60 protein-coding genes (1 of these 60 only partly in view) are annotated in these 54,949 nt (G+C 58.8%); 12 read left to right on the forward strand and 48 right to left on the reverse strand.

What is annotated here, in order from left to right; translation table 11 throughout:
• Positions 1-223: 223 nt before the first annotated feature.
• The 6 genes from rimO (at position 224) to tsaA (ending at position 5,419) form a co-directional block, all read left to right on the forward strand.
• Positions 224-1,561, forward strand: a complete 1,338-nt coding sequence (gene rimO / locus ACMXYI_RS00535; protein ID WP_008153968.1) for a 30S ribosomal protein S12 methylthiotransferase RimO — start codon at positions 224-226, stop codon at positions 1,559-1,561.
• A gap of 113 nt (positions 1,562-1,674) precedes the next feature.
• The gene (locus ACMXYI_RS00540) at positions 1,675-2,148 is read left to right on the forward strand and encodes a GNAT family N-acetyltransferase (protein WP_415771055.1); all 474 of its coding nucleotides are present in this window, start codon (positions 1,675-1,677) and stop codon (positions 2,146-2,148) included.
• Between the two features lie 186 nt (positions 2,149-2,334).
• Positions 2,335-3,045, forward strand: a complete 711-nt coding sequence (locus tag ACMXYI_RS00545; protein WP_008153970.1) for an rRNA pseudouridine synthase — start codon at positions 2,335-2,337, stop codon at positions 3,043-3,045.
• A 75-nt stretch (positions 3,046-3,120) separates the two neighbouring features.
• Positions 3,121-3,591 carry a DUF1456 family protein gene (locus tag ACMXYI_RS00550; RefSeq protein ID WP_008153972.1) on the forward strand — a complete coding sequence of 157 codons (471 nt, stop codon included), beginning with the start codon at positions 3,121-3,123 and terminating at the stop codon, positions 3,589-3,591.
• Between the two features lie 191 nt (positions 3,592-3,782).
• Positions 3,783-4,553, forward strand: a complete 771-nt coding sequence (locus tag ACMXYI_RS00555) for an SDR family oxidoreductase (protein WP_415771057.1) — start codon at positions 3,783-3,785, stop codon at positions 4,551-4,553.
• Positions 4,554-4,720: 167 nt separating this feature from the next.
• Positions 4,721-5,419, forward strand: coding sequence for a tRNA (N6-threonylcarbamoyladenosine(37)-N6)-methyltransferase TrmO (tsaA, locus tag ACMXYI_RS00560; RefSeq protein ID WP_415771059.1), 699 nt, complete (start codon positions 4,721-4,723; stop codon positions 5,417-5,419).
• 54 nt (positions 5,420-5,473) lie between these two features.
• Here tsaA and fpr read toward each other — a convergent pair whose 3' ends face one another.
• Complete coding sequence (gene fpr, locus ACMXYI_RS00565; RefSeq protein WP_030127957.1) at positions 5,474-6,253, reverse strand: ferredoxin-NADP reductase; 780 nt, start codon at positions 6,251-6,253, stop codon at positions 5,474-5,476.
• A gap of 149 nt (positions 6,254-6,402) precedes the next feature.
• Here fpr and ACMXYI_RS00570 point away from each other — a divergent pair, with 149 nt between their 5' ends.
• Positions 6,403-7,329 carry a LysR family transcriptional regulator gene (locus ACMXYI_RS00570; protein WP_008153977.1) on the forward strand — a complete coding sequence of 309 codons (927 nt, stop codon included), beginning with the start codon at positions 6,403-6,405 and terminating at the stop codon, positions 7,327-7,329.
• Here the strand turns inward: ACMXYI_RS00570 and ACMXYI_RS00575 are convergent.
• The 3 genes from ACMXYI_RS00575 to ACMXYI_RS00585 all read right to left on the reverse strand — a co-directional run bounded on the left by ACMXYI_RS00575 (position 7,326) and on the right by ACMXYI_RS00585 (position 9,383).
• Positions 7,326-7,688, reverse strand: coding sequence for a diacylglycerol kinase (locus ACMXYI_RS00575; protein ID WP_415771061.1), 363 nt, complete (start codon positions 7,686-7,688; stop codon positions 7,326-7,328). The genes ACMXYI_RS00570 and ACMXYI_RS00575 overlap by 4 nt on opposite strands.
• A gap of 79 nt (positions 7,689-7,767) precedes the next feature.
• Positions 7,768-8,415, reverse strand: a complete 648-nt coding sequence (gene erdR / locus ACMXYI_RS00580; RefSeq protein WP_046046272.1) for a response regulator transcription factor ErdR — start codon at positions 8,413-8,415, stop codon at positions 7,768-7,770.
• 233 nt (positions 8,416-8,648) lie between these two features.
• A complete protein-coding gene (locus ACMXYI_RS00585) occupies positions 8,649-9,383 on the reverse strand; it encodes a tRNA-uridine aminocarboxypropyltransferase (RefSeq protein ID WP_415771063.1) in 735 nt (244 codons plus the stop codon).
• A gap of 189 nt (positions 9,384-9,572) precedes the next feature.
• On the opposite strand from ACMXYI_RS00585, the gene ACMXYI_RS00590 reads away from it, so the two are divergent.
• A complete protein-coding gene (locus tag ACMXYI_RS00590; protein WP_415771065.1) occupies positions 9,573-9,998 on the forward strand; it encodes a PA3611 family quorum-sensing-regulated virulence factor in 426 nt (141 codons plus the stop codon).
• Here ACMXYI_RS00590 and ACMXYI_RS00595 read toward each other — a convergent pair whose 3' ends face one another.
• Entirely contained in the window at positions 9,999-10,193 is a 195-nt protein-coding gene (locus ACMXYI_RS00595; RefSeq protein ID WP_095128071.1) for a hypothetical protein, read from the reverse strand.
• 366 nt (positions 10,194-10,559) lie between these two features.
• Here ACMXYI_RS00595 and ACMXYI_RS00600 point away from each other — a divergent pair, with 366 nt between their 5' ends.
• On the forward strand, positions 10,560-11,678 hold the full coding sequence (locus ACMXYI_RS00600) for a TIGR00730 family Rossman fold protein (protein ID WP_415771067.1): 1,119 nt from the start codon (positions 10,560-10,562) through the stop codon (positions 11,676-11,678).
• A 43-nt stretch (positions 11,679-11,721) separates the two neighbouring features.
• On the opposite strand, the gene recX is transcribed toward ACMXYI_RS00600, so the two are convergent.
• From recX to ACMXYI_RS00710, 22 genes are all read right to left on the reverse strand, one after another.
• On the reverse strand, positions 11,722-12,189 hold the full coding sequence (gene recX / locus ACMXYI_RS00605) for a recombination regulator RecX (protein ID WP_046046277.1): 468 nt from the start codon (positions 12,187-12,189) through the stop codon (positions 11,722-11,724).
• 8 nt (positions 12,190-12,197) lie between these two features.
• Positions 12,198-13,250: a recombinase RecA gene (gene recA, locus ACMXYI_RS00610; RefSeq protein WP_007907270.1), complete on the reverse strand. Its 1,053-nt coding sequence runs from the start codon at positions 13,248-13,250 to the stop codon at positions 12,198-12,200.
• Positions 13,251-13,333: 83 nt separating this feature from the next.
• Entirely contained in the window at positions 13,334-13,834 is a 501-nt protein-coding gene (locus tag ACMXYI_RS00615) for a CinA family protein (protein WP_415771069.1), read from the reverse strand.
• An 80-nt stretch (positions 13,835-13,914) separates the two neighbouring features.
• Entirely contained in the window at positions 13,915-14,430 is a 516-nt protein-coding gene (locus tag ACMXYI_RS00620) for a lysis system i-spanin subunit Rz (RefSeq protein ID WP_415771071.1), read from the reverse strand.
• Entirely contained in the window at positions 14,427-14,852 is a 426-nt protein-coding gene (locus tag ACMXYI_RS00625) for a cell wall hydrolase (protein WP_415771072.1), read from the reverse strand. Before ACMXYI_RS00625 ends, ACMXYI_RS00620 begins: the two co-directional genes overlap by 4 nt.
• Positions 14,853-14,959: 107 nt before the next feature.
• Positions 14,960-15,379 (reverse strand): phage tail protein, encoded by a 420-nt coding sequence (locus ACMXYI_RS00630; protein ID WP_415771074.1) that lies wholly within the window; start codon positions 15,377-15,379, stop codon positions 14,960-14,962.
• A gap of 9 nt (positions 15,380-15,388) precedes the next feature.
• On the reverse strand, positions 15,389-16,300 hold the full coding sequence (locus ACMXYI_RS00635) for a gp53-like domain-containing protein (protein WP_415771076.1): 912 nt from the start codon (positions 16,298-16,300) through the stop codon (positions 15,389-15,391).
• Between the two features lie 11 nt (positions 16,301-16,311).
• The gene (locus ACMXYI_RS00640) at positions 16,312-16,911 is read right to left on the reverse strand and encodes a YmfQ family protein (protein WP_415771078.1); all 600 of its coding nucleotides are present in this window, start codon (positions 16,909-16,911) and stop codon (positions 16,312-16,314) included.
• Entirely contained in the window at positions 16,902-17,942 is a 1,041-nt protein-coding gene (locus tag ACMXYI_RS00645) for a baseplate J/gp47 family protein (RefSeq protein WP_415771080.1), read from the reverse strand. The genes ACMXYI_RS00640 and ACMXYI_RS00645 overlap by 10 nt, the downstream gene beginning before the upstream one ends.
• Positions 17,932-18,330, reverse strand: coding sequence for a phage GP46 family protein (locus tag ACMXYI_RS00650; protein WP_038979177.1), 399 nt, complete (start codon positions 18,328-18,330; stop codon positions 17,932-17,934). Before ACMXYI_RS00650 ends, ACMXYI_RS00645 begins: the two co-directional genes overlap by 11 nt.
• Entirely contained in the window at positions 18,330-18,839 is a 510-nt protein-coding gene (locus ACMXYI_RS00655; RefSeq protein WP_415771082.1) for a phage baseplate assembly protein V, read from the reverse strand. The genes ACMXYI_RS00650 and ACMXYI_RS00655 overlap by 1 nt, the downstream gene beginning before the upstream one ends.
• Positions 18,840-18,875: 36 nt before the next feature.
• Positions 18,876-19,916, reverse strand: a complete 1,041-nt coding sequence (locus ACMXYI_RS00660) for a phage baseplate assembly protein (protein ID WP_415771084.1) — start codon at positions 19,914-19,916, stop codon at positions 18,876-18,878.
• A gap of 3 nt (positions 19,917-19,919) precedes the next feature.
• A complete protein-coding gene (locus tag ACMXYI_RS00665; protein WP_415771086.1) occupies positions 19,920-21,158 on the reverse strand; it encodes a DNA circularization protein in 1,239 nt (412 codons plus the stop codon).
• Positions 21,145-22,707 (reverse strand): phage tail protein, encoded by a 1,563-nt coding sequence (locus tag ACMXYI_RS00670; RefSeq protein ID WP_415771088.1) that lies wholly within the window; start codon positions 22,705-22,707, stop codon positions 21,145-21,147. Before ACMXYI_RS00670 ends, ACMXYI_RS00665 begins: the two co-directional genes overlap by 14 nt.
• A 130-nt stretch (positions 22,708-22,837) precedes the next feature.
• Positions 22,838-23,134, reverse strand: coding sequence for a phage tail assembly protein (locus ACMXYI_RS00675; protein WP_046054588.1), 297 nt, complete (start codon positions 23,132-23,134; stop codon positions 22,838-22,840).
• Entirely contained in the window at positions 23,131-23,478 is a 348-nt protein-coding gene (locus tag ACMXYI_RS00680) for a phage tail tube protein (protein WP_282376942.1), read from the reverse strand. The genes ACMXYI_RS00675 and ACMXYI_RS00680 overlap by 4 nt, the downstream gene beginning before the upstream one ends.
• A gap of 67 nt (positions 23,479-23,545) precedes the next feature.
• Positions 23,546-25,042, reverse strand: a complete 1,497-nt coding sequence (locus ACMXYI_RS00685) for a phage tail sheath subtilisin-like domain-containing protein (RefSeq protein WP_415771090.1) — start codon at positions 25,040-25,042, stop codon at positions 23,546-23,548.
• Positions 25,042-25,224, reverse strand: coding sequence for a DUF2635 domain-containing protein (locus tag ACMXYI_RS00690; RefSeq protein WP_415771092.1), 183 nt, complete (start codon positions 25,222-25,224; stop codon positions 25,042-25,044). The genes ACMXYI_RS00685 and ACMXYI_RS00690 overlap by 1 nt, the downstream gene beginning before the upstream one ends.
• Complete coding sequence (locus ACMXYI_RS00695) at positions 25,221-25,805, reverse strand: phage tail terminator protein (RefSeq protein WP_415771094.1); 585 nt, start codon at positions 25,803-25,805, stop codon at positions 25,221-25,223. Before ACMXYI_RS00695 ends, ACMXYI_RS00690 begins: the two co-directional genes overlap by 4 nt.
• A gap of 134 nt (positions 25,806-25,939) precedes the next feature.
• Entirely contained in the window at positions 25,940-26,287 is a 348-nt protein-coding gene (locus tag ACMXYI_RS00700) for a phage holin family protein (protein WP_056739181.1), read from the reverse strand.
• 158 nt (positions 26,288-26,445) lie between these two features.
• On the reverse strand, positions 26,446-26,880 hold the full coding sequence (locus tag ACMXYI_RS00705) for a tail fiber assembly protein (RefSeq protein ID WP_415771095.1): 435 nt from the start codon (positions 26,878-26,880) through the stop codon (positions 26,446-26,448).
• Between the two features lie 537 nt (positions 26,881-27,417).
• The gene (locus ACMXYI_RS00710) at positions 27,418-28,152 is read right to left on the reverse strand and encodes a LexA family transcriptional regulator (RefSeq protein ID WP_033053549.1); all 735 of its coding nucleotides are present in this window, start codon (positions 28,150-28,152) and stop codon (positions 27,418-27,420) included.
• A gap of 211 nt (positions 28,153-28,363) precedes the next feature.
• On the opposite strand from ACMXYI_RS00710, the gene mutS reads away from it, so the two are divergent.
• Entirely contained in the window at positions 28,364-30,943 is a 2,580-nt protein-coding gene (gene mutS / locus ACMXYI_RS00715) for a DNA mismatch repair protein MutS (RefSeq protein ID WP_415771097.1), read from the forward strand.
• Positions 30,944-31,085: 142 nt separating this feature from the next.
• Positions 31,086-31,409 carry a ferredoxin FdxA gene (gene fdxA / locus ACMXYI_RS00720; protein ID WP_003222178.1) on the forward strand — a complete coding sequence of 108 codons (324 nt, stop codon included), beginning with the start codon at positions 31,086-31,088 and terminating at the stop codon, positions 31,407-31,409.
• Positions 31,410-31,893: 484 nt separating this feature from the next.
• Here the strand turns inward: fdxA and rpoS are convergent, their stop codons facing one another.
• The 8 genes from rpoS to ACMXYI_RS00760 all read right to left on the reverse strand — a co-directional run bounded on the left by rpoS (position 31,894) and on the right by ACMXYI_RS00760 (position 39,198).
• Entirely contained in the window at positions 31,894-32,901 is a 1,008-nt protein-coding gene (gene rpoS / locus ACMXYI_RS00725; protein ID WP_008154012.1) for an RNA polymerase sigma factor RpoS, read from the reverse strand.
• A gap of 105 nt (positions 32,902-33,006) precedes the next feature.
• Complete coding sequence (locus ACMXYI_RS00730; protein WP_415771098.1) at positions 33,007-33,864, reverse strand: peptidoglycan DD-metalloendopeptidase family protein; 858 nt, start codon at positions 33,862-33,864, stop codon at positions 33,007-33,009.
• Positions 33,865-34,076: 212 nt separating this feature from the next.
• A complete protein-coding gene (locus ACMXYI_RS00735; protein WP_177327881.1) occupies positions 34,077-34,712 on the reverse strand; it encodes a protein-L-isoaspartate(D-aspartate) O-methyltransferase in 636 nt (211 codons plus the stop codon).
• Positions 34,713-34,753: 41 nt separating this feature from the next.
• On the reverse strand, positions 34,754-35,503 hold the full coding sequence (surE, locus tag ACMXYI_RS00740; RefSeq protein ID WP_033059906.1) for a 5'/3'-nucleotidase SurE: 750 nt from the start codon (positions 35,501-35,503) through the stop codon (positions 34,754-34,756).
• The gene (gene truD / locus ACMXYI_RS00745; protein WP_415771099.1) at positions 35,491-36,549 is read right to left on the reverse strand and encodes a tRNA pseudouridine(13) synthase TruD; all 1,059 of its coding nucleotides are present in this window, start codon (positions 36,547-36,549) and stop codon (positions 35,491-35,493) included. Before truD ends, surE begins: the two co-directional genes overlap by 13 nt.
• Positions 36,546-37,019, reverse strand: coding sequence for a 2-C-methyl-D-erythritol 2,4-cyclodiphosphate synthase (ispF, locus tag ACMXYI_RS00750; RefSeq protein WP_010462780.1), 474 nt, complete (start codon positions 37,017-37,019; stop codon positions 36,546-36,548). The genes truD and ispF overlap by 4 nt, the downstream gene beginning before the upstream one ends.
• A 212-nt stretch (positions 37,020-37,231) precedes the next feature.
• Positions 37,232-38,077 carry an S-formylglutathione hydrolase gene (gene fghA, locus ACMXYI_RS00755; protein ID WP_415771100.1) on the reverse strand — a complete coding sequence of 282 codons (846 nt, stop codon included), beginning with the start codon at positions 38,075-38,077 and terminating at the stop codon, positions 37,232-37,234.
• Between the two features lie 8 nt (positions 38,078-38,085).
• A complete protein-coding gene (locus ACMXYI_RS00760; protein ID WP_129441645.1) occupies positions 38,086-39,198 on the reverse strand; it encodes an S-(hydroxymethyl)glutathione dehydrogenase/class III alcohol dehydrogenase in 1,113 nt (370 codons plus the stop codon).
• 107 nt (positions 39,199-39,305) lie between these two features.
• On the opposite strand from ACMXYI_RS00760, the gene ACMXYI_RS00765 reads away from it, so the two are divergent.
• Positions 39,306-40,202 (forward strand): LysR substrate-binding domain-containing protein, encoded by an 897-nt coding sequence (locus ACMXYI_RS00765; protein ID WP_415771102.1) that lies wholly within the window; start codon positions 39,306-39,308, stop codon positions 40,200-40,202.
• Here ACMXYI_RS00765 and ispD read toward each other — a convergent pair.
• The 13 genes from ispD to lpxD all read right to left on the reverse strand — a co-directional run.
• Positions 40,199-40,906: a 2-C-methyl-D-erythritol 4-phosphate cytidylyltransferase gene (gene ispD / locus ACMXYI_RS00770; protein WP_415771103.1), complete on the reverse strand. Its 708-nt coding sequence runs from the start codon at positions 40,904-40,906 to the stop codon at positions 40,199-40,201. The two genes, ACMXYI_RS00765 and ispD, sit on opposite strands and share 4 nt — an antisense overlap.
• Positions 40,903-41,181 (reverse strand): cell division protein FtsB, encoded by a 279-nt coding sequence (gene ftsB / locus ACMXYI_RS00775; RefSeq protein ID WP_008028992.1) that lies wholly within the window; start codon positions 41,179-41,181, stop codon positions 40,903-40,905. The genes ispD and ftsB overlap by 4 nt, the downstream gene beginning before the upstream one ends.
• Positions 41,182-41,352: 171 nt before the next feature.
• On the reverse strand, positions 41,353-42,642 hold the full coding sequence (gene eno / locus ACMXYI_RS00780) for a phosphopyruvate hydratase (RefSeq protein ID WP_056739170.1): 1,290 nt from the start codon (positions 42,640-42,642) through the stop codon (positions 41,353-41,355).
• 156 nt (positions 42,643-42,798) lie between these two features.
• Positions 42,799-43,644: a 3-deoxy-8-phosphooctulonate synthase gene (kdsA, locus tag ACMXYI_RS00785; protein WP_056720954.1), complete on the reverse strand. Its 846-nt coding sequence runs from the start codon at positions 43,642-43,644 to the stop codon at positions 42,799-42,801.
• 5 nt (positions 43,645-43,649) lie between these two features.
• Positions 43,650-45,281, reverse strand: coding sequence for a CTP synthase (locus tag ACMXYI_RS00790; RefSeq protein ID WP_033059923.1), 1,632 nt, complete (start codon positions 45,279-45,281; stop codon positions 43,650-43,652).
• A gap of 274 nt (positions 45,282-45,555) precedes the next feature.
• The gene (tilS, locus tag ACMXYI_RS00795) at positions 45,556-46,869 is read right to left on the reverse strand and encodes a tRNA lysidine(34) synthetase TilS (RefSeq protein WP_415771105.1); all 1,314 of its coding nucleotides are present in this window, start codon (positions 46,867-46,869) and stop codon (positions 45,556-45,558) included.
• A gap of 126 nt (positions 46,870-46,995) precedes the next feature.
• The gene (locus tag ACMXYI_RS00800; RefSeq protein ID WP_415771107.1) at positions 46,996-47,943 is read right to left on the reverse strand and encodes an acetyl-CoA carboxylase carboxyltransferase subunit alpha; all 948 of its coding nucleotides are present in this window, start codon (positions 47,941-47,943) and stop codon (positions 46,996-46,998) included.
• A 150-nt stretch (positions 47,944-48,093) separates the two neighbouring features.
• Entirely contained in the window at positions 48,094-51,615 is a 3,522-nt protein-coding gene (dnaE, locus tag ACMXYI_RS00805) for a DNA polymerase III subunit alpha (protein WP_415771109.1), read from the reverse strand.
• 83 nt (positions 51,616-51,698) lie between these two features.
• Positions 51,699-52,325, reverse strand: coding sequence for a ribonuclease HII (gene rnhB, locus ACMXYI_RS00810; protein WP_415774006.1), 627 nt, complete (start codon positions 52,323-52,325; stop codon positions 51,699-51,701).
• An 11-nt stretch (positions 52,326-52,336) separates the two neighbouring features.
• Complete coding sequence (gene lpxB, locus ACMXYI_RS00815) at positions 52,337-53,467, reverse strand: lipid-A-disaccharide synthase (protein WP_415771111.1); 1,131 nt, start codon at positions 53,465-53,467, stop codon at positions 52,337-52,339.
• 2 nt (positions 53,468-53,469) lie between these two features.
• Positions 53,470-54,246, reverse strand: coding sequence for an acyl-ACP--UDP-N-acetylglucosamine O-acyltransferase (gene lpxA, locus ACMXYI_RS00820; protein WP_033056289.1), 777 nt, complete (start codon positions 54,244-54,246; stop codon positions 53,470-53,472).
• Positions 54,243-54,683 (reverse strand): 3-hydroxyacyl-ACP dehydratase FabZ, encoded by a 441-nt coding sequence (fabZ, locus tag ACMXYI_RS00825; protein WP_017336708.1) that lies wholly within the window; start codon positions 54,681-54,683, stop codon positions 54,243-54,245. Before fabZ ends, lpxA begins: the two co-directional genes overlap by 4 nt.
• Positions 54,684-54,790: 107 nt before the next feature.
• Positions 54,791-54,949, reverse strand: partial view of a UDP-3-O-(3-hydroxymyristoyl)glucosamine N-acyltransferase gene (lpxD, locus tag ACMXYI_RS00830; protein WP_223433361.1) — the final stretch only. The gene runs 897 nt beyond the window's last position; the window shows 159 of its 1,056 coding nt (coding positions 898-1,056); the start codon falls outside the window, past its right edge; its stop codon occupies positions 54,791-54,793.

Genomic DNA, 54,949 nt, shown 5'->3' on the forward strand with positions numbered 1-54,949 from the left:
CTAAGCGTCCTGCCTCGCGAATACTGCTGTTTTTTGACGGCGCCTGTTGTTGCCATACTGCGTTGCCGCTTCTCGCCATAGCAAGCTATGACTCGGCGCGGCGCCTTGCCTGGCAACAACAGTCACTCGTCAAAAAGCAGCGTATTCACGAGGCAGGACGCCAAGCGCCCGTCTGTCGCCTTGCCGTCTTCGGCTGGAGGCGTCACAAATACCGAGGTTAGACATGTCCACCACTCCTGCGCCGGCCAATCCAAAGGTTGGCTTCGTATCCCTGGGTTGCCCCAAAGCACTGGTCGACTCCGAGCGCATCCTTACCCAGCTGCGCATGGAAGGCTATGACGTTGTGTCCACTTACGAGGACGCCGATGTCGTGGTGGTCAACACCTGCGGCTTCATCGACTCGGCCAAGGCTGAGTCTCTGGAAGTGATCGGCGAAGCCATCAAGGAAAACGGCAAGGTCATCGTGACCGGCTGCATGGGCGTCGAAGAAGGCAACATTCGTAAAGTGCACCCGAGCGTGCTGGCCGTGACCGGTCCGCAGCAGTACGAGCAAGTGGTCAACGCCGTGCACGACGCCGTGCCACCGCGTCAGGATCACAACCCGCTGATCGACCTGGTGCCGCCGCAAGGCATCAAGCTGACCCCGCGCCACTACGCCTACCTGAAGATTTCCGAAGGCTGCAACCACAGCTGCAGCTTCTGCATCATTCCGTCGATGCGCGGCAAACTGGTCAGCCGTCCGGTCGGTGACGTGCTCGACGAGGCTCAGCGCCTGGTCAAGGCCGGCGTCAAAGAGCTGTTGGTGATCTCGCAAGACACCAGCGCCTACGGCGTCGACGTGAAATACCGCACCGGTTTCTGGAACGGCGCGCCGGTGAAAACCCGCATGACCGAACTCTGTGAAGCCCTGAGCACCCTCGGCGTCTGGGTTCGTCTGCACTATGTTTACCCGTACCCGCACGTCGACGAGCTGATTCCACTGATGGCCGCCGGGAAAATCCTGCCGTACCTGGACATCCCGTTCCAGCACGCCAGCCCGAAAATCCTGAAAGCCATGAAACGCCCGGCCTTCGAAGACAAGACCCTGGCCCGCATCAAGAACTGGCGCGAAATCTGCCCGGACCTGATCATCCGTTCGACCTTCATCGTCGGCTTCCCCGGCGAAACCGAAGAAGACTTCCAGTACCTGCTGAACTGGTTGACTGAAGCTCAACTGGACCGCGTCGGCTGCTTCCAGTACTCGCCAGTCGAAGGCGCACCGGCCAACCTGCTGGACGCGGCCATCGTGCCGGACGACGTCAAGCAAGACCGCTGGGATCGCTTCATGGCGCACCAGCAGGCCATCAGCTCGGCTCGCCTGCAAATGCGCGTTGGCCGTGAAATCGAAGTGCTGGTCGACGAAGTCGACGAGCAAGGCGCGGTTGGCCGCTGCTTCTTCGATGCCCCGGAAATCGACGGCAACGTGTTCATCGACAACGGCAGCAACCTGAAGCCAGGCGATAAAGTCTGGTGCAAAGTGACCGACGCCGACGAATACGACCTGTGGGCTGAACAGATCTAAACGCAAAAAATACGAAAAGCCCTGCTCTCTTGACGAGATGCGGGGCTTTTTTACGTCTATCGTTTTGTGGGAGAAAGGATTCGCATCATCAACTGCAAAAGGGGCAGCCGGCCATGCGCCAACATTCGGTCATCCACACGCCGAAACAGAGCGACTACGAAGAGCTCACTCAGGTCTGGGAGGCCTCGGTGCGCGCCACCCATGACTTTCTGCCGGACAGCTACATCGAACTGTTGAAGAACCTGGTGCTGACGCGTTACCTCGATGCGGTGATGCTGATCTGCACCAAAGACCCGCGCCAGCGCATCACCGGGTTCGCCGGGGTCGCGGCGGGCAAGATCGAAATGCTCTTCATCGACCCGGCTCACCGCGGCCAGGGCCTGGGCAAGCAGTTGCTGCGCTATGCCATGGAACACCTGAATGCCGATGAACTGGACGTCAACGAACAGAACCCGCAAGCCTTGGGTTTCTACTTCAAACAGGGCTTCGAGGTGATCGGTCGCTCGGAAGTCGATGGTATGGGCCAGCCCTATCCATTGCTGCATATGCGCATGCGCCAAGGGCAAAAGCTGGCCCGCAATGGCTGACACAACATAGGACAAATGTGGGAGCTGGCTTGCCTGCGATTGCATCACCTCGGTGCAACTGAAACACCGAGTCGTCTGCATCGCAGGCAAGCCAGCTCCCACAAAAAGCCAAACGGTGAAATGGAGCCGGGATTAACCGGCGCCAGGCAGGTACAATGCCCACCCCTTTTTTGTTACGGCCCTGTCATGACTGACCCGATTCGTCTCTCCAAACGCCTCATCGAACTCGTCGGCTGTTCCCGTCGGGAGGCTGAGCTGTTCATCGAGGGCGGCTGGGTCACCGTGGACGGTGAAGTCATCGACGAGCCGCAGTTCAAGGTCGAGAACCAAAAAGTCGAGCTTGATCCAGAAGCCAAGGCCACTGCGCCGGAACCGGTGACTATCCTGCTGAACGTGCCCGTGGGCATGGATGCGGAAACGGCCATGGCAACGATCAGCGCCGAGACCTTGAGCGAAGAACACCGCTTCAGCAAACGTCCGCTCAAGGGCCACTTCCTGCGCCTGACCGCCAGCACCGACCTGCAGGCCAATGCCAGCGGTCTGCTGGTGTTCACCCAGGACTGGAAGATCCTGCGCAAACTCACTGCCGACTCCGCCAAGATCGAGCAAGAGTATGTGGTCGAAGTTGAAGGCGACATGGTGGCTCACGGCCTCAACCGCCTGAACCACGGCCTGACCTACAAGGGCAAGGAACTGCCGCCGGTCAAAGCCAGCTGGCAGAACGAAAACCGCCTGCGTTTTGCGATGAAGAACCCACAACCGGGCGTCATCGCCCTGTTCTGCCAGGCCGTAGGCCTGAAGGTTGTCGCCATCCGCCGCATCCGCATTGGCGGCGTGTCCATCGGCAAAGTGCCACTGGGCCAATGGCGTTACCTGTCCGGCAAAGAGAAGTTTTAAGACTTCTCACGCCACCACACATTTTGGCGCCGCTGTTTATGCGGCGCCCACTGCTGAATATCAGGACTGCACACCATGATTCACAACGACGTACTGCGCAGCGTGCGCTACATGCTCGACATCAGCGACAAGAAAGTCATCGAGATCATCAAGCTCGGCGGCATGGACGTGGCCCTGGAAGACCTGGTGACGTACCTCGACAAGAAAGAGGAAGACGAGGAAGGCTTCGTACGCTGCCCGGATGAAGTCATTGCGCATTTCCTCGATGGCCTGGTGATCTTCAAGCGCGGCAAGGACGAAAGCCGTCCGCCGCAGCCGATCGAAGTGCCGGTGACCAACAACATCATCCTGAAGAAACTGCGTGTGGCCTTCGAACTGAAAGAAGACGACATGCACGCGATCCTCAAGGCCTCCGAGTTCCCGGTGTCCAAGCCTGAGCTGAGCGCGCTGTTCCGCAAGTTCGGCCACACCAACTACCGTCCGTGCGGCGACCAGTTGCTGCGCAACTTCCTCAAGGGCTTGACCCTGCGCGTGCGTCCGCAGTAAATCGCCCCACCTTGTAGGAGCACAGCTTACTGGCGATGGCGATCTTCAAAACGCCATCGCCAGCAAGCTGTGCTCCTACAGGGGCGGTTCAAAGCCAGGCTGTATAGACCCTCATTCCTCGCAAAAATAGTGGCTCCGCTTCCGGCGGCTGACGACTAGGGTGTATTGACCCTCAGCTCTCAGGATTCGCCATGCACCCGTACTTTTCCTTGCAAGGCCGCACCGCTCTGGTGACCGGCGGCACCCGTGGTATCGGCAAAATGATCGCCAAGGCTTATGTCGAGGCCGGCGCCACTGTGTACGTCTGTGCCCGCGATGCCGAAGCCTGTCAGCAAACGGCTGATGAATTGAGCGCATTCGGTCGTTGCCACGGAGTGGCGGCCAACCTGGCCACCGAAGAAGGCGTACTTGAGCTGGCTACACGACTGGGCGAGCAGATCACTCATCTGGATATTCTGGTGAACAACGCCGGCACCACGTGGGGCGCGCCGCTGGAGAGCTACCCGGTCAAGGGCTGGGAAAAGGTCATGCAGCTCAACGTGACCTCGGTGTTCAACTGCATTCAGCAGTTTTTGCCGCTGCTGCGTAAGGCTGGTTCGGCAGCGAATCCGGCGCGAATTATCAATATCGGTTCAGTGGCGGGCATTTCGTCCTTCGGCGAACAGGCGTATGCCTACGGTCCAAGTAAAGCTGCCCTACATCAACTGTCACGGATTCTCGCGCGGGAGCTGGTGAGCCAGCACATCAACGTCAACGTCATCGCACCGGGGCGTTTTACGAGCAAGATGACGCAGCACATCGGCAATGATGAGCAGGCGTTGGCCGACGACACGGCGTTGATTCCAATGAAACGCTGGGGCCGGGAGGAAGAGATGGCGGCGCTGGCGATCAGTCTGGCGAGTACGGCTGGGGCCTATATGACCGGGAATATCATCCCTCTGGATGGTGGGTTCAGTCTCTGATCTCTTCCCGATGATCGTTCCCACGCTCTACGTGGGAATGCAGCCCGGGACGCTCCGCGTCCCAAGAGCGGACGCAGAGCGTCCATTGAGGCATTCCCACGCAGAGCGTGGGAACGATCATTGCGTGGGTTATCATGCCCGCCCTCACCCCGCCTTGACCCCAGACCATGACCTACAGCGTTTCCCCCATCGGCTTTGTGCGCTCCTGCTTCAAGGAGAAGTTCGCCATCCCGCGCCAACCACAACTGGCCCCGGCCGCTCGCGGCGTATTGGAACTGGTGGCGCCGTTCGATCAGGGTGACGCAGTGCAAGGTCTGGAACAGGTCAGCCACGTGTGGCTGCTGTTCCTGTTTCATCAGGCACTGGAAGAAAAGCCACGGCTGAAAGTCCGCCCTCCTCGTCTCGGCGGTAACAAATCCATGGGCGTGTTCGCCACCCGTGCGACGCATCGGCCCAATGGCATCGGCCAATCCGTGGTGAAGCTGGACAAGGTCGAAGCCAATCGCCTGTGGATATCCGGTATCGACCTGCTCGACGGCACACCGATACTCGACATCAAACCCTACGTACCTTATGCCGACATCATCAATACGGCCTCCAATAGCATCGCCAGCGCTGCGCCGCAGCTGATTCCCGTGCAGTGGACGGATTCAGCGCTGCAACAGGCTCACGGCCATGCTCAGCGCCTTGAAGAACCGCTGGTGGAGCTGATCGAGCAATGCCTGGCACAAGACCCACGTCCGGCGTACCAGATTCCTACACCCGAACGGGAATACGGCGCACAGTTCTGGGACCTGGACGTACGTTGGCATTACCCCGAGGCGGGTGTGATCCGAGTCCTTGAAGTCATCCCTGTACCGGCATAAAAAAGCCCCCATTGCCTGCACAGGCAATGGGGGCTTTTCAGTGGTGCGGTGTTCTTACTTCTCGACGAACGCACGCTCGATCAGGTAATCACCCGGCTCGCGCATCCGCGGCGACACTTTCAGGCCGAAGCTGTTCAACACTTCGCTGGTCTCGTCGAGCATGCTCGGGCTGCCACACAGCATGGCGCGGTCGTCCTGCGGGTTGATTGGTGGCAGACCGATGTCGCTGAACAGCTTGCCGCTGCGCATCAGGTCGGTCAGGCGACCTTCGTTCTCGAACGGCTCGCGGGTCACGGTCGGGTAGTAGATCAACTTGTCACTCAGGGCCTCGCCGAAGAACTCGTTCTGCGGCAAGTGCTCGGTGATGAACTCGCGGTAAGCGACTTCGTTGACGTAACGTACGCCGTGGCACAGGATCACTTTTTCGAAACGCTCGTAGGTTTCCGGGTCCTGGATGACGCTCATGAACGGCGCCAGACCGGTACCGGTGCTGAGCAGGTACAAATGTTTGCCAGGCTTCAAGTCATCCAGCACCAGCGTGCCGGTAGGCTTCTTGCTGATGATGATCTCGTCGCCTTCCTTCAGATGCTGCAGCTGGGAAGTCAGCGGGCCATCAGGCACCTTGATGCTGAAGAACTCGAGATGCTCTTCCCAGTTCGGGCTGGCAATCGAGTAAGCGCGCATGAGCGGCCGGCCGTTGGGCTGTTGCAGGCCGATCATCACGAACTGACCGTTCTCGAAGCGCAGGCCCGGATCGCGGGTGCACTTGAAGCTGAACAGAGTGTCGTTCCAGTGATGAACACTGAGGACACGCTCGTGGTTCATGTTGCTCATGTACGTGGGACTCCTGGAGATTGGTCTGCGCGTGCTCTGCGCCTGCTCTGCAAAAAATGAGCTGCTGTGCGCAATTGCATCGCATTCTAATGGCAGCGACAATATCTGTTAACTGGATTATTAAGATAAGGGTTATCGGTTATATCGATATGCGATTTACTCTCCGTCAACTTCAAGTATTCGTCGCCGTCGCCCAGCAGGAAAGCGTATCCCGTGCTGCAGGTCTGCTCAACCTCTCGCAATCGGCGGCGAGCACCTCGATCACCGAGCTAGAGCGTCAGTCCAGCTGTCAGTTGTTCGATCGCGCCGGCAAACGGCTGAGCCTCAACGCCCTCGGTAAACAGCTGCTGCCGCAAGCGGTGGCGCTGCTCGATCAGTCCAAAGAAATCGAAGACTTGCTCAATGGCAAGTCGGGATTCGGCTCTCTGGCGGTCGGCGCGACCCTGACCATCGGCAATTACCTGGCCACCTTGCTGATCGGCAGCTTCATGCAGCGCCATCCGGAAAGCCAGGTGAAGCTGCACGTGCAGAACACCGCCAACATTGTGCAGCAGGTCGCCCACTATGAAATTGATCTGGGTCTAATCGAAGGGGACTGCAGCCATCCGGACATCGAAGTACAGAGCTGGGTAGAGGATGAACTGGTGGTGTTCTGCGCGCCCCAGCATCCACTGGCCAAGCGCGGCACGGCGACCATGGAAGAGCTGACCCACGAGGCCTGGATTCTGCGGGAACAGGGCTCCGGCACGCGACTGACCTTTGACCAGGCCATGCGTCACCATCGCAGCTCGCTGAATATCCGACTGGAACTGGAACACACCGAAGCGATCAAGCGTGCGGTGGAGTCCGGGTTGGGGATTGGCTGTATTTCGCGTCTGGCGCTACGCGATGCGTTCCGCCGCGGCAGCCTGGTGCCGGTGGAGACGCCGGATCTGGATCTGGCGCGGCAGTTCTATTTCATCTGGCACAAACAGAAATATCAGACGTCGGCGATGCGTGAATTCCTCGACCTGTGCCGCGCTTTCACCGCCGGGGTTCAGCGCAGCGACGAGATTGTGCTGCCCACCATCGCTTAAAGCAGGATCACCGCCCACACCAGCGCGATCATGGTCAACGCCACGAACTGAGCGGCGCTGCCCATGTCCTTGGCGTTCTTGGACAGCGGGTGCAACTCAAGGGAAATGCGGTCGATGGCCGCTTCCACTGCCGAATTGAGCAATTCAACAATCAACGCCAACAGGCAGACTGCAATCAGCAACGCCTGCTCGACGCGACTGACGTTCAGGAAGAACGACAGCGGAATCAATATGAAGTTGAGCAACACCAGTTGCCGAAAAGCCGCTTCGCCGGTGAAGGCCGCGCGCAGACCGTCCAGCGAATAACCGGAGGCGTTGAGGATGCGTTTTAGGCCGGTTTGGCCTTTGAAAGGTGACATAAAGTAGGCAACTGACCAAAAAAGAAGTGGGAAAGCTAGATTAAGCAAAGTCAAAAAAGCGTGAACGCGCCGCGCCTTATTAGCTAGAAATTGACTCAAGTTGTTGCAGAAGCAACGCTGCCTGCGTCCGGGTCCGCACATTCAGCTTGCGAAAAATCGCCGTCACATGGGCCTTGATCGTCGCTTCGGAAACGCTCAGCTCGTAGGCAATCTGCTTATTCAACAAGCCTTCACAGACCATGGTCAGCACACGAAACTGCTGAGGCGTCAGGCTCGCAAGGCCTTCGCTGGCGGCCTTGGCTTCGGCGGAAACGCTGACTGCCTCGAACGCCTGGGGTGGCCAGAACACATCGCCATCGAGCACCGCACGTACGGCTTTCTGGATGACGCTCAGATCACTGGACTTGGGTATGAAGCCGCTGGCGCCGAATTCACGGGACTTGACCATGATCGAGGCTTCTTCCTGGGCCGACACCATGACCACCGGAATCTGCGGATACTGACCTCTCAGCAGCACCAGCCCTGAAAAACCGTAGGCCCCTGGCATGTTCAGGTCCAGCAGTACCAGATCCCAATCGGACTTCTCGTCCAGACGGGTTTCCAGCTCCGCAATGCTTGCCACTTCCACCAGACGGACTTCCGGGCCCAGGCCCAGGGTCAACGCTTGATGCAGGGCGCTACGAAAAAGAGGGTGGTCATCGGCAATCAGGATTTCGTATGTGGCCATTTTTCAAATGATCCTGTTTTTCAAACAACTCGAGGTACAGCCACGGAGCTGTACCAACAGGGCACGTTCAACGCCAATCACGTGGCTATCCACGTAAAGAATACGGCGTATCAAACTTGGCCGCGCCCTAATCGGCGCCAAGCATGCCCAGCGAAGTCGGGGTGGTCAAGGTGCATGGCCAGTACAGTTCTTTGCAGTATGGGCGACAATCCGCGCGTGACAGGGGCGCCGATTTACACAAAAGGCATCAGCTCGGCGTGTGCCGGTGTTGAAACATTCATTTCAAGCTGATGTTTGGCATCCAGGTAATGTTGGCTGAACACATCGAAATAAGCGTCCAGCGCCGATGCGGCCTCGGTATCACCCGCCAGATCGAGACACAACGCCGCCACTTCGGCTGTGCATAAATGCTCGCTGCGGGTCGATCGACGCAACCGGTACCGCGACAGCTTCTCGGGCAACAGGCTCAGAATCGGAAGCCGATCAAAGTAGGGGCTTTTGCGGAAAATCTTCCGGGCTTCTGTCCAGGTGGCATCCAGCAGAATGAACAGCGGACGCTTCGAACTATCGGCATCGACGCTGTTTGTTACACGCTCGGGTTCGACGTACTCACCCGGAAACACCAGATAGGGCTGCCATTGCGGGTCGGCCAGCAGCGCCAGCAATTGCTCATCAACTTCCGTACGCGACCAGATGAACGCATGGTTGTCGCGCACCACATCGGCGATCAGCCAACCGGTGTTGCTCGGTTTGAACACTTCCTTGTTGGTCATGATCAGGCACACGCCAGAGCGGGTCTCGACTTGCGGGCGCCAGGCGCACAGGCAGTGGCTCTCGATCACGCGGCAGGCTCGGCAACGCGGCGCCCTCCAGCCTCGGGCCTGAATCGGCTTGATGCCCTCTTCCTCTCGCTCATCGCGCAAGCGGGCTACTGCGTTTGCAGCAAAGCGTGGGGTTGCAGGGTTCATCGCAGGCAACGCCGGCAGGGGAAGAAAATCGACACGAAAAACACTCGGCAGGGCAGAAAGTGGCGGCAGTTTATCAGAGCAGCCGGCGCAAGCCTGTACCGTCCAGGCCTCGTCCCCTATAATTCGCCGCCACTGAACGCACAGTCATGTGACGGGTCGAACCACCAGTCACTGAACCAGGAGAGTTTCATGCTGCGCCTTATCGTTCCCACCGCTGCCGTTTTACTGGCGTCGTCCTTCAGCGCTCAGGCTGCTTCCTTGAGTGAGCAGAATCTCAACAGAGAGCTGCGAAACGTCGCCACACAAAGCAGTGTTGGTACTCCACGGGCGATCAACGAAGACATTCTTGATCAGGGCTACACCGTCGAAGGCAACACGCTGATCAACCATCTAAGCGTACAAAGCAGCCACGCCAACAAGATGCGTGCCGACCCGAAAGCCGTGTATTTCCAGCTTGGCGCTTCTGTATGCAACAACCCATCGTTCCGCAAACTGATGGCCAAAGGCGCGGTCATGCGTTACGACTTCACTGAGGTGAAGACCAACCGCTCAGTCGGCTCCGCCAGCTATCAGGAATCGGACTGCCCGAAAGCGGCTCCGACCAAGAAGAAGTAATCATCGGGAAGTGGCGCGCCGCTGTTCATCCTCGGCGCGTAGTTCTGCCAACAACGCCTGCAAATAACGGGAACGTCGGTCGGCGCCCTCCAGACGTCGGCAACACTCCTCTTCGAGACTCAAATGATTGGTCTCGGCCGATGACTTCAGTAATCGATACAATTGCGTATCGATCTCCAGAATGACTCTGGCCATAGCTTCCCGCCTCCCTGCACCTCGCCCTTGCTTGAGCGATAAAATCCTTGAACCGCTTGTACCGTACGCCCTGCCTTTGACGCAAAGTTGTTGTGTCGTGTCTGTAATTTAGTAAATCAGACTGTCAGACACTCGCCTTGCGTTCAGACGAGCGGTGAAAGCACCTTGCAAATCGCCAATAAGCGGTTGCCAGGAAAGACTTTGCGGCGCAATGATCAAGTCAGCGAAAAACGCTGCGAGGGTCTAGATTCATAGAGTTCACGTTCACTTTTCAGGGCAGGAAAGGGGCTGCCCGTTGTGCGTCTTGTAGTGCGAATGTTTCCTTCATCCAAGGGAAAAACAGAGCCTGTATGGAAGGAGAAGTTGATGCCTTACCAACCGAATGACCTCCTGAGCCGTCATTTTGAAGAAAGCGGCCACGACCTCATCAGCAAGGTCGAAGAGCAACTCAACCTGGTTTCACCCAACAGCCCGAACATCCCGATCTACCGCGACATGATCCTGACCGTGCTGCGCATGGCCCAGGAAGATCACAACCGCTGGAATGCCAAGATCACCCTTCAAGCCCTACGCGAACTGGAACACGCTTTCCGTGTTCTGGAGCAATTCAGGGGGCGACGCAAAGTCACCGTTTTCGGCTCGGCCCGAACACCGATAGAACATCCTCTGTACGGTCTGGCCCGGGAACTTGGCGCCGCGCTGGCGCGCTCAGACCTCATGGTCATCACCGGTGCCGGTGGCGGCATCATGGCGGCGGCCCACGAAGGTGCTGGCTTGGCACACAGCCTGGGATTCAATATCACCCTGCCCTTCGAGCAGCATGCCAATCCCACCGTGAATGGCACTACCAACCTGCTGCCCTTCCACTTTTTCTTCACCCGCAAGCTGTTCTTCGTCAAGGAAGCCGATGCGCTGGTCCTGTGCCCTGGCGGTTTCGGTACCCTGGATGAAGCGCTGGAAGTGCTGACATTGATCCAGACTGGCAAAAGCCCGCTGGTGCCCGTGATATTGCTGGACGCTCCCGGCGGCAAGTTCTGGCAAGGCGCGTTGGACTTCATTCACCATCAACTGGAGGAAAATCGCTACATCCTGCCGACCGATATGAAACTCGTGAGTCTGGTCTACAGCGCCGAAGAGGCTGTGGAGCAGATCAACCAGTTCTACAGCAACTTCCACTCCAGCCGCTGGCTCAAGCATCAATTCGTTATCCGCATGAATCACAAGCTCAGCGACCAGGCGCTCGAACACATGCAGGAGGCATTTGCCGACCTGTGTCTGAGCGATCATTTCCATCAACATGCTTACAGCGGAGAGGAACACGACGAACCGCAGTTCAGCCACCTGGCGCGACTCGCTTTCACCTTCAACGCCCGTGATCATGGGCGCCTGCGGGAACTGGTGGACTACATCAACCTGCCGGAAAACTGGGCGCAGTCCAATCCCCAGGCGCAACAACGCACGCGGGAACCGTCCAAGGTTACGTAAGCAAAAAAAAACGGCCCGCTATCAAAATAGCGAGCCGTTTCAGTTAATCGTCCATCCCTCGGCCACTGAACAAGCGGCTGATCATTTCCATGGAATATCCCCGATAACTCAGGAACCTGCCCTGTTTGGCACGTTCCCGGGCGTCTATCGGTAAATGCCCGGAAAACTTTCGCCGCCAGGTGTCTTCCAGTTGTTCCTGCCAGTTGATACCGCTCTCGCGCAAAGCAAGTTCGATGTCGGTACGTTGCAGACCGCGCTGACTCAACTCTTCGCGAATACGCAAAGGGCCATAACCGGAACGGGAACGGTAGGAAACAAAGCTTTCGAGGTAACGGGATTCGGACAGCAGGCCTTCTTCCGTCAAACGGTCGAGTGCCGTGTCGATCATTTCAGGGAGGGCGCCGCGTTGACGCAGTTTACGCGTCAACTCGACTCGACCGTGCTCGCGTCGCGCGAGCAGGTCCATTGCGGTTCGCCGCACCGCGACGAGTGTATCGAGTACGGCGGTCATCGGATCAATCAGATATCAGCGTCAGCCAGGTCATCAGCAGTCTCTTTGACTGGCGATGCTTTGACGTCCGGCGCTGGGGTCAGCAACTTGTCACGCAGTTGCTTCTCGAGCTTGGCGGCGATTTCCGGATTGTCTGCCAGGAACTTGGCCGAGTTGGCCTTGCCCTGACCGATCTTGGTGCCTTCATAGGCATACCAGGCACCGGACTTCTCAACAAAACCGTGCAGCACGCCCAGGTCGATCATCTCGCCATTGAGGTAGATGCCTTTACCGTAAAGAATCTGGAACTCGGCCTGACGGAACGGCGAAGCCACCTTGTTCTTCACAACCTTGACGCGGGTTTCGCTACCGACAACCTCGTCACCTTCTTTCACCGCGCCAGTACGGCGGATGTCCAGACGAACCGAAGCGTAGAACTTCAGCGCGTTACCACCGGTGGTGGTTTCCGGGCTGCCGAACATCACGCCGATTTTCATACGGATCTGGTTGATGAAGATAACCAGGCAGTTGGCGTTCTTGATGTTACCGGTGATTTTACGCAGCGCCTGGGACATCAGACGGGCTTGCAGGCCCACGTGCATGTCACCCATTTCGCCTTCGATTTCAGCCTTTGGAACCAGAGCCGCCACGGAGTCGACGATGATCACGTCAACCGCGTTGGAACGCACCAGCATGTCGGTGATTTCCAGGGCTTGCTCGCCGGTGTCCGGCTGCGAAACCAGCAGGTCGTCGACGTTGACGCCCAGTTTGCCGGCGTATTCAGGGTCGAGGGCGTGTTCAGCATCGACGAATGCGCAGGTCGCGCCGGCTTTTTGAGCCTGGGCGATCACCGACAGTGTCAGCGTGGTTTTACCGGAGGATTCAGGACCGTAGATTTCAACGATACGGCCTTTTGGCAGACCGCCAATGCCGAGCGCGATGTCCAGACCCAGAGAGCCAGTGGAGATAGCCGGGATCGCCTGACGGTCCTGATCGCCCATACGCATTACGGCACCCTTGCCGAATTGACGTTCGATCTGACCCAGGGCCGCAGCCAAGGCTTTCTTCTTGTTGTCGTCCATTAAAGTCCTCACGTAATCAATAAGGCCTGACGGCCAACACCTGTATAAGTAGCCAGTATTATTCCACAGCGTTTCAGGATCGCCTACCCCTGATTTGAGATTTCTCCAGCGGCATGGCGCAGCAGCCCCTCTAGCGCGGCCTTCACCGTTTGTCGGCGGACCTCGTCACGGTTGCCGGGAAAGTACTGCACCTCGCTGAACACCTGTTCACCAACGCCCCAGGCCAGCCACACGGTGCCCACCGGCTTGCTCGGCGAACCGCCATCCGGTCCCGCCACACCGCTGACCGCCACGGCAAAACGCGCCCGGCTTTTCTCCTGCGCGCCTCGGACCATGGCCTCGACCACCTCGCGACTGACCGCTCCCACCGTCGCAAACAACTCGACCGGAACATTCAATTGCTCGGTTTTCTGGGAGTTGGAGTAAGTGACATAACCGGCCTCAAACCATGCCGAACTCCCCGGAATCCGGGTGATCGCCTCGCTGATCCCGCCGCCGGTGCAGGACTCGGCGGTGGTGACGTGGGCATTGAGAACCTGCATGCGCCTGCCAAGTTCAGCGGCCAGTTGGGTGATTTCTTTCACGGTCATCTCCTGAGCAAGCGGAATGAGAACTACCGTACACGAGCGTAACGCGCTTGCAAGGCGCAGGATCGATCAAAATGTTAGCGAGCGAGGGCTCTGATATAAGCCTGACAGGCCTGCAAGGCAATCAGTCCGCGGTCGCCGGCGTCGGTGATGGCGATAATTCGCTGAGCATGCGCCGGGTCAAGTCGGGCGCGCGCTGCCCCATGATCCACGCCGCCGGTGCTGGAGGTGGTTGGCACTGAGCAGCCTGGGGCAGTGTCATCGGCGTCGAGGAGGACTGACAGGCGCACATCAGCAGTGGCAAGACGATCGCGCAGGCGACCTTGATCACGTTGGGCATCGATAAGCGCTCGGTAATGGGTTTGTTCGCTGGTCGAAAGACGCTGCTCCAGTGCTAGGCGCTTGTCCTGCTCGACGGTGACCTGAGCCGTCGCCGCGTTGTTGATGGCAGTGAGGTCGTCGCTATGCAGACGAACCTGATCTGCCAACTCCATGTCGTAGCGCCAGTCCTGCACCTTCCACACACCGCTGGCCGTAAGCAGTAATAGCGCCAGCACGCCGGCAAGCGCCAACTTCAGCCCTGCTGGGCTCATTGCACATCCTTGAAAAAGACGTGGTGCCCGAGTTTCAACGTTTGTTTGGCCTTTGCCGCCCAGAGCGGGGCTTTGGGCATGGTGGTCGCGTAGTAATGCGTGGCGCCGCCGGTGGGGTCTGGCGCGGAGCCTGCAATCACCTGGTCAGCCGCTGCGTGTGCCCGGGCGAATTCACTGGCTGGGATCAGCTTATTCCCGCAGATGTAGGTGAAGTTCGGGTCGTTTTTGTTCCAGCAGCTGAACTGGTATGGCGCCTGGCACACACCGGCATAGCCCTCGCCCCACCAGGATTTGGCTCTACCGTCGTTCACACGGTTGCGGATCGTCCAGGCTATGGCAATCTGCCCTCGAAGCCCCTCACCACGGGCCTCACCCCACAGGGTGCGGGCCAGCACATCGCGGTCTTTTCCGGTTGCAGTCATCACTTTCTTCCAGACAAAAAAAGGCCCGCTAAGCGGGCCGGGCCAATAGGGAAATAGGTAAATAGGTAAATAGGTAAATAGCAAAACACCCCGGCAGCACGGGGGGCTTATTGGAGCTGACCAGCCAGCCAAGGCGGGGCTGTCGGTCGGTGATCTACCAGCGGGAACTCACCAGCCTCCGGCCAGTTGCGAAGGGCCCGGCGGTACGCTTGCAAACTCACGTACTGCACTGAGGTCAGGGTTGTTTCAATACCTTCCTCCAGTTCGTCGCGGTGACGCGTGACAACCCCATCAGTCAGTGAAAGCTGCTTGTCTCGCCATACACGCTCAACGAGCGCTAGCTCCTCTGCGGTGGGCAATGGTGGATCTTGCAATTCCGGACGGCCGTCAACCCCCATGCCTATGATCTTGCCCACTCGCCCCGGCTCAAAGAGCGCTGCATGCTCTTCGGCGGTTATTTCGATGCCCCCGTTATCAGCTTCATCAAAGGCAAACCGACCATCTTCTTGAATCCATTTAGCGTACATATTTCCCCCTCAGTAGCCGATGGCTAGCCAGTTGTAACCACCCGATGTAACAGCAGCGTTATTGCCGGCCACATTGGTTAAGTAGCCCGTGAAGCCTGTACGGCTCGGAATTCCGCTCTGACAAAGTGACGGGTTAGTCGCCGAACCGCCCCCGGCATATATGGCCCCCACATACATGCATGCGGTAGGAAATGCGACGGGAAACGTTATCGGCACAGTTCCTGCTGAGCCACTGGTTGAAGCGTGCCCGATTTTAAATGTCCAGCCACTTGGCAACACTTGATTAGCGTCGGGTCCAAAGATTGCGGCAAATACGGATGCGGTCCGCAGAGTTTCGCTACCGAGGTGGCAACGCCAGACGTTGCCCTCGCGTATGACCAGAAAATCCCCACCGGCCGCCAGCAAATAAGGAACTGCCACAGCAAGGTTGTTCATTGCCAACTGATCCCCAGCGGCGACAGTCACCCGCGATGTAAGGGACACTGGTCCTGCCGATATCAAAATCGCTGACCCGTTAGGCACAGACGAAGAGGCCGGCAACGTCACAGTGACGCCCGCCGACAATTCCAGTCGCTTGCCTATGTCAGCGCCGGTCAACACCTCGCTTCCAGAAACGCCGCGACCTCCGGCGAAACTCCCGAGAGCCCGCTGCACAAACTCCGTCGTAGCCGCAGCCTTCGTTGCAGCGAATTGAGGCTCTGTTACAAATAGGAATTTCCCGCGAATCGCTTTTAATAGTTGATCGTTCTCGGTTTCCGATGGGGTAATACCCGCCGCACCGAGGATACTCAGAATTTCTTGCGTTACAGCATTCCCCCAAGCCGCCGGAACCAACGACCCTGGCGTTCCCGTTACCGGGTTTTCATCCACAAACTTTCCATTCACCAGCCCTACGCTGGGTACACTTTTTGGATAATCCACTCTTCTATCCTCTAGTCATAATTGATGTGCACCAGCGTGTGCGCTGGTGCGGTGCGATGGATCAGGCATTCCAGGGCAGAGCCTGGGTTCATGCCGAAGCGCTCTCCCCAATAGCTGGCGCCGAAGCGACGGCCCAGAAGCAAGCGGCCGCCGGTATTGAGGGTCCACATGAATTGCGCTTGCCAGGTGCCGAAGTGCGCGGCACCGAACCGTGAGCGGCCCATGCGTGGTGCTTTGAGTTCGGTGACGGTGGCGTTCGGGTAGCCCTGGCTGCGGGCAATATCGATGAAATAGGTCGCGTGCTGGCTGCCGACCGCGAGCAGACGTCGGCGTACGGCCAGACGGCGGTCGTCGAACAGCGGACTCAAGCCAAGACAAGGGTCGGGCAGGTCCATTACCCGCTCCCAATCCGGCACCAGTTCGCTGGCCCCGGCCAGGTCCATTTCGTTGAGCAGGTCGGCGGCGCGAGCGTCGAGGCGGGCCAGTTCCTGGGCTATGCCTTCAAGGACTTCTTCGAGTTCCGGGACCCGCTCGGGGTCCCACGCGGGACCGCTGGGTAGCAGGCTGCGCAGTTGGGCCTGGTATTGCGCGGCGGTTCTGATCACTGCCATACGCAACCTCCGAAGGTCAGCAACTGGTTGCTCGCAGCATTGACGTCGGAGGTAGGTGACTTGAGATCGTGATCACTTTCGCCGGTTGCGCTGCTGATGGCTTCACGGATGTGACTCACCAGCAAGGTGTCGCCCAGGCCGCCTTCGCGGTTATGCAGATCGCGCAGTTGCGCCTCAACGGCAGCGCGTACGGCCGTGGTGTCGGGCTTCAGGCTCAGTCGGTAGGTCACCGGCACTTGTACCGGTGGCAGCACACGCAATTCGGCGGTGACCGGGCGCAGAGGTTCGATGTAGGCCTGGACTTCAGCCAGTTGCTCGGGATTGGGGACGGGCTGCGCATCGTCGTCCCGCATGATGTACAGACTGACAATGCCGGGGCCGGGATAGCTGCCGCGACACCAGGCACGGGTCACCCCCGGACATTCGAGCGCCCAGGTTTCGTAGTCTTGCGCCGAACCACCGTGAGGAATGATCCGGTAAGAACGAATCACCCGCGACCGCAGGGATTCCAGACTTTCCCGAGCGATACCACCGGTCAACCCCGGCGCCAGCACCGTGAAGCTGTTGCCGATAATGCCCAGAACCGGCTGCACCGGAATCAGCGTCATGCCGGCGTCGGCATTGCCGAGGCTGCCGGCGTCGAGGGCGGCGATGGTGGTGCTGTTCAAGCCATTGCTGGTGGTGCGGGCGGAGGTGACTTTGTAAATGCGACCGTCGCTCGATTGCAGCAGCGTATCGACGTCCAGCACAGCGCCAGCGCTGGCGGTAAAGCTGACGCTGCCACTGGCCGATTGTGCGGCTTTGCGCGGCTGGTTCAGACGCAGTGCGGCGATCCGTTCCAGGGTCGATTCATCGGCCTTGTCCGGGAGGATCTGCTCGGCGATCCAGTTCAGGTAGCCATACAGGCCATAGGCGGCGCCACCGAGGGTGCGGGCCAGCACTTGCGCATCGGACTGGCGCAGCGAATCGCTGGCCAGGTCGCTTTGGGTGCGCTTGATCAGCACCGGTAGCGAAGGGGTTTCAAACGGCATAGATCACCTGCCAACTGTTATCAGGGTTGATGTCCAGGCGCTCGCCGTCGGCCAGGGTCAGGACCGTGCGCAGGTTCAGGCGCTGAGCGTCGAGGCGTTCGCTGATGATGTCGATGGCGCTGCAATGGCCGTCGTCGATCAGCCATTGCAAGGCTTCGCGGGCATAGAACTCGGCGTCCATCTGGGTCTGTCGGGTCAGCTTGACCCGGCGCAGCAGCCACAGGCGTGAGCCGATACGGTCGTCCGCCACCGTAGGAAAGGTGTCGCCCCACCAGCCGAAACGCTCTTCGTCATCGAGGGCATCGTCATCGGCGGCGCGGCGCCAGGTGAAGAGACTGATCAGCACTGAACGGGTCAGTGCGGCGTGGAGGTTTTGGCTGATAAACATCACTGGCCTCCCGCCGGCACGCCGGTCTGGCCGTTGCCCGCCTGCACGCCGACGTGCACGTGCTTGATCTGGCTGATGCCACCGGCAATCTGATCGCCTTGCGAGACGATCTTGCCGGTCTGGGTCAGGGTCGGTGTGTCGATGTTTACGCCGGTGCTGGCGCGGATGTTGAGGGTGGCGGTTTCGATGTCGATGATCCGTCCACGCTTGAAGTGGATCTTGTCGCCTTCGTCGGTGTAGATCGCTACCTCGCCCTGTGCCAGTGCCTTGAGGCGATAGCGGCGGTCGGCGACCACCAGCACGACGGCGTGGGAACGATCACCGCCCAAAAATGTGGCGATGCCTTCAGCGCCAGCCAGCGGATTGCTGGTGAAACCGTAGGGTTCGAAGTGCTCCATGTCGTCGTTCAGTTCGCCGGCGGTGAGGCGCATTTGCAGCGATTGAAGCTTGGTAGCCGAGTTGGCGAGCACGACAGTGCCGCGCGCCAGGAGGCGTGTCAGTAGGCTCATGTTGATTACCTTGTAGGAACGAGGCTTGGCGGGGTGTCAGGTTTTGGGAGGCACCGGATTCGCATCGAAGGTGTAAGGCGGCGCCACTTGCAGAGTGGTGACCGAGCCCTGTTCGGACAGCGAGTAAGTCACCTTGGAGATCAGCATGTCGTGGTCAAAACCCAACACCTTGTCGATCACCCGCACCACGGTGTTGTGCTTCCACAAATCACCGTTGGACTGCCGCCAACCTTGTACCCGATAGGTCGTGGTGCCAGCCTTGCCGACGCGAATACCGCTTTCCCAATCGGCACGTTGCTGCGCCAGTTCCGGGGTCAATTGCGCGCTTTCGCTGATCACGGTGATCCGTTTGCGCCCGATAATCGGGTCGGTGGAAACCCCGGACACTTCGCTCACGGCCGCACCGCTCTTCTCGTCGCCGCCCTTGTGCTGACCGATCACCCGGTACTCGGAGAACACCTGGCTGAAGTCCATCGGCGCGTTGGCCGACAGAATGTTCTTGCCCAGCTCAAGCACATCACTGGCTCGCCCACCGCTACCCGGTCGGGCCAGTACCACCCGACCTTCGGCGTCATCGGTGGAAAACACCCGAAACAGCGTGAGCAAGCGGTCGATCGACTGAAAGACCGTTTCCCCCGGCACGATGGTGTGGCTGCCGAGCCGCGCGGTTTCGGGGATTTCACTGACCACTTTCCCGGCATAAGGCGAGGCCAGCGCTTCGACGATGCTGAGTAACGATTGCTGATGCCATTGGTTGGGCGTGTTGATCGCCGCGCAGTCCACCAGGTCCTGAGTTTTCGAACTGCCTTCGATGCTCAGGCTGATCTGCCGCCCGTCATAGCTGATCGGCGCCTTGAACACATACCCGCTGAGCACCAGGTCGCAGCCGATTCGCACTTGGCAGGGCGCACCCGGGCGGATCGGCCGGTCGACCGTCTGCCCCGGCCATTGCCAGGTGATGTCGAGTTTGAAAGTGCGGAACTGACGCTCCAGATCCGCAGTGATTTCAACGCTTTTCCAGCCGCCGTACTCCAGACCGTCAACGGTCAGCAACACACTGTTGTCGAATTCATTCATGGTCTATTCCCCCAGGACTTTGACGTCGTCCAGCGGGAGAAAACCCGGATGAATAATGCCGTTGCGTTGTAGTACTTCAGCGATTCGCGTGGCGTCTCCACTTTGCTGGTAGATCACGACCAGCCCCGGAAGGCTTTGCTTGAAAGACTTGCTGACCAGTCGAACGCCCGACGACGCGACCGCTTTCAAATGCGCACGAAGCGCCTGTCGCAGATTGCTCATCGCCAGATAGTGCGCCGGATCAGCCTTGGCCTCGGGCAGCTTGAACACTTCCTCAAGTGCCGCACGCAAGGCCTCCAGATCGTCGACCACCGGAACGTCCTGATGCGTGGTCGGTTGCACAGCCTGATGCCCGACCGGCAGGTTAGTGACCCGCTTGACCGCCTGCGAAGCCACCGGCATCGACGCGACCCACTGGGCCACTTGCACAATCAAGGTGTCCTGCACCAGATTGGTCAGCGCCTGGGCCGCAGCGGTGGTGTCCTTGCCGGTGGTGAGCTTCGGCGCATCGGCCTTCTTGATGGCTTCGACCTGTTGGGAGACGTTGGCAATCACGCCACGATAACCTTCACGGGCGAAGTCCTTCAGTTCGTTGATGTCGCCGATCAATCCCTTGAATTCCGCCGCCACATCCTTGGGCAGCTCCTTGACGGCTTTGACCAGATCGCTGATCTGCTGGTACTCATCGATCAACGGCTGAAGGTGCTGCTGAATCACCTCGTAAGCCTCCTTGATGCTGTTGCGCAGGTTGGCAATGCCGATCCGCGCAGCCTTGATCAAGATCATCGCGTCTTCGAAACGCTTCACCGCGGAGCCCAGCAGGCTGTCCGCCGATACCAGCAATAGCTTCTGCGTGCTGACCGCCACCGTCGGAAACGGCACCGGTTGATCGGGGTAAAACTTCAGGGTAAAGGTCACCAGCCCGCCATCCTGGCGGGTGTGGGTCATATCGCATTCGCCGACCTTGACCTGCAGACGCCCCAACCACGGGTGAACCAGCTCACCACTGCCCTGCTCCAGCGCCTTGAGCAGTTTGTCGCGCTGCTCCAGACAATCGGGGCCAACGACAAATGCGGTCAAATCGTGAATCTTCGCCTGCAGGCCAAGGCCCTCGAAATACGGCAGATCCCGCTGCGGGTACTCGTGCAACTGGCCCTTTTGGCCGACCGGGTTTTTCGCCTGATCGACCCAGAACTGGGCGCCGCGAAACGACGCCGGCATCAAACGATCACGCCAGCTCATTGGAACCTCCAAGGGACAATGTGCGGTAGCCGATGCGCGAATTGAGCGCCAGCGCCGGTTGATTGGTTTGCGGCTGATCGGTGCGCATGCCGGCCGGCGCATTTTCGAAGCGCACGGTCAGGCCGCCTTCGAGTTGTGTGCGGTTGTTGGCGGCGCTTTGTTGAATCAGTGCGCTGGAGTTTTGTGTCAGGGAGCCAGGCTGCATCGAGGGTTTTTGCGGCAGATTACCGGGCACCACTGACAGGCGTTGTGGTTGCTCTACGCCTGCGCCAAAAAACGCCGGCGCAAACTTACCGTTGCCTTCGGCATTGGTTTTTTCTTGAGCCTCGGTCAGTCCTTCGACCTTGCCAGTCACGCTGGTGACAAGGCTGCCGAAACCACCGGCAAAGAATTCCTTGATCGGCGCGACGACGCCTTGCAGCTTGTCCCACCATTGGCTGAACCATTCGGTGATCGGCTCCCAACGCTGTTTGATCTCTTCCAGCGGAAACCAGTCAAACAGGCTGCGCAGCGTGTCGTACATCACCAGCGCCGGGTCCTTGATGCTGTCCCAGATCCCGGAAAACAGTTCGGTGACCGCGCCCCAGCCGGCGATGATCATCTCCCGCGGCGACCAGTCGAACAGGCCATGCAGAAAGTCCATGACCGGCACCGACAGCGCTCTGAGCAAGTCCCAGATCGCCGAAAACAAACCCGTCAACGGAGTCCAGTTGCTGATGATCAAACCCAGTGGCGACCAGGAAAAAAGCGTCTGGAAAAAACCGATTACCGGCGTGGCCGCCGCTTTGATGACGTTCCAGATCGCCGCGAACACAGCGGTGATCGGTCCCCAATGGCTGATGATTTGTCCCAGCGGCGTGAAGGCGAGCATCGTCTTGAAGAACTCGACCATGGGCATCACGACCGGAGCAATCTTTTGCCAGAGCCCGGCGAAGAACGCCGAAATGGGTTTCCAGTTGGCCACGATCAAACCGGCTGCCAGGGCGATGCCCGTGGCAATCAACACGATGGGATGGGTCTTGAGCACCATGCTCATCAGATCGAACACTTGGGTCGCGCCGGTCACGGCCGTTTGCATCGCCGAAAACGCAATGGCACCGGCCGCCAGTCCCTCGACCAGTTTCGGGTTGTCATTGAGCAGATTGCCAAAGCCAATGAGCAGCGGTTGAAGCCCTGCCGTGACGGTCGCGACGGCGGGTTGTAACGCGGTGTTTGCGGCAACCGACACCTGCTCCATCGACCGACTGAACACATTCAGGGTTTGCGCGGCGCTGGTCGGTACGCTCGGCACATCGACACCTTTGGCGGCCTCATTGACCTCGGTCAATTGGCCCTTGAACGCAGCGGACGCCTTGATCCCGTCCACGAAGGGCGTGATCACGCTGCCACCCTTGAACAGACCGCTGATGTCCAGCTTGCCCAGCCCCGTCTGCTCAAGATGTGTTCTGAAGCCCTCGATCCTCGCTCGAAGGCCGGCGAGCTTGGGGGTCAGTTCATCGATCCCCGTCAGCCGGACCGATTTTTTATCTTCCTTTTCCATGTCTGCCATCACTGCACCTGCTGCATCGCATTGATCCGTTGCGCGTGCTCCAGCGATTCGCGGAGCACATCCAGTGGCCTGGCCATCATCTGTTCGGGGTCAACCTTCCAGAACCAGGCCAGGTCATAGGCGACTGAAATCAGGTCGGTGATGGCTCCGACGCCGCACTCATGAAAAAACTCGCGACAGCCCAGCTCAGCGCGTTGAGGTCAGCCAGGTCCAACTGATTGACCGACGACGGCGGGATGCCGGCGCACACCGCGATGTATTTGGCCGCGACGTCCATGTCGAGGCTGACTTCTTCGCTCTTGTCGATCTTGTACGGCAGCGCCTTGATCGCTCGAACTTCCTGCACCGTCGGGCGGCGCAGGTTGAGTTCGGTCAAGGGCTCGCCGTGTGCTTCGATCGCAACCTGAAGCTTCACGGCACCAGTCATTGCCAGGTCCCCTTGATGCCTTCGAATTTCAGTTCGATGGTGGCGTCGTCGCCTTTGGAGACAGGCTCTTCAACCAGGTAGGCGCCGGCCAGTACGTAGACTTTGCCGTTGCTGAATTCGCAGGTGACGGTCATGTCGGTGCCTGCGATCAGTTGCTTGAGCGGGAAGTCCGCGGTGTGCAGCGCCGTCACTTTGAACGACGGGGAAATGTCGGTTTCCTTGTAGAAACCCGGTACGACGGTTTCCCGTTTCACAGCCATCAACGGCGCTTCGCAGCCGCCATTGATAGTCAGTTGAGCGCCGTCCACTTTGACGTAGCAGGTGCCCGCAATCAGTTGACCCATGGTGTTTCTCCCTTCAAATAAAAAGCCCACACGCGGTGGGCTGAAATCACACAGTCAAAGGCAGCGATCAGGCTGCGTCGTCGTACTGCAGACGGAATTGGTTGAGCAGCGCGAACACGCGCAGACCGTTGATGTAATCCGGCGGGAACAGCACGTTGACCCGGCTCGGGTCCTGCACGTCGCGCTCGACGATCAAGTGCTCGGCAAACAGCTCGGCGTTTTCGACGTGGCCTTCCAGTTCGAGCTTGGCGTACTGGGCGATCAGCTCACCGCGGATGGTGCTCGGGGTCACGATCGGCTGGCCGGCGCCGAAACGGGTGCCGTCGGAGGCCAGTTTGTGGCGACCGTATTTGCTGGTGATCACGCTTTGCAGACGACGTACGATGAACGCCGACTGGTGCATGGTTTCGCTGTCCAGGTAGGAGTTGTCTGCCTGGCCGTAGGCGTTCTTCTGATAGGTGGTAATCGAACGCTGAATGCGCACGTAGCCGCCTTCGTAGTACGCGGTGGCGATCCCGTAGTTGAGCAGCGACTGACGCTCGGTCAGGGTGAAACGCTCACTGGCGGGTGCCGGGTCGAGACCTGGCAGGCTGCCGCTTTGGGTCGGACGGCTGGCGTCGGCGGAGATGAACACCGACGTGCGCGCAGCGAGTGCAGCGGCCTGAATCCAGAACGGTTGCGGTACGCCCGGTTCCAGCGCCTGAAGGGTCATGTGCTGGTCATTACGCGCCTGGCCGGCAGCAACCAAAGTACCAATGGTGCCGCGCTTGGCGCTGTAGACATGACCGAACAATTGCTTGGCCCACGACCAACGACCAGTGCTGTCATCCATGACGGCTTGCCAGGTGTTGAGGGTCGACAGGTCCGAGAATGGCATGCAGATGAACTCGAACGGTTCATCGCCCAGCGCCGCTACCGCAGCGACCTGATCCGGCACACCGGCGCCGCCGGTCATGGCGGTGATGGCCATGGTCAGGCCGGCCGGAGTCTCTTCGCCGTTGCTCTTGCCCAGGCGATTGAATTGCAGGCTGATGTCGTTGCCGCTGTCGCCAGTCCATTTGGCGCTCAGGGTCACGATGCCTTCTACGGCTGAAGCGCTGACCGGCAAATCTGCCGAGGCGTTGATTTTCAGGGCCAGTGCGGTAGCAGCTTGAGCTGCCGTGGCACCGTTGACGATGGCCGCTTGAACGCGAACGCCGCCGACGTACAGGTTGAGAACACCGCTTTGAGTGGCCGCGCCGGTCAGGGTCAACACGCCCTTGGCGATGCTGCCTTCAGTGTTGTGCAGCGGCAGGCACCAGATCTCGCCGATCGGGTCGGTCTTGCGCCAGGTTTCATACATCGAGGCGAGCATCGAGCCCTGGCCGCCAATGCTTTTTGCCAGCGCCACGCTGGACACCAACACCAGTTTGCCGACGTCGGCGGGCGCAGTGTTGTCGTTGACCTGAGCGACGATCAAACGGCGCATGGCCGACGACGCGCTATTGGCGGCCGAATTGTCCATTTCTGCGTAGAACAGCGGAACACGAATGTCCGCGGGGATGTTGCTGAATCCGATCGCCATTATTTGGCTCCCTGTGGTTTTGCCGCTTTCACGGCTTTTGTAGTGATATCGCCATCGGCCAGACGTCGACGCCACCAGGCGTTTTCCGGCACTTCACGGCCCTCGAGGGGCAACAGATCGCCCGCTTCCGGGTCCGGCACGGCGCGGCCTGGGGCAGGCAGCACGGTGATGCGTTTGCTCATGGGGTTACGTCTCCAGAGAAAGTCAGTTCCAGGCGTCCGTCGGGGCCTGGGCGTTTCAGATTGAGGTCCGCCGGGTCGATCGCATCGACCCGCACGGTGACCCCGGTAAAGGACGACAAGTCGTCCAGTTCACGTTCGTGCCAGCTCTCCGCAGGTTGACCAGGCAGATTGCGGCCGAGCTGGAACTCGGCATAAAAGCGCAGGCGATACAGCACGCGGTTGCTGTTGATGGAAACCCGCTCGCCGCCGTCGTAGGCGATGGCGTCGTAATCACTGCCAGGCTTGAAACCCACCAGCGCCCGCCACAGTTCGGCCCGCAGGTCGTGCAATAGATCCAGCGCTTTTGTAGCGTCGGTGGTGTCAAGCACCAGGGTCACTTCGAAGCAGTCGCGGATCGGTTGCAGGGTTTGGTTTTGCGCCACACTTTTACTTGCCAGATCGGCGAGCGGTACGACATAGGCGCAAGGGGTTTGCAGCGGATTGCTGGCTTGTAGCGTGTCAAGGTCGATGCCGGCAGCCACGCGACCGGCGAGGGTTGGGCAGTGATCACGCAGTTGCGAAATCAGCGGGGTGATCTTCATGGTGTTTTCACCGGGCAATAAAAAACCCGCTTGTTGGCGGGTTTGAGTGAAAGGTACTGGCCTTGGGAAACCCGCGTCCTTGCGGGGCGGATGCCGGTCGGCACCGCTGCTCGCCATTCCATTGGGCTTTGTGTTCAGTGGTCCTGGCGGGTATCTCGCGGCGGCACTTCGCAAACGCCAATCCGCTTGGCCGCCCAGCGTTCATAAAGGCCAATGGCAACATCTGCCCCGGCCATCGCGGTAAGGCAACCGAACGCGCAAGCCGTCCAGATCGACACGCCGGCGGCATACAGCAGCATGATTGCCGAGACCCCGCAGACCATGCAGGCCCCGGATCGCAAGGCCAGGCGCCGCAGCAATGACCAGCCGCGAGCGCCCTCCTTGTCGGCGCGCCACATTTCGCCGGACACCCCGCCCACCAGGGCGAGGACGATGACGAGCCAGATCGGCATGTCCAGCAACGCTTGTTGCTCGTTTGTCATGTCACGCCTCCCGGGGGTGATTGATGAGTGATGTGTGTGTGTCTTTCAAACGGTGTTTCTTGAGTTGCCTGACGTTAGGTAGGCATTCCAAAAAGCCCGGCATCGGCCGGGCTTTTCAGTAATGCGGTCCCGTCTCTGGGTTTGACTGTCCTGGCGAATTACCAGGGCGCTACTGGCCAGTTGATCGTGGACGGATAGCCGGGTTGATTTTTTACTTCGCTGACGGCAACAACGTATTGCTTGTAAGCAAGCAATACCGCCTCATCTGCAGAAGTGGCGAGGCCGAGATCTACCTTGTATTGCAAGGGGTTGAACATCAGCCAACGAGCAGCCTCATCAAACCGCTTTTGCATGCGAGCTGAGGTAAGAATGAGATACTCCTCATGAGTCGGCTCAGTGAAGACCCATCCCCTATCAAAAAAATACTGAGCCTTCCATCCCACTTGAGCTGTTGTGTCACCTGTTACATCAAGCCATGAACCAGACACTCCATCTGGCTGGGTAGTGGGCATGGCTTCTTCAGTGTCCAACACCTGGATGACTATTGAATAGCCGGTTTTATAGGCTGTTTCTATGAGTACATAACGGTTCATTCTGTTGTCCTTACGATTGTCTCAACGCACGCTGATTTTCAGTTCTGCCCACCTGCCGGCGCGTTGATAACTTCAGGTAGGTATTCCAAAAAGCCCGGCACTCGCCGGACTTTTCAGTAATGCGGTCCTTCGCCCTCCTTTAATCCTGCGTCAAAAAGGAAGCTGACTTTTCGGCGCTACTGGCGCGGTACGAGTCCATTCAAATTGTTTTTTCCGACCGCGGTCCCTGCCCGCCGGATAACTGCTTCTGGTGCTTTACGCTGCACACCTGGGTCAGTTGCCAACCCTCTGAACCGTTGAGGCCGGTTCATCGCTGCCTTTGTGGTGGCACTAAAGAGCTTCGTTTCGAGCTGCTTTGTTGAGCGGCTTGAGACAAAGAATATGCATGGATGCATATACAGTCAATGCATAAACGCATTTATTTATGCATTGAAAATGCACAGACGCATGAAAGCCCCGCAAGCAAAGGCGCTGAAGGCTTTTCGGCAGGCGAAAAAAAACCCGCTCGGTGGCGGGTTTTATCTGACAGCGGTGGGGTTAACGGGCGTACATGCCCCACCAGAAGACGTGACCGAGGATGACAATTTGCTCTTCCTGGATTTCCTGGAAGGTGTAGTCCTCGTCCGGATGTTCATCGCGATTGAAGCTGCGCAGGCGTATCCCGGTAGGCAGGCGATAAAGCTGTTTCACCCGCAGCTGGCCGTTATGGTTGATGGCATAAAGATCGCCATCCACGATATCGCCGATCCCGCACTTGCCGGCATTAACGCCGACGGTGGCACCGTCGCGCAGTACCGGCAACATACTGTTGCCGCGCACCGTCACGCATTTGGCCTGATCGAACTGCACGCCGTTGTGGCGCAGACTTCGCTTGCCGAAGCGCAGGCTAGAGCGCTCGCTCTCTTCGATAACGAACCTTCCTGATCCTGCAGCCAATTCAACCTCGCGAAGAAAGGGGACTGATACCTCGTCATCATCGACGGGCGTATCGTCGTCCCACAGACTTATGTCCTTGAGTTCCGAATGCAATTGATCGCGCCCGGTGCTGGCTGCCGGCGCGACATCCGCACGGCCCCGCAACTGGTCGGTGCTCACGGCGAAGTACTCGGCGATCTTCGAGATGTGTTTATCCGAGGGATCGACGATCTTCCCGCTGAGGATCCGCGAGAGAGTGGATTGAGGCACGCCGGTGCGACGGTGAAGCTCCGTAGGGGAGATCCCGTGCTGATCGAGCAGCGCTCTTAATACGGTAGAAACATTGCGTTTTTGCATAAAGCGCATAGTGCTTGTTCTTTTAGCGGAAGACAAATGCCAAATTGCATAAATTGCGCATATGTCGTGCATAGACAGAAGAAATGTATCGCAGGGCTTTCATGCCTGCGTCGGGTGGACCGCCCATGTTAACCTTGCGCCCATCGCGGAAAAGCCGGGCCGATGCCCCTCCTTTGCCCTACACCTTTCAACGAATTTGCCTGATTATCCGATGAATAAAGCGCTCTCCGATCTGTCCTCCCACACGCCAATGATGCAGCAGTACTGGCGCCTGAAAAACCAGCACCCAGACCAGCTGATGTTCTACCGCATGGGCGACTTCTACGAGATCTTCTATGAAGACGCGAAGAAGGCCGCCAAATTGCTGGACATCACCCTGACCGCCCGCGGGCAGTCGGCAGGTCAGGCTATTCCCATGTGTGGGATTCCTTACCACGCCGCGGAAGGTTACCTGGCGAAACTGGTCAAGCTCGGCGAGTCGGTGGTGATCTGTGAACAAGTCGGCGACCCGGCGACCAGCAAAGGGCCGGTGGATCGTCAGGTGGTGCGGATTATCACACCGGGTACGGTCAGCGACGAAGCGCTGCTGGATGAGCGTCGGGACAACCTGATCGCGGCGGTGCTGGGTGACGAGCGTCTGTTCGGCCTGGCGGTGCTGGATATCACCAGCGGCAACTTCACCGTGCTGGAGATCAAGGGCTGGGAAAACCTGCTGGCGGAACTGGAGCGGGTCAATCCGGTGGAGCTGATGATCCCGGACGACTGGCCGAAAGATCTGCCGGCGGAGAAACGTCGTGGGGTTCGTCGCCGTGCGCCGTGGGATTTCGAACGTGACTCGGCACTGAAAAGTCTTTGCCAGCAGTTTTCCACCCAGGACCTGAAAGGTTTCGGTTGCGAGAACCTGACCCTGGCCATCGGCGCCGCGGGTTGCCTGCTCAGCTACGCCAAGGAAACCCAGCGCACCGCCCTGCCCCATTTGCGCAGCCTGCGTCATGAACGCCTGGATGACACCGTGGTGCTGGACGGCGCAAGCCGGCGCAACCTGGAACTGGACACCAACCTGGCTGGCGGTCGCGACAACACGTTGCAATCGGTGGTCGATCGCTGCCAGACCGCCATGGGCAGCCGTCTGCTGACCCGCTGGCTGAACCGTCCGCTGCGGGATCTGACCGTATTGCTGGCGCGCCAGACCTCGATTACCTGCCTGCTCGACGGTTACCGCTTCGAGAAATTGCAACCGCAGCTCAAGGAAATCGGCGACATCGAGCGAATCCTGGCGCGGATCGGCCTGCGCAATGCCCGCCCTCGTGACCTGGCTCGCCTGCGCGATGCGCTCGGTGCATTGCCTGAGTTGCAGGTTGCGATGACCGAGCTGGAAGCTCCACACATTATTCAACTGGCGAAGACCACCAGCACCTACCCGGAACTGGCGGCCCTGCTGGAAAAAGCCATCATCGACAACCCGCCCGCGGTGATCCGAGACGGCGGCGTGTTGAAAACCGGTTACGACGCCGAGTTGGACGATTTGCAATCGCTCAGCGAAAACGCCGGGCAGTTCCTGATCGACCTCGAAGCACGCGAAAAGGCCCGTACCGGTCTGTCGCACCTGAAAGTCGGTTACAACCGCATTCATGGCTACTTCATTGAGTTGCCAAGCAAGCAGGCTGAGTCGGCGCCGGCAGACTATATCCGTCGCCAGACGTTGAAAGGTGCCGAGCGCTTCATTACGCCGGAACTGAAGGCGTTTGAAGACAAGGCCCTGTCGGCGAAGAGCCGCGCCCTGGCTCGCGAGAAGATGCTCTACGAAGCACTGCTCGAAGATTTGATCGCCCAGTTGCCACCGCTGCAAGACACCGCCGCGGCACTGGCCGAGCTGGACGTGCTGAGCAACCTTGCCGAACGTGCGCTGAACCTCGATCTGAACTGCCCGCGCTTCGTCAGTGAGCCGTGCATGCGCATCAGCCAGGGTCGTCACCCGGTGGTCGAGCAAGTGCTGACCACGCCGTTCGTGGCCAACGACCTGAGCCTCGACGACAACACCCGCATGCTGGTGATTACCGGTCCGAACATGGGCGGTAAATCCACCTACATGCGCCAGACCGCTCTGATCGTGCTGCTGGCACACATCGGCAGCTTCGTACCGGCAGCGAGTTGCGAGTTGTCTCTGGTGGACCGGATCTTTACCCGGATCGGTTCCAGCGATGACCTGGCCGGCGGGCGTTCGACCTTCATGGTCGAAATGAGCGAAACCGCGAACATTCTGCACAACGCCACCGAGCGCAGCCTGGTGCTGATGGACGAAGTCGGTCGCGGCACCAGCACCTTCGACGGTCTGTCCCTGGCGTGGGCTGCGGCCGAACGCCTGGCGTATCTGCGGGCTTATACGCTGTTCGCCACTCACTACTTCGAGCTGACGGTGTTGCCGGAAGCCCAGCCGCTAGTGGCCAACGTGCACCTCAATGCCACTGAGCACAACGAACGCATCGTGTTCCTGCACCACGTGCTGCCAGGGCCTGCCAGCCAGAGCTACGGCCTTGCGGTTGCGCAGTTGGCCGGTGTGCCGAGCGAAGTGATCGTGCGCGCTCGCGAACACTTGGGGCGGCTGGAAGCGACCGCCCTGCCTCATGAGGTTCCCAAGACTGCCAAAGGCAAACCGGCCGCGCCGCAGCAGAGCGACATGTTCGCCAGCCTGCCGCATCCGGTGCTGGATGATCTGGCAAAACTCGATCTGGACGACATGACACCGCGTCGGGCGCTCGAAATGCTCTATACACTAAAGACACGGATCTAACGCACTTGCCTGCAAGCTGTTAGAATCTCGCGCGGTTTGGGATGCTGCTGGCTTATAGCCTGACCAGCAGACTATCGCTCCCAAACCTGGCGACCCCAACGTGAAGGGGCTCCGCTGCCGCCGCCTGAGGAGAAAATTAGAAATGACCTTCGTCGTCACCGACAACTGCATCAAGTGCAAGTACACCGACTGCGTAGAAGTCTGTCCGGTGGACTGCTTTTACGAAGGCCCGAACTTCCTGGTGATTCACCCGGATGAGTGCATCGACTGCGCACTGTGCGAACCAGAATGCCCTGCCGTGGCCATCTTCTCCGAAGATGAAGTCCCGGAAGACATGCAGGAATTTATTCAGCTGAACGTTGAGCTGGCGGAAATCTGGCCCAACATCACCGAGAAGAAAGAATCGTTGCCCGATGCCGAAGAGTGGGATGGCGTCAAAGGCAAGATCAAAGATCTCGAACGCTGATTACCCCCGCGTTCTCGAAAAGGCCCCTTGTGGGCCTTTTTGCTTTTCTGCAGGCAAAAAAAAGGGGCGGTTTGACCCGCCCACATTTTTTCCCTATTCCCTGTGTTCCTTTTCATCGTCCTGATGAATCGCTTCCTGCGATGTCCTTTTCCCTCATCCTTGAAGGGCGTGTCTGTCCGTCGACACAGTTCAGATACTAGAGAGTTCCCTACCAAGAGCAATCACCCCCGCTAGCTGAAACTGGCTGTCACAAGCTGTTAATCTAAAAAAATAATTATATAAATCAATTAGTTAATCTTATCTCACGTAAGAATATGTACGACTGCTACCCATGAAACTAGCGAACACTTACGAAAGAGTAAGCAAACACTTACAGCGAGAGACTACAAACCAGAGGGATTACGGAGGGAACTCCCAGCCCGTCTCCCAGGCAATAAAAAACCCCGAACCAGTCGGGGCTTTTAGGGCTTACTCAGCAAATTGCTTATTGAAACAGCGACTCGCTCGACAGGCCATTCTTCTCGAGAATCTCCCGAAGACGCTTCAGGCCTTCAACCTGAATCTGTCTGACCCGCTCCCGGGTCAGGCCAATCTCCAGGCCTACATCTTCAAGCGTGCTGCTCTCGTGACCGCGCAGGCCAAAGCGGCGTATCACCACTTCGCGTTGCTTGTCGGTCAGCTCCGAGAGCCATTGATCGATGCTCTGGGACAGGTCGTCATCCTGCAACAGTTCACATGGATCGGTTGGACGGTCATCGGTTAGGGTGTCCAGCAGGGTTTTATCCGAATCCGGACCCAGCGAGACGTCGACCGAAGAAACCCGCTCGTTCAGGCCGAGCATGCGCTTGACCTCTCCCACTGGTTTTTCCAGCAGGTTGGCAATTTCTTCGGGCGAGGGTTCGTGATCGAGTTTTTGCGTCAGCTCCCGTGCAGCCCGCAGGTACACGTTGAGCTCTTTGACCACATGAATCGGCAACCGGATGGTCCGGGTCTGATTCATGATCGCGCGCTCGATGGTCTGACGAATCCACCAGGTCGCGTAGGTCGAAAAGCGGAAGCCGCGTTCGGGGTCGAACTTCTCTACTGCCCGGATAAGCCCGAGGTTGCCCTCTTCGATCAGGTCCAGCAGCGACAGGCCACGATTGACGTAACGCCGGGCGATTTTCACCACCAGCCGCAGGTTACTTTCAATCATGCGTTTGCGCCCAGCCGGATCTCCACTTTGCGACAAGCGCGCAAAATGAACTTCTTCTTCGGGGGACAGCAGAGGGGAAAAGCCAATCTCATTGAGGTACAGCTGCGTGGCATCGAGTGCACGCGTGTAGTCAATGTACTTGTGTTGCTTTAACGAGGCGGAGTGTTTGGATTTGGCACGAACGGAAGGTGGAGCAGCCCCTTCATCATTCGACATCGAATCCGTACCGATGCCGGTCTCCATCAGGAGAACCTCATCGTCGATGTCAAACTCCGGCACTTCTTTACTGAGAGCCATTGTTATAGTCCTTTGGTGAGTTCGACCTCAGGCTCAAGCGGCGCCTCTATCCTTGGCAACGCTGGAGCCTGTTCCCTCTACGCGACGGAACAGGCTGGAAAGCGATCAACGACGCGGCAGGAATTGCAGCGGATCTACAGGTTTACCTTGTCGGCGAATCTCAAAATGCAGCTTCACCCGGTCTGTACCCGTTGACCCCATTTCGGCAATTGTCTGTCCGACTTTGACCTGCTGCCCCTCCCGAACCAACAGCCTGCGGTTATGTCCGTAGGCACTGACGTAGGTATCGCTGTGTTTGATGATGACTAATTCGCCGTAGCCCCTTAAGCCACTCCCGGCGTATACCACCGTCCCATCAGACGCAGCTAAAACAGGCTGTCCCAAATCCCCGGCGATATCAATTCCTTTATTCAAACTGCCGTTTGAAGAGAATTTTCCAATGAGAATGCCATTAGATGGCCATCCCCAGCCGGTCGGGGCCGGACCGGCAGGAGGCATCGGAGCAGGGGTCGACTTGCTGGCGACGGACGGTGCAACCACTGCTGTGCTGGTGGTTGCGCCATTCGCCTGGCGCCGGATAACCGTGGTTTTCAGCGATGAAGAAGGTGTTGAATCTATGGAGCTGGCCACCGGCGTCGGCGTTGAACCGGTGCGACCGTCAAAGCGAATCGTCTGACCCGGATGGATCGTGTAAGGCGTAGGAATGTTGTTGCGTGCCGCGAGGGCTTTGTAGTCCCAGCCGTAGCGAAAGGCAATGGAGAACAAGGTGTCTTTAGGTCGAACGACGTATTGACCCGTGGTCACTGCCGGACGCTGGGCGACAGCGTTGTTGCGATCGACGACGCGTACTTCACTCGACTTGTTGCTGGAGCAACCGACCAGCAAGGTGCTCAAGGCAAGGCCAGTCACCAGGCGCTGAAAGCTCGTTTTACCCATTCGCTGCGCAATGACTGTGAGACTCACCCGCCGCTCCCTTTGTGGTGGCTGAAAATGTGGATTGCCGTGTTCCGGCATTGAAATGTCGCAAGTATAACGAGCCGTGCAGGCTTTACCTTTAATGAAGCGTAATGGCTTCGCGCACACGTTTGCTGCCTGACGATGAATCCCGTTTAACCGATCGATCCCGCTGTAAGACAGGAGCAATCGAAGAGAATTCAGCGCGCTGAAACAAATGCTCAGGCGAGTGGCCCATTGAGTAACGGGACGAAGCGAACAGCCCCCAGAACACGCCTGGAAAAGCCCTGCTCTTCCCGGATGATCAGCATCAATTGTTGAACCTCACCCGATCCGACCGGGATCACCAACCGCCCTCCGGGCGCCAATTGATCAAGCAGCGCCTGAGGTACATCGGTCGCCACCGCGGTCACGATAATGCCGTTGTACGGCGCCAGCGCCGGCCAGCCTTCCCAACCATCGCCCCAGCGGAACACCACGTTGCGCAGGTTCAGTTCCACCAGGCGTTCCTTGGCCCGGTCCTGCAGAACCTTGATGCGTTCGACGGAAAATACCCGCTCGACCAGTTGCGACAGCACCGCCGTCTGATAACCCGAGCCGGTGCCGATTTCCATCACCTTGTCGAGAGGACCAGCCTCCAGCAGCAGCTCGCTCATGCGAGCCACCATATAAGGCTGCGAGATGGTCTGGTTATTGCCGATCGGCAGCGCCGTGTCTTCATAGGCACGGTGAGCCAGCGCCTCGTCGACGAACAGGTGACGCGGTGTACGGCGAATGACTTCCAGCACCTTGGCGTTGCAGATTCCTTCTTCATACAGGCGCTGAATAAGGCGCTCACGGGTCCGTTGTGAGGTCATCCCGATGCCACGACGCAGAATATCGTCTTGTTCACGAGCCATTAGTTCAGCCCCTCCAGCCAGCCATCGAGACTTCTGAAGGCATCATTAAAGGTGCGATCCAGTTGCAGTGGGGTGATTGAAACATAGCCTTGCATCACCGCATGAAAATCGGTGCCCGGGCCGCCGTCTTCGGCATCCCCCGCCGCCGCAATCCAGTAACCGGATTTACCGCGCGGATCGACCACTTTCATCGGCGCTGCAGCACGTGCGCGATGTCCGAGGCGGGTCAGCTGAATACCGCGGATGTGATCCAGCGGCAAATTGGGAATGTTCACGTTCAGTACCGTACGCGGTGGCAGTTCAAGGTCCGCGTGAGCCTCTACCAGTTTGCGCGCAAAGTACGCGGCTGTGGGAAGGTTCTCCACTTGCCGTGAGGCCAACGAGAAGGCAAACGAAGGAAGCGCCAGGAAACGACCCTCAAGGGCCGCCGCCACGGTGCCGGAATACAACACGTCATCACCCAGGTTGGCGCCCAGGTTGATGCCCGAAACCACCATGTCCGGCTCGCGTTCCAGCAAGCCATTGAGGCCCAGGTGCACGCAATCGGTCGGTGTGCCATTGAGGCTGATAAAGCCGTTGGCCAGGGTTTGCGGGTGTAACGGACGGTCGAGCGTCAGCGAGCTGCTGGCGCCGCTTTTGTCTTGGTCCGGGGCGATAACCACGCATTCGGTGTAATCCGCCAGCGCAGCATAAAGCGCGGCGAGACCGGGTGCGGTTACCCCATCGTCGTTAGAAATCAGAATACGCATGGGCTGTCCGTCTGCCCCACCGGCACCAGATCAACGAGCTCGCGCACCAATACGGTGGCGAAGCATCCGGCCGGGAGGACGAATTCCAGTTGCAGAATGTCAGGCTCGGGATAATGCCACGTCAACCCACCAATGGGCAGCCGCAGGATGCGACGTTCGTGGCTCATACCGGCGTTAATCAACCAATCACGCAAGTCCGCTTCGCGAGTGGCGATTGCCTGCTCCAGTTCATGGACAGCGCCAGTGGCCGGCGAGTCACCTTCGCCCCACTGCGGACCGGTCGGGTGCAGATCGAGAATCGCCAGACGCGGGTCGCTGCATTCCGCTTCACCGGCCGGAAAGAAGCTGCGACTGTCGGTGAAGGCCAGCAGATCGCCGACCTGGGCTTGCTGCCAGGTGCCATCGGCGACGCGCGCCGCCAACACCTGATTGAATAGAAAACTGCGCGCGGTAGAGAGCAGACGCGAACGCACGTTGCGCTGCTCCGGCAAGGCTTTGCGAGCAGCCCACGCACGGGCATCGACCACGTTACCGCCGTCAAAGCCAAAACGCTGAGCTCCGAAATAATTGGGAATACCTTGCTTGGCGATCAGTTGCAGACGCTCGTCGATCGCCGCTTTGTCGCCAGCGAATTGCGTCAGTCGCAACGTAAAGCCATTGGCCGAGTGAGCACCGCGTTGCAGCTTGCGTTTGTGTCGGCCGGTCTTGAGGATTTTCAGTGTGTCGTTTTCTGCCGCCGACAGATCAGGATCAGCCTTGCCTGGCAGCTGCACGCTGAACCACTGGCGAGTCAGTGCCTGACGATCCTTGAGGCCCGCGTAACTGACGGTGCGCAACGGCACGCCCGCCGCCTTGGCGATCCGCCGTGCTGCTTCTTCGGTATTCAGGCCGCGCTTTTCCACCCAGATCCACAAGTGTTCGCCGTCGCCACTGAGGGGGATATTGAGGACTTCATCGACCTGAAAATCTTCTGCCGTGGCTTTTAATACTGCGGTGCCGAGGGCTTCGCCATAGGCCCGTGGGCCGAGCAATTGCAGTTCGTTCATGCGCGCAGCAACAAGGCAACGGAGTGCACGGCAATGCCTTCTTCGCGACCGACAAAGCCGAGCTTTTCGGTGGTGGTAGCTTTCACGTTCACTTGATCCAACTCAACTTGAAGATCCGCGGCAATCAGCGCGCGCATCGATTCGATATGCGGGGCCATTTTCGGGGCCTGAGCGACGATGGTGTTATCGACGTTGCCGACCTTCCAGCCCTTGGCGTGGATCAGTGCGACGACGTGACGCAACAGCACTCGGCTGTCGGCGCCCTTGAATGTCGGGTCGGTGTCCGGGAAATGCTTGCCGATATCACCCAGCGCAGCGGCGCCGAGCAAGGCATCGCTCAAGGCGTGCAGCAGGACGTCACCGTCGGAGTGAGCGAGCAGCCCGAAGCCGTGTGCAATGCGCACGCCGCCCAGAGTAATGAAATCGCCTTCAGCGAAACGGTGCACATCATAGCCGTGGCCAATACGCATAAAAAAACGCCCCGATTTTTGTCAGGGCGTGATTCTACCTGCTTTGTCGAACATTAGGGTCTGTTGACGTTTGGTGGCGAGCCGCGTTGCAGTGCCAAGTTGTGTGAGGCAAGGCGCGGGATGCAGCCAATGGTTGTTCCCTTGGCAAATCCCGCAACGCAGCATCGCGCAACTTGGCGCGCAACGCGGCCGTCACCGAACGTCAACAGACCCTACGCGCTTAGAGCGCGCCCATGATGTTGCAAGTGGTCGTCGACGAAACTGGCGATGAAGAAATAGCTGTGGTCGTAGCCGGGTTGCAAGCGCAACGTCAGCGGATGACCGGCCAGTTTGGCAGCCTGTTGCAAGGCTTCAGGCTTGAGCTGGGTGGCGAGGAAATCGTCGCGATCACCTTGGTCGACCAGCAGCGGCAACTTCTCGTTTGCTTCGGCAATCAGGACGCAGGCATCCCACTCGCGCCATTTCGATCGATCTTCACCCAAGTAACGGGAAAAGGCTTTCTGCCCCCAAGGACAGTCCATCGGATTGTTGATCGGCGAGAACGCCGACACCGATTGATAACGCCCAGGATTACGCAACGCGCAGACCAGCGCACCGTGGCCACCCATGGAGTGACCGCTGATGCCACGTTTGTCCGACGCCGGGAAATGGGCTTCGACCAATGCGGGCAATTCCTGCACGACATAGTCATGCATCCGATAATGCCGGGACCAGGGTTCCTGCGTGGCATTCAGATAAAACCCGGCGCCGAGACCGAAGTCCCAGGCGCCATCCGGATCACCCGGCACATCAGGACCGCGAGGGCTAGTGTCCGGGGCAACGATGATGAGCCCCAGCTCAGCGGCCATGCGCATGGCGCCGGCCTTTTGCATGAAGTTTTCGTCGGTGCAAGTCAGGCCGGACAACCAGTACAGCACCGGTAACTTGCCGCCCTGCTCCGCTTGCGGCGGCAGGTACACGGCAAACACCATGTCGCAACCGAGCACATCGGAGCGGTGCCGATAGCGTTTGTGCCAGCCGCCGAAGCTTTTCTGGCAGGAGATATTTTCCAGGCTCATGACCGACCTCAGAAATGGATGACGGAACGGATGCTCTTGCCTTCATGCATCAGGTCGAACGCCTTGTTGATATCTTCCAGGCCCATGGTGTGGGTGATGAAAGTATCCAGCGGGATTTCGCCGGTTTCAGCCATCTCGACATAGCTTGGCAACTCGGTACGGCCACGCACGCCGCCGAACGCCGAACCGCGCCAGACGCGACCGGTCACCAGCTGGAATGGACGCGTGGCTATTTCCTGGCCGGCACCGGCAACCCCGATGATCACCGACTCGCCCCAACCCTTGTGGCAGCACTCAAGTGCGGCACGCATCAATTGGACGTTGCCGATGCACTCGAAGGAAAAGTCGACGCCGCCGTCGGTCATATCGACGATGACTTCCTGGATCGGACGATCGAAATCTTTCGGGTTCACACAATCGGTTGCACCCAACTGCTTGGCGATCTCGAATTTGGCCGGGTTGATGTCGATGGCGATGATCCGCGCAGCCTTGGCTTTGACGGCGCCGATCACTGCCGACAGACCGATGCCGCCGAGGCCGAAAATGGCCACGGTATCTCCTGGTTTTACCTTGGCGGTATTGAGGACTGCACCGATGCCGGTGGTGACACCGCAGCCCAGCAAGCAGACTTTTTCCAGTGGCGCTTCTTTAGGGATTTTGGCGACGGAGATTTCCGGCAACACGGTGTACTCGGAAAACGTCGAGGTCCCCATGTAGTGGAAAATCGGCTGACCCTTGTAGGAAAAACGCGAAGTGCCATCCGGCATCAGGCCTTTACCCTGAGTCGCGCGAATCGCCTGACACAGGTTGGTTTTGCCCGACAGACAGAATTTGCACTGGCGGCATTCCGGGGTGTACAGCGGGATCACATGATCGCCGACAGCGACAGAGGTGACGCCCTCACCGATCGCCTCAACCACCGCGCCACCTTCGTGACCGAGGATCGACGGGAAGATGCCTTCCGGGTCCGCGCCCGACAGCGTGTAGGCATCGGTATGGCAGACACCGGAGGCAACCACACGCAGCAGGACTTCACCGGCCTTGGGCATGGCGACATCGACTTCAACGATCTCGAGGGGTTTCTTGGCCTCGAAGGCAACGGCAGCGCGCGACTTGATCATGTGGATTCTCCAGTGAATTAAAACGAGACAGGGAGTGTAATACACCGCCTGACGGTGAATAATCCGGAAAAAAGTAAAACATTATTGCCATACAGGGATAATCCTTGATGTCCGAAAACCGCTGGGAAGGTATCGACGAGTTCGTCGCGGTGGCCGAGTGCAACCAGTTCACGGCTGCCGCGGAACGCCTCGGGGTTTCGTCCTCCCACATCAGTCGACAAATAGTACGCCTCGAAGAGCGCCTTCAGACGCGACTGCTTTATCGCAGCACCCGCCGGGTCACCCTGACCGAGGCTGGGCAAACCTTTCTGCAACATTGCCAGCGCTTGCAAGATGGCCGCGAAGAAGCCTTGCGCGCAGTTGGCGACCTGAGCAGTGGACCCAAAGGCTTGCTGCGCATGACCTGCGCTGTGGCGTACGGTGAACGCTTCATTGTGCCGCTGGTGACGCGATTCATGGGGTTGTATCCGCAACTGCGCATCGACATTGAACTGAGCAATCGCCAACTCGACTTGGTCCATGAAGGCCTGGACCTGGCAATCCGCCTCGGTCGCCTTCAGGATTCTCGACTGGTCGCAACACGCCTGGCACCACGGCGGATGTACTTGTGCGCATCGCCGTCCTACCTGGAACGGTATGGGCGCCCGCATAGCTTGTCGGAACTGAGCCGCCACAACTGCCTCATCGGCAGTTCGGATATCTGGCAACTGGAACAGAACGGGCGGGAGTTTTCCCAGAGAGTGCAGGGAAACTGGCGCTGCAACAGTGGGCAAGCAGTTTTGGATGCGGCGTTACAGGGCGTGGGGTTGTGTCAGTTGCCGGATTATTACGTGCTGGAACACCTGAAAAGCGGTGAACTGATCTCACTGCTGGACGCGCATCAACCACCGAACACTGCCGTGTGGGCGCTTTATCCGCAGCAACGTCATCTGTCGCCGAAAGTGCGCAAGCTGGTGGATTATTTGAAGGAAGGATTGGCGCAAAGGCCGGAGTACGCAGCTTAGCGGCGGTTAGCCCAACGCTGGCGCAACCACTCAAAGTCTTCAGGACGAGTGACCTTGATGTTGTCGGATCGACCTTCGATCAGACGCGGCGCCAGACCTGACCACTCCATCGCCGAAGCTTCGTCGGTGATGACCGCATCAGCCACCAGACTGTCGGCCAACGCCCGATGCAATGCGCCAAGGCGAAACATCTGCGGTGTATAGGCTTGCCAGATCACACTGCGATCCACGGTTTCGACCACACGACCGTGCTTGTCGACCCGTTTGAGGGTATCGCGTGCCGGAACCGCCAGCAGTCCGCCAACCGGATCATCTGCGAGTTCACCCAGCAACTTGTCCAGATCATCACGGCTCAGATTCGGCCGCGCGGCATCGTGAACCAGTACCCAATCCTCATCGTCAGCGCCTTGTGCATGCAAATGCAGCAGCGCATTGAGTACCGACCCGGAACGCTCGGAGCCGCCTTCAACCCGCTGAATACGCGGATCGCTAGCACACGCCAGGTTCGGCCAATAAGGATCATCAACAGCAAGACTGACCACCAACCCTTTCAGGGAAGGATGATCAAGGAAACAGCCGAGGCTGTGTTCGAGAATAGTGCGCCCGCCCAATTGCAAGTATTGCTTGGGACGGTCCGCGGCCATACGGGCACCGACGCCCGCGGCAGGAATTACAGCCCAGAAGGCTGGTAACGAGGGGTTCATTGGGCCAGCTGGTAAAGGGTTTCACCGTCCTTGACCATGCCCAACTCATGACGAGCCCGCTCTTCAACGGTCTCCATGCCCTTTTTCAATTCACTGACTTCAGCGTCCATCACCCGATTGCGCTCAAGCAGCCCCTCGTTCTCAGCGTGTTGATCTGCGATCTGCTGAGTCAGTTCGGCCACTTGCGCCAGACTGCCATTACCCACCCACAGGCGGTATTGCAGGCCAGCCAGCAGCAGGAGCAAGACGAGGAACAACCAATTGGGACTGCGCATCGAATATCAGGTATCCAGTGAAAAAAGACAGCCATGCCAAAACTTTGAAGCTTCTGATAGCACGAAGCCTGGAAGAACCAGGCTTGTGCTGATAAGGCATCAGATTAGTGGCAAATCCGTCGCTGTAGCGATTTTTCCGACACAATCCGGTGTCTTTTTACCAATTAACGATTAACCGCGGAATTCGCTGCGACCGTTGTACTTGGCTTTGCCATTCAACTGCTCTTCGATACGCAGCAGTTGGTTGTACTTGGAAACACGGTCCGAACGGCACAGGGAGCCGGTCTTGATCTGGCCAGCCGCGGTGCCCACAGCCAGGTCGGCAATGGTCGAATCTTCGGTTTCGCCGGAGCGGTGCGAGATCACGGCGGTGTAACCAGCGGCCTTGGCCATCTGGATGGCTTCCAGGGTTTCGGTCAGGGTGCCGATCTGGTTGAACTTGATCAGGATCGAGTTGGCGATCTTTTTATCGATGCCTTCTTTCAGGATCTTGGTGTTGGTTACGAACAGGTCGTCGCCAACCAGTTGGATTTTCTCGCCGATCTTGTCGGTGAGGATTTTCCAGCCAGCCCAGTCGGACTCGTCCAGACCGTCTTCGATCGAGATGATCGGGTAACGCTCGGTCAAGCCTTTCAGGTAGTCAGCGAAACCTTCAGCGGTGAACACCTGGCCTTCGCCGGACAGGTTGTATTTACCGTCTTCGTAGAATTCGCTGGCAGCGCAGTCCAGCGCCAGGGTCACATCGGTGCCCAGCTTGTAACCGGCGTTGGCCACGGCTTCGGAGATCACTTTCAAAGCGTCTTCGTTGGAGGCCAGGTTCGGTGCGAAACCACCTTCGTCGCCAACAGCAGTGCTCAGGCCACGGGCCTTCAGAACGGCTTTGAGGTGATGGAAAATCTCGGTGCCCATGCGCAGACCTTCCGAGAAAGACTTGGCGCCAACCGGCTGAACCATGAATTCCTGGATGTCGACGTTGTTATCGGCGTGCTCGCCACCGTTGATGATGTTCATCATCGGAACCGGCATCGAGTAAACACCCGGGGTGCCGTTCAGGTTAGCGATGTGAGCGTACAGCGGCAGGTCCTGGTCCTGTGCGGCTGCCTTGGCGGCTGCCAGGGAAACGGCGAGGATCGCGTTGGCGCCCAGGGAACCTTTGTTTTCAGTGCCGTCGAGCTTGATCATCGCGTGATCCAGCGCTTTCTGGTCGCTTGGATCTGCACCTTTCAACAGGTCGCGGATCGGACCGTTGATGTTGGCGACGGCTTTCAGAACGCCTTTGCCCAGGTAACGGCTCTTGTCGCCATCACGCAGCTCGAGCGCTTCACGCGAGCCAGTGGAAGCACCGGACGGCGCGCAAGCACTGCCGATGATGCCGTTATCGAGAAGCACGTCCGCTTCCACGGTGGGGTTGCCACGGGAGTCGAGAACTTCACGACCTTTGATGTCGACGATTTTTGCCATTGTTGTAAACACTCCAAAGTTGACGAAAACGACGCAGCTGAAGGAAATCTTGTATCGCCGGCAAGTAATGTGCAGCAGGCAGACTTGCGGACGATAAGGCCCAGACCCGAGGGCCTGAGCATTAATTCGTGCGGTACTTTACCGGAGAAATGAGGATTACGCGGTTTCTACCGTCGGAAAACTCTTCACCAGTTCGTCCAAAGCTTTGAGCTGGGCCAGGAATGGCTCCAGTTTGTCCAGACGCAAGGCGCAAGGGCCGTCGCATTTGGCGTTGTCCGGGTCCGGGTGCGCTTCGAGGAACAAACCGGCCAGCGACTGGCTCATGCCAGCCTTGGCCAGATCGAGGACCTGAGCACGGCGACCACCAGCGGAATCGGAGCGACCGCCGGGCATTTGCAGCGCGTGGGTCACGTCGAAGAACACCGGGTATTCGAACTGCTTCATGATGCCGAAGCCGAGCATGTCGACGACCAGGTTGTTGTAGCCGAAGCTCGATCCGCGTTCGCACAGGATCAACTGATCGTTACCCGCTTCCACGCATTTGTTCAGGATGTGTTTCATTTCCTGAGGCGCGAGGAACTGGGCTTTCTTGATGTTGATCACCGCACCAGTCTTGGCCATCGCGACTACAAGGTCGGTCTGGCGCGACAAGAAGGCCGGCAGCTGGATGATATCGCAGACTTCAGCGACGACCGCGGCCTGATCAGGCTCGTGGACGTCGGTGATGATCGGCACGCCGAACGCTTGCTTGATGTCCTGGAAAATCCGCATGCCCTCTTCCAGGCCGGGGCCACGGTAAGAGGTCACGGAGGAACGGTTGGCCTTGTCGAAGCTGGCCTTGAACACGTAAGGGATACCGAGTTTCTCGGTGACCTTTACGTACTCTTCGCAGACCTGCATCGCCATGTCGCGGCTTTCCAGCACGTTCATGCCACCGAAAAGCACCATTGGCTTGTCGTTGGCAATCTCGATATCGCCTACGCGGATGATCTTCTGGGCCATCGGATTTACGCCTTCTTCTGGTGTTGAACCAAAGCTGCTTTAACGAAACCGCTGAACAACGGGTGACCGTCGCGTGGTGTCGAGGTGAACTCAGGGTGGAACTGGCAAGCGACGAACCATGGATGATCCGGAGCTTCAACCACTTCTACTAGGGCGCCATCACCGGAACGACCGGTGATTTTCAGACCGGCTTCCATGATTTGCGGCAGCAGGTTGTTGTTCACTTCGTAGCGGTGACGGTGACGCTCGACGATCACGTCCTTGGCGTAGCAATCGTGCACCAGGGAACCCGATTCCAGCAGGCAATCCTGAGCGCCGAGGCGCATGGTGCCACCCAGATCGGAGGTTTCGGTACGGGTTTCGACGGCGCCGGTGGCATCTTCCCACTCGGTGATCAGGCCCACGACCGGGTGACCGCTGGCACGATCGAACTCGGTGGAGTTGGCGTCTTTCCAGCCCAGCACGTTACGAGCGAACTCGATCACGGCCACTTGCATGCCCAGGCAGATGCCCAGGTACGGAACCTTGTTTTCGCGAGCGTATTGAACGGCGGTGATCTTGCCTTCCACGCCACGCAGACCAAAGCCGCCTGGTACCAGAATCGCGTCGACACCTTCCAGCAGCGCAGTGCCCTGGTTTTCGATGTCTTCGGAGTCGATGTAGCGCAGGTTGACCTTGGTGCGGTTGCTGATGCCGGCGTGACTCATCGCTTCGATCAGCGACTTGTAGGCGTCCAGCAGTTCCATGTACTTGCCGACCATGGCAATGGTGACTTCATGCTCAGGGTTGAGCTTGGCGTCGACCACAGCTTCCCACTCGGACAGATCGGCGCCGCCACATTGCAGGCCGAAACGCTCGACAACGAAATCATCCAGGCCCTGGGAGTGCAGAATGCCCGGGATCTTGTAGATGGTGTCGGCGTCTTCCAGCGCAATCACCGCACGTTCTTCAACGTTGGTGAACTGAGCGATCTTGCGACGCGAGGAGATGTCGATCGGGTGATCGGAACGGCAGACCAGCACGTCAGGCTGCAGGCCGATGGAACGCAGTTCCTTGACCGAGTGCTGGGTTGGCTTGGTTTTGGTTTCGCCGGCAGTGGCGATGTACGGCACCAGCGTGAGGTGCATCAGCATCGCGCGCTTGGCGCCGACTTCGAAACGCAATTGACGGATCGCTTCGAGGAACGGCTGGGACTCGATGTCACCCACGGTGCCACCGATCTCGACCATGGCCACGTCGGCATCGCCGGCGCCCTTGATGATCCGGCGCTTGATTTCGTCGGTGATGTGCGGGATCACCTGGATGGTGGCGCCCAGGTAATCACCACGGCGCTCTTTGCGCAGGACGTGTTCGTAGACACGGCCGGTGGTGAAGTTGTTGTTCTGGGTCATGGTCGTGCGGATGAACCGCTCGTAGTGGCCCAGGTCCAGGTCGGTCTCGGCGCCGTCGTGGGTGACGAACACTTCACCGTGCTGGAACGGGCTCATGGTGCCCGGGTCAACGTTGATGTACGGGTCCAGCTTCAGCATGGTGACCTTAAGTCCCCGCGCCTCCAGGATGGCCGCCAATGAAGCCGATGCGATGCCTTTCCCCAATGAAGAAACAACACCGCCCGTGACGAATATGTAGCGCGTCATGAAAAACCCTAGAAGTCTGCGTTAAAGCGGTCCGAGCCGCCGGGGAAAGCGAAGGAAGGCCGAAGCCCCCGATCACCTGCATTAATCACAGCGCACCTTTCAAAAAAACCGCCGCGTTGGGACAGACCGGAAGATGAAACACCGGTACGTTGCTCGCTACACATTTTTTGGAATCGCCCAGCAAAGACTGCTTGGTAATCGGCAACTCCTGCAATTCAGGCGAATCCACAGAAGTTGTATCAAGAAGGGAGCGTAGTCTACCGGAAAGCCCCTTTCAGCTCAAACCCAGATCTTCGTGCGGTGGCTGCCAATACAAATTCCAACGGTCCTTTGCACTGCCGTCCAAGCCCCGCAGGTTGGCCACCGCCAGCAATTGCTCGCCGCGGTAGAGCAGCGGCAATCTGCCACGGGCGAACGCCGGCACACCACGTTCATTGAGCAAACGCTTCAGATCGCGATGGCCGCGACCGGGCAGATTCATCACCTCACCTCCCTCACGATAGCGGATATGCAGCAGGCCATCGGGGATTTGGCCGGTGAGTGTGAGCACGCCGTTGTCCGGCAACACCAGCGATAGCGAGGGGTCGGGCCAGTTTCCGACGGCGGGCGACGTGCGCAACCAACTGCCGGACAACCACCAGATACGCCCACCCGCCCGATGCAGTTCGCCATCCGCCAGCCGCCAGATCGGGCAGGCATCGCCGGTGGCATCACGTAAATTCTCCCAACCCGACCAATGGTCACTGTCCGGCAGTCGCGTCAGCGGTTCGAGCCAATGACTTAACGCATTTCGCTGACGAGCAGCGGACAGCGCTTCCAATGCCCCAAGCTCCAGGGACGGCAATCCCAGCCAATCAAAATCATTGGCAGTGCTGGCGCCAGTCAGGTCGATTTGCGCAAGCTCATCGAGCAATCCCTGCGCTTCACTCAGGTGCGCAGCGCTGCGGGCCATGGTCGTTACCGCTTGCGGCCAGCGTTTGGTCAATACCGGGAATACCTGATGGCGCAGGTAATTTCGCGAGAATTGCCGGTTCTGATTCGATGGGTCTTCGATCCAGCTCAGCCGATGCTCCGTTGCATAGGCTTCAAGTTCAGTCCGCGTGACATCGAGCAATGGCCGAAGCAGCTGTCCTTTACCGAGCGGGCGCTGGCGTGGCATCCCCGACAATCCCCTCACCCCTGCCCCACGCAACAGCCGAAACAACAGGGTTTCCGCCTGATCATCTCGGTGCTGGGCGGTCATCAACACTTCATTGACCTGAGTCGCCTCGATGAACGCGGCATATCGCGCATCCCGGGCTGCACGCTCAAGGCTGGCGCCGGGTTGAACCTGCACGCGAACAACCTGCAGCGGCACACCCAGCGCATCACAGACCGACTGACAATGATCCGGCCACGCATCAGCCACAGTCTGAAGGCCGTGATGAACATGGATGGCGCTTAACGCCGGCAGGGATTCGGTTTTTGCGAGGTGTACGAGAAGGTGCAGCAGAACGGTGGAGTCGAGGCCACCGGAGAAGGCGATGCGCCAGGTTGAAGCATTGCGCCAGGGGGCAAGTTGCTTAAGAAGCGTTGAGTAAATAGTCATGAACGCACCAAAACCTGTAGGAGCCGAGCTTGCTCGCGATGAACGATAACGCGGTCGGTCTGTTAAACCGAGGCGTCCCAATCGCGGGCAAGCCTTGCTCCTACAGGGTGATGCAGGAGCGATCGATCAGAGACCGTAGCTCATCAGACGCTCGTAACGGCGAGCCAACAGCGCTTCGTTATCGAACTTCTTCAACATCGCCAGCTGCGAGCTCAGCTCGGCACGGATCGATGCAGCTGCAGCGGCCGGATTACGGTGTGCGCCGCCCAAAGGCTCGCTGATCACTTTATCCACAATACCCAGGCCTTTCAGGCGCTCGGCAGTGATGCCCATGGCTTCGGCAGCGTCCGGCGCTTTTTCGGCGGTCTTCCACAGAATGGAGGCGCAACCTTCCGGCGAAATCACCGCGTAAGTCGAGTACTGCAGCATGTTCAGTTGATCGCAAACGCCGATCGCCAGAGCACCACCGGAACCACCTTCACCGATCACGGTGGCGATGATTGGGGTTTTCAGGCGTGCCATGACGCGCAGGTTCCAGGCAATCGCTTCGCTCTGGTTGCGCTCTTCAGCGTCGATACCAGGGTAAGCACCCGGGGTGTCGATGAAGGTCAGGATCGGCATTTTGAAACGTTCGGCCATTTCCATCAGGCGGCACGCCTTGCGGTAGCCTTCCGGACGCGGCATGCCGAAGTTGCGGCGAACTTTCTCGCGCACTTCGCGGCCTTTCTGGTGACCGATGATCATCACCGGTTCGTCGTCCAGACGGGCAATGCCGCCGACGATCGCAGCGTCGTCGGAGAAGTGACGGTCGCCGTGCAGTTCGTCGAACTCGGTGAAGATGTGTTCGATGTAGTCCAGGGTATACGGACGTTTCGGGTGACGCGCCAGACGCGCGATCTGCCAGCTGGTCAGCTTGCCGAAGATGTCTTCGGTCAACGTGCTGCTTTTGTCCTGCAGGCGGGAGATCTCATCGCCGATATTCAGCGAATTGTCATTACCGACCAAGCGCAACTCTTCGATCTTGGCTTGCAGGTCGGCGATCGGCTGTTCGAAATCTAGAAAATTCGGGTTCATAGGCGTCCGTCTTGGGTCGACATCCAAGAGAGCTTGGGCCGGCCGGTTGTCTATTCGCGCCCTACCTTAAGGGAGAGGCGCGTTCAGGTCGAGATTAAAAATTGGGTCGAGATCAGAGTTGCTCCCTTTTGGAAGAGCGGCACCTGACCGTCAACGGTATTGGAGGAAGACGTTGTCTCGCCCGAACTGGTCACGCAGGGCTTGAATCAAGGCATCCGCCGGGTCGATCCGCCAGGTCTCGCCGAACTGCAGCAAGGCCTTCGCATCGGGACTCGTGTATTCCATGGTGATCGGGCACGCGCCACGGTGGCGCTTGAACAACTCACCGAGCCAGCGTAGCTGATCGCCTTTCAAATCCTGGGTCTGCAGCTTCAAGCGCAGGCTTTCGGCCAGGTTGGTGCGCGCATCTTCCATGCTCATCACCCGCTTGACCCGCAGCCGCAAGCCACCGGAGAAGTCGTCATTACTGACTTCGCCTTCGACCACCACCATCGCGTCGGTCTGCAACAGCGACTGCGCGGAATGGAATGCTTCGGCGAACAGCGAGGCTTCGATCCGCCCGGAGCGGTCGTCGAGGGTGATGAAACCCATCTTGTCGCCCTTTTTGTTCTTCATCACCCGCAGAGCAATGATCATGCCCGCGACGGTCTGGGTATCACGGGCCGGTTTCAGGTCGATGATGCGCTGACGGGCGAAACGGCGAATCTCACCTTCGTATTCGTCGATCGGGTGACCGGTCAGGTACAGGCCCAGGGTGTCTTTCTCCCCTTTCAGGCGTTCCTTGAGGGTCAGTTCCTTGGCCTTGCGGTGATTGGCGTAGACATCAGCGTCTTCTTCGACGAACAGACCGCCAAACAGGTCGACATGACCGCTGTCGTGGGTACGCGCGGTTTGTTCGGCCGCCTTGATCGCCCCTTCCATGGCGTTCAGCAAGACCGCGCGGTTACGGTCGATATTGGCCTGATAGGCTTTCTGCTCGTCATGGAAGTAAGGCCCCAGACGATCCAGCGCACCGCTGCGGATCAAACCGTCCAAGGTGCGCTTGTTGATACGTTTGAGATCGACACGGGCGCAGAAGTCGAACAGATCCTTGAACGGACCTTCCTGACGCGCCTCGGTGATGGCTTCCACCGGACCTTCGCCCACACCCTTGATCGCGCCGAGGCCGTAAATAATCCGGCCTTCGTCATTCACCGTGAACTTGAACTCTGAAGTATTCACATCCGGCGCGTCGAGACGCAGCTTCATGGTGCGAATTTCTTCGATCAAGGTCACGACCTTGTCGGTGTTGTGCATATCCGCCGACAGTACTGCGGCCATGAATGGCGCCGGGTAGTGCGTTTTCAGCCAGGCTGTCTGGTATGACACCAGGCCATAAGCGGCGGAGTGGGATTTGTTGAAGCCGTAACCGGCGAATTTCTCTACCAGGTCGAAAATGTTACCGGCCAGGTCGGCGTCGATATTGTTGGTCTTGCAACCTTCAATGAAACCGCCGCGCTGCTTGGCCATTTCTTCGGGTTTTTTCTTACCCATGGCTCGACGCAGCATGTCCGCACCGCCGAGGGTGTAACCGGCCATGACCTGGGCAATCTGCATCACCTGTTCCTGATACAGGATGATGCCGTAAGTCGGAGCCAGAACCGGCTTGAGGCCTTCGTACTGGTAGTCCGAGTGCGGGTACGCGAGTTCGGCGCGACCGTGCTTACGGTTGATGAAGTCGTCCACCATGCCCGATTGCAATGGGCCCGGACGGAACAGGGCCACCAGTGCGATCAAGTCTTCCAGGCAGTCGGGCTTGAGCTTTTTGATCAGCTCTTTCATGCCGCGCGACTCAAGCTGGAACACCGCGGTGGTTTCAGCTTTTTGCAGCAATTGGTAAGTCGGCTTGTCATCCAGCGGGATGAACGCGATATCCAGCGGCGGCTCATCGACCTTGGCGCGATCACGGTTGATGGTTTTCAGCGCCCAGTCGATGACCGTCAGGGTCCGCAGACCGAGGAAGTCGAACTTCACCAGGCCAGCAGCCTCAACGTCATCCTTGTCGAACTGGGTGACCAGACCGTCACCGGCCTCATCGCAATAAATCGGCGAGAAGTCAGTCAGCTTGGTCGGGGCAATAACAACACCACCGGCGTGTTTACCGACGTTACGCACAACGCCTTCAAGCTTGCGGGCCATTTCCCAGATTTCGGCGGCTTCTTCATCAACCTTGATGAAGTCACGGAGGATTTCTTCCTGCTCGTAAGCCTTTTCCAGGGTCATGCCGACTTCGAACGGAATCATCTTCGACAGACGATCCGCCAAACCGTAGGACTTGCCCTGCACCCGCGCCACGTCACGGACCACAGCCTTGGCCGCCATGGAACCGAACGTGATGATCTGGCTTACCGCGTTGCGGCCGTATTTCTCGGCCACGTAGTCGATCACGCGGTCGCGACCGTCCATGCAGAAGTCGACGTCGAAGTCGGGCATGGATACCCGTTCCGGGTTAAGGAAACGTTCGAACAGCAGGTCATATTCCAGCGGGTCGAGGTCAGTGATCTTCTGCACGTAGGCCACCAGCGACCCGGCACCCGATCCACGACCTGGACCTACCGGCACGCCGTTGCTCTTGGCCCACTGGATAAAGTCCATAACGATCAGGAAGTAACCGGGGAAACCCATCTGGATGATGATATCCAGCTCGAAATTCAGCCGGTCGACGTAGACCTGGCGCTTGGTTTCGTAGTCTTCGGTGGTGTCCCTGGGCAGCAGAACGCTGAGGCGATCTTCCAGGCCATCGAAGGAAACCTTGCGGAAATACTCGTCGATGGTCATGCCATCGGGGATCGGGAAGTTGGGCAGGAAGTGAGTGCCCAGCTTTACTTCGATGTTGCAGCGCTTGGCAATCTCAACGGTGTTTTCCAGCGCTTCGGGAATGTCGCTGAACAGCTCGGCCATTTCCTCGGCGCTTTTGAGGTATTGCTGATCGCTGTAATTTTTCGAACGCCGCGGATCGTCGAGGGCACGGCCCTCACCGATGCAAACGCGGGTTTCGTGGGCGGCAAAGTCTTCCTGCTTGATGAAGCGCACGTCGTTGGTCGCGACCAGCGGCGCACCGATTTTCTCGGCCAAGGCCACCGCGCCGTGCAGCTGTTCTTCGTCGTTGGGGCGGTTGGTGCGCTGGATTTCCAGGTAGAAGCGATCCGGGAACACGGCCATCCATTCGCGTGCCAGGTTTTCCGCTTCGGCCGGGTTGCCACTGAGCATCGCCAGACCGATCTCGCCTTCTTTCGCCGCCGACAGCATGATCAAGCCTTCGCTGGCTTCGGCCACCCACTCACGCTCGATGATGACCGAGCCATTGCGCTGGCCGTCGATGAAGCCGCGGGAGATCAGTTCTGTGAGGTTGCGATAACCCACGGCGTTCATCGCCAGCAGGCTGATTCGGCTCAGAGCGTTATCCGGATCCTTGTTCGACAGCCACAGGTCGGCGCCACAGATCGGTTTGATCCCGGCGCCCATGGCGGCTTTATAGAATTTGACCAGGGAACACATGTTGTTCTGGTCGGTAACCGCTACGGCAGGCATGTTCATGCCGACCAGGGTCTTGACCAGCGGTTTGATCCGCACCAGACCGTCGACCAGGGAATACTCAGTGTGCAGGCGTAGATGAACGAATGAAGCCGGCATAGTGATCCTGTCAAGAAACTAGAAACGTGAAGACAACAAGGCCCGGATTGTACCGGGCCTTGGCAAAAACATCAGCCTTGCGACTAACTCTCGATCAGGTTTTCCCGCGCCTCGTAAGCCAGGCGTACCGGGGCGAACGAGCGGCGGTGAATCGGCGTTGGCCCCAAGCGGGCCAGCGCCTCCAGGTGAACGGGCGTCGGGTAGCCTTTGTGGCCACCGATGCCGTACCCCGGGTAAATCAATTCGAACGCGGCCATCTCGCGGTCGCGGCTGACCTTGGCCAGAATCGACGCTGCCGCGATGGCCGGTACCTTACCGTCGCCCTGCACCACCGCTTCGGCACGCATCGACAGCTTCGGACAACGATTACCGTCGATCATCGCCAGTTTCGGCGTGATGTGCAGACCTTCGACGGCGCGCTGCATGGCCAGCATGGTGGCGTGAAGGATGTTCAGCTCGTCGATTTCTTCGACTTCGGCGCGAGCAATGCACCAACTCAGGGCTTTCTCGCAGATCTCGTCATAGAGTTTTTCGCGGCGTGCTTCGGTGAGCTTCTTCGAGTCGTTCAGGCCCAGGATCGGACGGCTCGGATCAAGGATCACGGCAGCCGTTACCACCGCGCCACAAAGCGGGCCGCGACCGACTTCGTCAACACCGGCAACCAACTCTTCGACTTCGGCGACCAAGGTGAAATCCAGCCCCATTTGCATGCTTGTTTTACTCATTGTACTTGGCCGATCAGGTTCAGCACTGCATCAGCAGCCTGGTTGGAGGCATCCAGACGAAGGGTCCGGTGGATTTCATCGAAGCCGCGGGTCTGTTCTTCACCGCCTTCGATCAGTGGCGATAGCGTCTGGGCCAAGGCTTCAATGGTCGCATCGTCCTGCAGCAACTCGGGCACCAACAGGCGCTGGGCCAGCAGGTTCGGCAACGAGATGTAGGGACTTTTCACCATGCGCTTGAGAATCCAGAACGTCAGCGGCGCCAAGCGGTACGCGACCACCATCGGCCGTTTGTACAACAACGCTTCAAGCGTCGCGGTTCCGGATGCGATCAGTACCGCGTCACAGGCTGCCAGGGCCAGGTGGGATTTACCGTTGAGCAATGTCAGCGGCAGATCTCGGCCCGCCAGCAGCTCTTCAAGTTGCTTGCGGCGCTCGGGGCCGGCGCAAGGCATGACGAACCGCACGCCAGGGCGCAGGGCTCGCAGACGCTGGGCCGTATCGAGGAACAAGGCGCCGAGCCGGCCAACTTCGCCACCGCGACTGCCGGGCATCAGTGCGACCAATGGCCCCTCTGGCAAGCCGAGTTCAGCCCGCGCGGCGGCACGATCGGCCTCCAGCGGGATGGCGTCAGCCAGGGAATGCCCGACGAACCGCACCGGCACGCCCTTCTCTTCATAGAATTTCGCTTCGAACGGGAACAGCGTCAGCATCAGATCGCAGCCTTCGCGAATCTTCAGCACCCGTTTCTGCCGCCACGCCCAAACCGACGGGCTAACGTAATGCACGGTCTTGATCCCGGCCTGACGCAGCTTGAGTTCGATATTGAGGTTGAAGTCCGGGGCATCGATACCGATGAACACGTCCGGCTTCTCGGCGATCAGGTCGGCAACCAGCTTTTTGCGGCGTGCCAGCAACTCGCGCAAACGGCCGAGCACTTCCACCAGGCCCATGACCGAAAGACGCTCCATCGGGAAATACGAGGTCAGGCCTTCGGCCTGCATCAGCGGACCGCCGACACCGATGAACTCGACTGCCGGGTGCTGAGCCTTGAGTGCGCGCATGAGACCCGCGCCAAGGATGTCGCCGGAAGCCTCACCCGCCACCAGCGCTATACGCAGATTAGCCATGATTAACGAGTGATGCCGCGGGTCGAAGACTGGATGGAATCACGGAACACCGCGACTTCCGGGAACTGATCCGAAGGCTCGGCCAGTTCGGCGAGTGCCTGTTCGACCGTCAGGCCCTGGCGATAAACCACCTTGTAGGCACGACGCAGCGCGTGGATCGCATCTTCGCTGAAACCGCGACGGCGCATGCCTTCGAAGTTCATACTGCGGGCTTCGGCCGGGTTGCCGAACACCGTAACGTACGCCGGGACGTCCTTGCCGATGGCGGTGCCCATACCGGAAAAGCTGTGGGCGCCGATATGACAATACTGGTGAACCAGGGTAAAACCGGACAGGATCGCCCAGTCTTCAACGTGCACATGGCCCGCCAACGCGGTGTTGTTGACCAGGATGCAGTGGTTGCCGATGACGCTGTCGTGGCCGATGTGGGCATAGGCCATGATCAGATTGTGATCGCCCAGGGTCGTTTCAGAACGGTCCTGAACGGTCCCGCGGTGAATCGTCACGCCTTCACGGATGACGTTGTGGTCACCAATGACCAGACGGGTTTCTTCACCCTTGTATTTCAGATCGGGCGTGTCCTCGCCTACCGAAGAAAACTGGTAGATGCGGTTGTGCTTTCCGATTCGGGTCGGGCCTTTGAGAATCACATGCGGCCCGATCACTGTCCCCTCGCCGATTTCCACACCTGCACCGATGATCGACCAAGGGCCGACCTCGACGCCGTCGGCCAGGATAGCCGTCGGATCGATGATTGCGCGAGGGTCAATCAAACTCATAGTTTGCGTTCCGCGCAGATGATTTCAGCAGAGCAGACTGGCTTGCCATCGACCGAAGCCTGGCACTCGAACTTCCAGATCTGACGCTTGCAGCTGATGAAGCGGGCTTCGAGGATCAACTGATCGCCTGGGGTGACGGGCTGGCGAAAACGCAGCTTGTCGGAGCCGACGAAGTAGTAGAGCGTGCCGTCGGCAGGCTTCACGTCGAGCATTTTGAAGCCAAGGATACCGGCAGCCTGAGCCATCGCTTCGATGATCAATACGCCCGGCATGATTGGATGCGCGGGGAAGTGACCATTGAAGAAGGGTTCGTTGATGCTGACATTCTTGTAGGCGCGAATGCGCTTGCCTTCCACATCCAGTTCCACGACTCGGTCCACCAGCAGGAACGGGTAACGGTGGGGCAGGTATTCGCGAATCTCGTTGATGTCCATCATTTCGGGGGGAAGCCTATGTAAAGATTGGGAGGCGCGACTGACGCGCACCCCTCTAGCAAATCAAGGAGGCAGTCTAGCGGCTGTGCACACTTGATATGGAAATGGTATCAGCCATCTGATGAAGCATTACCGTCAGGGGTCACTTCCCCTACACGCTTTTCCAGCTGTCGCAACCGCCGCGCGATGTCATCGAGCTGACGGATACGGGCCGCGCTTTTGCGCCATTCGGCTGCCGGTTGCATGGCTGTACCGGAAGAATAGGAACC

Source organism: Pseudomonas lyxosi, from assembly GCF_047758685.1.
GTDB classification, from domain to species: Bacteria; Pseudomonadota; Gammaproteobacteria; order Pseudomonadales; family Pseudomonadaceae; genus Aquipseudomonas; species Aquipseudomonas lyxosi.

Excerpts from the sequence above, each read along its gene's own strand:
- rimO (WP_008153968.1), top strand. The coding sequence starts at position 224 with ATGTCCACCACTCCTGCGCCGGCCAATCCAAAGGTTGGCTTCGTATCC.
- ACMXYI_RS00540 (WP_415771055.1), top strand. The coding sequence starts at position 1,675 with ATGCGCCAACATTCGGTCATCCACACGCCGAAACAGAGCGACTACGAA.
- ACMXYI_RS00545 (WP_008153970.1), top strand. The coding sequence starts at position 2,335 with ATGACTGACCCGATTCGTCTCTCCAAACGCCTCATCGAACTCGTCGGC.
- ACMXYI_RS00550 (WP_008153972.1), top strand. The coding sequence starts at position 3,121 with ATGATTCACAACGACGTACTGCGCAGCGTGCGCTACATGCTCGACATC.
- ACMXYI_RS00555 (WP_415771057.1), top strand. The coding sequence starts at position 3,783 with ATGCACCCGTACTTTTCCTTGCAAGGCCGCACCGCTCTGGTGACCGGC.
- tsaA (WP_415771059.1), top strand. The coding sequence starts at position 4,721 with ATGACCTACAGCGTTTCCCCCATCGGCTTTGTGCGCTCCTGCTTCAAG.
- fpr (WP_030127957.1), bottom strand. The coding sequence starts at position 6,253 with ATGAGCAACATGAACCACGAGCGTGTCCTCAGTGTTCATCACTGGAAC.
- ACMXYI_RS00570 (WP_008153977.1), top strand. The coding sequence starts at position 6,403 with ATGCGATTTACTCTCCGTCAACTTCAAGTATTCGTCGCCGTCGCCCAG.
- ACMXYI_RS00575 (WP_415771061.1), bottom strand. The coding sequence starts at position 7,688 with ATGTCACCTTTCAAAGGCCAAACCGGCCTAAAACGCATCCTCAACGCC.
- erdR (WP_046046272.1), bottom strand. The coding sequence starts at position 8,415 with ATGGCCACATACGAAATCCTGATTGCCGATGACCACCCTCTTTTTCGT.
- ACMXYI_RS00585 (WP_415771063.1), bottom strand. The coding sequence starts at position 9,383 with ATGAACCCTGCAACCCCACGCTTTGCTGCAAACGCAGTAGCCCGCTTG.
- ACMXYI_RS00590 (WP_415771065.1), top strand. The coding sequence starts at position 9,573 with ATGCTGCGCCTTATCGTTCCCACCGCTGCCGTTTTACTGGCGTCGTCC.
- ACMXYI_RS00595 (WP_095128071.1), bottom strand. The coding sequence starts at position 10,193 with ATGGCCAGAGTCATTCTGGAGATCGATACGCAATTGTATCGATTACTG.
- ACMXYI_RS00600 (WP_415771067.1), top strand. The coding sequence starts at position 10,560 with ATGCCTTACCAACCGAATGACCTCCTGAGCCGTCATTTTGAAGAAAGC.
- recX (WP_046046277.1), bottom strand. The coding sequence starts at position 12,189 with ATGACCGCCGTACTCGATACACTCGTCGCGGTGCGGCGAACCGCAATG.
- recA (WP_007907270.1), bottom strand. The coding sequence starts at position 13,250 with ATGGACGACAACAAGAAGAAAGCCTTGGCTGCGGCCCTGGGTCAGATC.
- ACMXYI_RS00620 (WP_415771071.1), bottom strand. The coding sequence starts at position 14,430 with ATGAGCCCAGCAGGGCTGAAGTTGGCGCTTGCCGGCGTGCTGGCGCTA.
- ACMXYI_RS00625 (WP_415771072.1), bottom strand. The coding sequence starts at position 14,852 with ATGACTGCAACCGGAAAAGACCGCGATGTGCTGGCCCGCACCCTGTGG.
- ACMXYI_RS00630 (WP_415771074.1), bottom strand. The coding sequence starts at position 15,379 with ATGTACGCTAAATGGATTCAAGAAGATGGTCGGTTTGCCTTTGATGAA.
- ACMXYI_RS00640 (WP_415771078.1), bottom strand. The coding sequence starts at position 16,911 with ATGGCAGTGATCAGAACCGCCGCGCAATACCAGGCCCAACTGCGCAGC.
- ACMXYI_RS00645 (WP_415771080.1), bottom strand. The coding sequence starts at position 17,942 with ATGCCGTTTGAAACCCCTTCGCTACCGGTGCTGATCAAGCGCACCCAA.
- ACMXYI_RS00650 (WP_038979177.1), bottom strand. The coding sequence starts at position 18,330 with ATGTTTATCAGCCAAAACCTCCACGCCGCACTGACCCGTTCAGTGCTG.
- ACMXYI_RS00655 (WP_415771082.1), bottom strand. The coding sequence starts at position 18,839 with ATGAGCCTACTGACACGCCTCCTGGCGCGCGGCACTGTCGTGCTCGCC.
- ACMXYI_RS00660 (WP_415771084.1), bottom strand. The coding sequence starts at position 19,916 with ATGAATGAATTCGACAACAGTGTGTTGCTGACCGTTGACGGTCTGGAG.
- ACMXYI_RS00665 (WP_415771086.1), bottom strand. The coding sequence starts at position 21,158 with ATGAGCTGGCGTGATCGTTTGATGCCGGCGTCGTTTCGCGGCGCCCAG.
- ACMXYI_RS00670 (WP_415771088.1), bottom strand. The coding sequence starts at position 22,707 with ATGGCAGACATGGAAAAGGAAGATAAAAAATCGGTCCGGCTGACGGGG.
- ACMXYI_RS00675 (WP_046054588.1), bottom strand. The coding sequence starts at position 23,134 with ATGACTGGTGCCGTGAAGCTTCAGGTTGCGATCGAAGCACACGGCGAG.
- ACMXYI_RS00680 (WP_282376942.1), bottom strand. The coding sequence starts at position 23,478 with ATGGGTCAACTGATTGCGGGCACCTGCTACGTCAAAGTGGACGGCGCT.
- ACMXYI_RS00685 (WP_415771090.1), bottom strand. The coding sequence starts at position 25,042 with ATGGCGATCGGATTCAGCAACATCCCCGCGGACATTCGTGTTCCGCTG.
- ACMXYI_RS00690 (WP_415771092.1), bottom strand. The coding sequence starts at position 25,224 with ATGAGCAAACGCATCACCGTGCTGCCTGCCCCAGGCCGCGCCGTGCCG.
- ACMXYI_RS00695 (WP_415771094.1), bottom strand. The coding sequence starts at position 25,805 with ATGAAGATCACCCCGCTGATTTCGCAACTGCGTGATCACTGCCCAACC.
- ACMXYI_RS00700 (WP_056739181.1), bottom strand. The coding sequence starts at position 26,287 with ATGACAAACGAGCAACAAGCGTTGCTGGACATGCCGATCTGGCTCGTC.
- ACMXYI_RS00705 (WP_415771095.1), bottom strand. The coding sequence starts at position 26,880 with ATGAACCGTTATGTACTCATAGAAACAGCCTATAAAACCGGCTATTCA.
- ACMXYI_RS00710 (WP_033053549.1), bottom strand. The coding sequence starts at position 28,152 with ATGCAAAAACGCAATGTTTCTACCGTATTAAGAGCGCTGCTCGATCAG.
- mutS (WP_415771097.1), top strand. The coding sequence starts at position 28,364 with ATGAATAAAGCGCTCTCCGATCTGTCCTCCCACACGCCAATGATGCAG.
- fdxA (WP_003222178.1), top strand. The coding sequence starts at position 31,086 with ATGACCTTCGTCGTCACCGACAACTGCATCAAGTGCAAGTACACCGAC.
- rpoS (WP_008154012.1), bottom strand. The coding sequence starts at position 32,901 with ATGGCTCTCAGTAAAGAAGTGCCGGAGTTTGACATCGACGATGAGGTT.
- ACMXYI_RS00735 (WP_177327881.1), bottom strand. The coding sequence starts at position 34,712 with ATGACCTCACAACGGACCCGTGAGCGCCTTATTCAGCGCCTGTATGAA.
- surE (WP_033059906.1), bottom strand. The coding sequence starts at position 35,503 with ATGCGTATTCTGATTTCTAACGACGATGGGGTAACCGCACCCGGTCTC.
- truD (WP_415771099.1), bottom strand. The coding sequence starts at position 36,549 with ATGAACGAACTGCAATTGCTCGGCCCACGGGCCTATGGCGAAGCCCTC.
- ispF (WP_010462780.1), bottom strand. The coding sequence starts at position 37,019 with ATGCGTATTGGCCACGGCTATGATGTGCACCGTTTCGCTGAAGGCGAT.
- fghA (WP_415771100.1), bottom strand. The coding sequence starts at position 38,077 with ATGAGCCTGGAAAATATCTCCTGCCAGAAAAGCTTCGGCGGCTGGCAC.
- ACMXYI_RS00760 (WP_129441645.1), bottom strand. The coding sequence starts at position 39,198 with ATGATCAAGTCGCGCGCTGCCGTTGCCTTCGAGGCCAAGAAACCCCTC.
- ACMXYI_RS00765 (WP_415771102.1), top strand. The coding sequence starts at position 39,306 with ATGTCCGAAAACCGCTGGGAAGGTATCGACGAGTTCGTCGCGGTGGCC.
- ispD (WP_415771103.1), bottom strand. The coding sequence starts at position 40,906 with ATGAACCCCTCGTTACCAGCCTTCTGGGCTGTAATTCCTGCCGCGGGC.
- ftsB (WP_008028992.1), bottom strand. The coding sequence starts at position 41,181 with ATGCGCAGTCCCAATTGGTTGTTCCTCGTCTTGCTCCTGCTGCTGGCT.
- eno (WP_056739170.1), bottom strand. The coding sequence starts at position 42,642 with ATGGCAAAAATCGTCGACATCAAAGGTCGTGAAGTTCTCGACTCCCGT.
- kdsA (WP_056720954.1), bottom strand. The coding sequence starts at position 43,644 with ATGGCCCAGAAGATCATCCGCGTAGGCGATATCGAGATTGCCAACGAC.
- ACMXYI_RS00790 (WP_033059923.1), bottom strand. The coding sequence starts at position 45,281 with ATGACGCGCTACATATTCGTCACGGGCGGTGTTGTTTCTTCATTGGGG.
- tilS (WP_415771105.1), bottom strand. The coding sequence starts at position 46,869 with ATGACTATTTACTCAACGCTTCTTAAGCAACTTGCCCCCTGGCGCAAT.
- ACMXYI_RS00800 (WP_415771107.1), bottom strand. The coding sequence starts at position 47,943 with ATGAACCCGAATTTTCTAGATTTCGAACAGCCGATCGCCGACCTGCAA.
- dnaE (WP_415771109.1), bottom strand. The coding sequence starts at position 51,615 with ATGCCGGCTTCATTCGTTCATCTACGCCTGCACACTGAGTATTCCCTG.
- rnhB (WP_415774006.1), bottom strand. The coding sequence starts at position 52,325 with ATGCAAATGGGGCTGGATTTCACCTTGGTCGCCGAAGTCGAAGAGTTG.
- lpxB (WP_415771111.1), bottom strand. The coding sequence starts at position 53,467 with ATGGCTAATCTGCGTATAGCGCTGGTGGCGGGTGAGGCTTCCGGCGAC.
- lpxA (WP_033056289.1), bottom strand. The coding sequence starts at position 54,246 with ATGAGTTTGATTGACCCTCGCGCAATCATCGATCCGACGGCTATCCTG.
- fabZ (WP_017336708.1), bottom strand. The coding sequence starts at position 54,683 with ATGATGGACATCAACGAGATTCGCGAATACCTGCCCCACCGTTACCCG.